The 47,060-nt window shown below is 65.7% G+C and carries 41 protein-coding genes; 24 read left to right on the top strand and 17 right to left on the bottom strand.

Features of this window, described 5'->3' with window-relative positions:
• The first annotated feature begins 157 nt into the window (after positions 1-157).
• Positions 158-1,018, top strand: coding sequence for a peptidoglycan DD-metalloendopeptidase family protein (locus AB6724_RS19880; protein WP_369340276.1), 861 nt, complete (start codon positions 158-160; stop codon positions 1,016-1,018).
• An 83-nt stretch (positions 1,019-1,101) separates the two neighbouring features.
• On the opposite strand, the gene AB6724_RS19875 is transcribed toward AB6724_RS19880, so the two are convergent.
• Positions 1,102-1,617: a DUF2242 domain-containing protein gene (locus tag AB6724_RS19875; RefSeq protein ID WP_439329900.1), complete on the bottom strand. Its 516-nt coding sequence runs from the start codon at positions 1,615-1,617 to the stop codon at positions 1,102-1,104.
• 362 nt (positions 1,618-1,979) lie between these two features.
• On the opposite strand from AB6724_RS19875, the gene AB6724_RS19870 reads away from it, so the two are divergent.
• Positions 1,980-2,801 carry an META and DUF4377 domain-containing protein gene (locus AB6724_RS19870; RefSeq protein WP_369340274.1) on the top strand — a complete coding sequence of 274 codons (822 nt, stop codon included), beginning with the start codon at positions 1,980-1,982 and terminating at the stop codon, positions 2,799-2,801.
• A 447-nt stretch (positions 2,802-3,248) separates the two neighbouring features.
• On the opposite strand, the gene AB6724_RS19865 is transcribed toward AB6724_RS19870, so the two are convergent.
• Positions 3,249-3,596, bottom strand: a complete 348-nt coding sequence (locus AB6724_RS19865) for a MoaF-related domain-containing protein (protein ID WP_369340273.1) — start codon at positions 3,594-3,596, stop codon at positions 3,249-3,251.
• A 331-nt stretch (positions 3,597-3,927) separates the two neighbouring features.
• Between AB6724_RS19865 and AB6724_RS19860 the strand changes: the two genes are divergently transcribed.
• A complete protein-coding gene (locus tag AB6724_RS19860; RefSeq protein ID WP_369340272.1) occupies positions 3,928-5,229 on the top strand; it encodes an MFS transporter in 1,302 nt (433 codons plus the stop codon).
• A 102-nt stretch (positions 5,230-5,331) separates the two neighbouring features.
• Here the strand turns inward: AB6724_RS19860 and AB6724_RS19855 are convergent, their stop codons facing one another.
• Both AB6724_RS19855 and rarD read right to left on the bottom strand, forming a co-directional pair.
• Positions 5,332-6,327, bottom strand: coding sequence for a diaminopimelate dehydrogenase (locus tag AB6724_RS19855; protein ID WP_369340271.1), 996 nt, complete (start codon positions 6,325-6,327; stop codon positions 5,332-5,334).
• A gap of 77 nt (positions 6,328-6,404) precedes the next feature.
• Positions 6,405-7,271, bottom strand: coding sequence for an EamA family transporter RarD (gene rarD / locus AB6724_RS19850; protein WP_369340270.1), 867 nt, complete (start codon positions 7,269-7,271; stop codon positions 6,405-6,407).
• Positions 7,272-7,478: 207 nt separating this feature from the next.
• Between rarD and AB6724_RS19845 the strand changes: the two genes are divergently transcribed.
• On the top strand, positions 7,479-8,234 hold the full coding sequence (locus tag AB6724_RS19845; protein ID WP_369340269.1) for a pseudouridine synthase: 756 nt from the start codon (positions 7,479-7,481) through the stop codon (positions 8,232-8,234).
• Positions 8,235-8,306: 72 nt separating this feature from the next.
• Here AB6724_RS19845 and AB6724_RS19840 read toward each other — a convergent pair whose 3' ends face one another.
• On the bottom strand, positions 8,307-9,329 hold the full coding sequence (locus AB6724_RS19840; RefSeq protein WP_369340268.1) for a DHH family phosphoesterase: 1,023 nt from the start codon (positions 9,327-9,329) through the stop codon (positions 8,307-8,309).
• 255 nt (positions 9,330-9,584) lie between these two features.
• Here AB6724_RS19840 and AB6724_RS19835 point away from each other — a divergent pair, with 255 nt between their 5' ends.
• On the top strand, positions 9,585-10,781 hold the full coding sequence (locus AB6724_RS19835; RefSeq protein WP_369340267.1) for a M20 aminoacylase family protein: 1,197 nt from the start codon (positions 9,585-9,587) through the stop codon (positions 10,779-10,781).
• A 112-nt stretch (positions 10,782-10,893) separates the two neighbouring features.
• On the opposite strand, the gene AB6724_RS19830 is transcribed toward AB6724_RS19835, so the two are convergent.
• Together AB6724_RS19830 and ylqF are read right to left on the bottom strand one after the other, a co-directional pair.
• Complete coding sequence (locus tag AB6724_RS19830; protein WP_369340266.1) at positions 10,894-13,155, bottom strand: putative bifunctional diguanylate cyclase/phosphodiesterase; 2,262 nt, start codon at positions 13,153-13,155, stop codon at positions 10,894-10,896.
• A gap of 104 nt (positions 13,156-13,259) precedes the next feature.
• A complete protein-coding gene (ylqF, locus tag AB6724_RS19825) occupies positions 13,260-14,276 on the bottom strand; it encodes a ribosome biogenesis GTPase YlqF (protein WP_369340265.1) in 1,017 nt (338 codons plus the stop codon).
• Positions 14,277-14,360: 84 nt separating this feature from the next.
• Between ylqF and AB6724_RS19820 the strand changes: the two genes are divergently transcribed.
• Both AB6724_RS19820 and AB6724_RS19815 read left to right on the top strand, forming a co-directional pair.
• On the top strand, positions 14,361-14,585 hold the full coding sequence (locus AB6724_RS19820) for a hypothetical protein (protein WP_369340264.1): 225 nt from the start codon (positions 14,361-14,363) through the stop codon (positions 14,583-14,585).
• Between the two features lie 7 nt (positions 14,586-14,592).
• Complete coding sequence (locus tag AB6724_RS19815) at positions 14,593-14,811, top strand: oxidoreductase-like domain-containing protein (protein ID WP_369340263.1); 219 nt, start codon at positions 14,593-14,595, stop codon at positions 14,809-14,811.
• 3 nt (positions 14,812-14,814) lie between these two features.
• On the opposite strand, the gene AB6724_RS19810 is transcribed toward AB6724_RS19815, so the two are convergent.
• The 7 genes from AB6724_RS19810 to AB6724_RS19780 form a co-directional block, all read right to left on the bottom strand.
• On the bottom strand, positions 14,815-16,440 hold the full coding sequence (locus AB6724_RS19810; RefSeq protein WP_369340262.1) for a methyl-accepting chemotaxis protein: 1,626 nt from the start codon (positions 16,438-16,440) through the stop codon (positions 14,815-14,817).
• A 189-nt stretch (positions 16,441-16,629) separates the two neighbouring features.
• Positions 16,630-17,304, bottom strand: coding sequence for an aspartate/glutamate racemase family protein (locus AB6724_RS19805; protein ID WP_369340261.1), 675 nt, complete (start codon positions 17,302-17,304; stop codon positions 16,630-16,632).
• Positions 17,305-17,331: 27 nt separating this feature from the next.
• Positions 17,332-18,786 carry an MFS transporter gene (locus tag AB6724_RS19800; RefSeq protein WP_369340260.1) on the bottom strand — a complete coding sequence of 485 codons (1,455 nt, stop codon included), beginning with the start codon at positions 18,784-18,786 and terminating at the stop codon, positions 17,332-17,334.
• A gap of 267 nt (positions 18,787-19,053) precedes the next feature.
• The gene (locus AB6724_RS19795; protein ID WP_369340259.1) at positions 19,054-19,914 is read right to left on the bottom strand and encodes a MurR/RpiR family transcriptional regulator; all 861 of its coding nucleotides are present in this window, start codon (positions 19,912-19,914) and stop codon (positions 19,054-19,056) included.
• A gap of 128 nt (positions 19,915-20,042) precedes the next feature.
• Positions 20,043-21,569, bottom strand: a complete 1,527-nt coding sequence (gene gshA, locus AB6724_RS19790) for a glutamate--cysteine ligase (protein WP_369340258.1) — start codon at positions 21,567-21,569, stop codon at positions 20,043-20,045.
• Positions 21,570-21,828: 259 nt separating this feature from the next.
• The gene (locus tag AB6724_RS19785) at positions 21,829-22,740 is read right to left on the bottom strand and encodes an SDR family NAD(P)-dependent oxidoreductase (protein ID WP_369340257.1); all 912 of its coding nucleotides are present in this window, start codon (positions 22,738-22,740) and stop codon (positions 21,829-21,831) included.
• A gap of 168 nt (positions 22,741-22,908) precedes the next feature.
• Positions 22,909-23,085, bottom strand: coding sequence for a hypothetical protein (locus AB6724_RS19780; protein WP_369340256.1), 177 nt, complete (start codon positions 23,083-23,085; stop codon positions 22,909-22,911).
• 384 nt (positions 23,086-23,469) lie between these two features.
• On the opposite strand from AB6724_RS19780, the gene AB6724_RS19775 reads away from it, so the two are divergent.
• The 11 genes from AB6724_RS19775 (at position 23,470) to prfH (ending at position 32,515) form a co-directional block, all read left to right on the top strand.
• Entirely contained in the window at positions 23,470-23,772 is a 303-nt protein-coding gene (locus AB6724_RS19775) for a 2Fe-2S iron-sulfur cluster-binding protein (RefSeq protein WP_369340255.1), read from the top strand.
• A gap of 249 nt (positions 23,773-24,021) precedes the next feature.
• Positions 24,022-25,143 (top strand): bifunctional 3,4-dihydroxy-2-butanone-4-phosphate synthase/GTP cyclohydrolase II, encoded by a 1,122-nt coding sequence (ribBA, locus tag AB6724_RS19770; RefSeq protein WP_369340254.1) that lies wholly within the window; start codon positions 24,022-24,024, stop codon positions 25,141-25,143.
• A 14-nt stretch (positions 25,144-25,157) separates the two neighbouring features.
• Complete coding sequence (gene ribH, locus AB6724_RS19765) at positions 25,158-25,640, top strand: 6,7-dimethyl-8-ribityllumazine synthase (protein WP_369340253.1); 483 nt, start codon at positions 25,158-25,160, stop codon at positions 25,638-25,640.
• A complete protein-coding gene (gene nusB / locus AB6724_RS19760) occupies positions 25,633-26,166 on the top strand; it encodes a transcription antitermination factor NusB (RefSeq protein ID WP_369340252.1) in 534 nt (177 codons plus the stop codon). Before ribH ends, nusB begins: the two co-directional genes overlap by 8 nt.
• A 217-nt stretch (positions 26,167-26,383) precedes the next feature.
• Positions 26,384-27,568 (top strand): pyridoxal phosphate-dependent aminotransferase, encoded by a 1,185-nt coding sequence (locus AB6724_RS19755; RefSeq protein ID WP_369340251.1) that lies wholly within the window; start codon positions 26,384-26,386, stop codon positions 27,566-27,568.
• Positions 27,569-27,575: 7 nt separating this feature from the next.
• Complete coding sequence (gene ybgC, locus AB6724_RS19750; RefSeq protein WP_369340250.1) at positions 27,576-27,992, top strand: tol-pal system-associated acyl-CoA thioesterase; 417 nt, start codon at positions 27,576-27,578, stop codon at positions 27,990-27,992.
• A complete protein-coding gene (gene tolQ, locus AB6724_RS19745; protein ID WP_369340249.1) occupies positions 27,989-28,687 on the top strand; it encodes a protein TolQ in 699 nt (232 codons plus the stop codon). Before ybgC ends, tolQ begins: the two co-directional genes overlap by 4 nt.
• Before the next feature lie 24 nt (positions 28,688-28,711).
• The gene (locus AB6724_RS19740; protein ID WP_369340248.1) at positions 28,712-29,140 is read left to right on the top strand and encodes a biopolymer transporter ExbD; all 429 of its coding nucleotides are present in this window, start codon (positions 28,712-28,714) and stop codon (positions 29,138-29,140) included.
• Between the two features lie 71 nt (positions 29,141-29,211).
• Positions 29,212-30,393: a cell envelope integrity protein TolA gene (gene tolA, locus AB6724_RS19735; RefSeq protein WP_369340247.1), complete on the top strand. Its 1,182-nt coding sequence runs from the start codon at positions 29,212-29,214 to the stop codon at positions 30,391-30,393.
• Between the two features lie 389 nt (positions 30,394-30,782).
• On the top strand, positions 30,783-31,937 hold the full coding sequence (locus tag AB6724_RS19730; protein ID WP_369340246.1) for an RNA ligase RtcB family protein: 1,155 nt from the start codon (positions 30,783-30,785) through the stop codon (positions 31,935-31,937).
• On the top strand, positions 31,928-32,515 hold the full coding sequence (gene prfH, locus AB6724_RS19725; protein ID WP_369340245.1) for a peptide chain release factor H: 588 nt from the start codon (positions 31,928-31,930) through the stop codon (positions 32,513-32,515). The genes AB6724_RS19730 and prfH overlap by 10 nt, the downstream gene beginning before the upstream one ends.
• 73 nt (positions 32,516-32,588) lie before the next feature.
• On the opposite strand, the gene AB6724_RS19720 is transcribed toward prfH, so the two are convergent.
• Positions 32,589-33,347: a sulfite exporter TauE/SafE family protein gene (locus AB6724_RS19720; RefSeq protein WP_369340244.1), complete on the bottom strand. Its 759-nt coding sequence runs from the start codon at positions 33,345-33,347 to the stop codon at positions 32,589-32,591.
• Between the two features lie 146 nt (positions 33,348-33,493).
• Between AB6724_RS19720 and AB6724_RS19715 the strand changes: the two genes are divergently transcribed.
• Positions 33,494-34,441 carry a LysR family transcriptional regulator gene (locus tag AB6724_RS19715; protein ID WP_369340243.1) on the top strand — a complete coding sequence of 316 codons (948 nt, stop codon included), beginning with the start codon at positions 33,494-33,496 and terminating at the stop codon, positions 34,439-34,441.
• A 15-nt stretch (positions 34,442-34,456) separates the two neighbouring features.
• On the opposite strand, the gene AB6724_RS19710 is transcribed toward AB6724_RS19715, so the two are convergent.
• On the bottom strand, positions 34,457-36,214 hold the full coding sequence (locus AB6724_RS19710) for a methyl-accepting chemotaxis protein (RefSeq protein WP_369340242.1): 1,758 nt from the start codon (positions 36,212-36,214) through the stop codon (positions 34,457-34,459).
• 197 nt (positions 36,215-36,411) lie between these two features.
• Here AB6724_RS19710 and trhP point away from each other — a divergent pair, with 197 nt between their 5' ends.
• The 5 genes from trhP to AB6724_RS19685 all read left to right on the top strand — a co-directional run bounded on the left by trhP (position 36,412) and on the right by AB6724_RS19685 (position 43,879).
• Positions 36,412-37,779 carry a prephenate-dependent tRNA uridine(34) hydroxylase TrhP gene (gene trhP / locus AB6724_RS19705; protein ID WP_369340241.1) on the top strand — a complete coding sequence of 456 codons (1,368 nt, stop codon included), beginning with the start codon at positions 36,412-36,414 and terminating at the stop codon, positions 37,777-37,779.
• Positions 37,780-37,932: 153 nt separating this feature from the next.
• A complete protein-coding gene (locus AB6724_RS19700) occupies positions 37,933-38,796 on the top strand; it encodes a plasmid replication/partition related protein (protein WP_369340240.1) in 864 nt (287 codons plus the stop codon).
• Positions 38,797-38,941: 145 nt separating this feature from the next.
• Positions 38,942-42,169, top strand: a complete 3,228-nt coding sequence (locus AB6724_RS19695) for a response regulator (protein ID WP_369340239.1) — start codon at positions 38,942-38,944, stop codon at positions 42,167-42,169.
• Positions 42,166-43,293, top strand: coding sequence for a response regulator (locus AB6724_RS19690; protein WP_369340238.1), 1,128 nt, complete (start codon positions 42,166-42,168; stop codon positions 43,291-43,293). The genes AB6724_RS19695 and AB6724_RS19690 overlap by 4 nt, the downstream gene beginning before the upstream one ends.
• Positions 43,294-43,492: 199 nt before the next feature.
• Positions 43,493-43,879 (top strand): VOC family protein, encoded by a 387-nt coding sequence (locus AB6724_RS19685; RefSeq protein WP_369340237.1) that lies wholly within the window; start codon positions 43,493-43,495, stop codon positions 43,877-43,879.
• Between the two features lie 72 nt (positions 43,880-43,951).
• On the opposite strand, the gene AB6724_RS19680 is transcribed toward AB6724_RS19685, so the two are convergent.
• Entirely contained in the window at positions 43,952-46,864 is a 2,913-nt protein-coding gene (locus AB6724_RS19680; protein WP_369340236.1) for an aconitate hydratase, read from the bottom strand.
• Positions 46,865-47,060 lie beyond the last annotated feature (196 nt).

Genomic DNA, 47,060 nt, shown 5'->3' with positions numbered 1-47,060 from the left:
CGACGCGGCCGACACCTTCGAGCGCCCCATCTATGACAGACAGCGCGCCGCACCAAGCGCAACAAGCCCGCAGCCGGGCTCGGCCGTGCTATGGTTCCTGTATCAGCAAGCGCTTGATGCATCGGCGCTGCACGTTATTTACCCCGTAGAAACAAGCATGAACACAGCTCTTGATAGACGCCGTCTGCTGCAATGGATGAGCCTGACGGCAGGCCTGGCCGCAGCGCCAGCCTGGGCCGCCAAGCCCCCGGCAGCCGACGGCCAGGTCTGGCCGCAGGACAGCCGCGTGCCCGGCGGCGTGGCGCGCCTGTCGCTGGGCCCGGCCTCGGCGCGTCCGAGGCTGAGCTACAACGATGCGCCGGTCCTGGTGCTGGGAGACATGATCGAGTGGACGGCGCTGATAGGCATCCCCCTGGCCACCGCGCCCGGCGACTACCGCCTGCAGCTGGAAGCGGACGGCCGCACAAGCGAGCAGCTGCTCACCATCCGGGACAAGCAGTATGTGGAGCAGCGCCTCAAGGTCTCGCCCAAGACCGTGGACCTGTCTCCCGAGGACAATGCCCGCTACGAGCGCGAGGCCGCCCACCTCAAGACCGTGATGAGCAGCCTGGTCCAGCCACTGCCATTCGGCGATAGCCTGCGCATGCAGGTGCCCGTGCCGGGCCGGCGCTCCAGCAGCTTCGGCCTGCGCCGCGTCTTCAACGGCCAGGCGCGCAATCCGCACAGCGGCATGGATATTGCCGCGCCCACGGGCACGGCCGTGAAGGCCCCGCTGCCCGGCAAGGTCATCGATGTCGGCGACTACTTCTTCAACGGCGGCACGGTCTGGCTCGACCATGGCGGCGGCCTGCTCAGCATGTACTGCCATCTGAGCCGGGTCGACTGCAAGCCCGGCGATATGCTGCAGACCGGCGATGCCTTCTGCAGGGTCGGCGCCACAGGCCGCGTGACCGGGCCTCATCTGCACTGGAGCGTGATGCTCAACCGCGCCATGGTGGACCCGGCGCTTTTCATCTGAAAGCACAAAGCGGCCGCCAAGGCCGCTTTGTGCTTTCAGACCCGCCGGGCTATCGCCGGCCCCCAACAGGCCACGCGTGCAAATCAGGGAGCTTCGCGATCCTGCGTCAGATAGTTGGCTACCAGCTCGAAGAAGCTGTCATAGAAAGCGCTTTTGGCAATGGTTTCGCTGCCCACCTTGACCAGGGAGTCGCTGCTCGAGGAAAAAGGCAGGGACAAAGAGCCCAGCGCCCCCACGCCCACGCTGGCGGAACTCGCGCTCTTCTTGAGCGCATAGCGGTCCTGGAGCGCGGTCACGAAACCGATGCTGACCTGGCCGTCCGTGGTCTGCGGCACGCACACCACGCGGATATTGATCTCCAGATTGGTCTCCATGCTGGGCTGGAAGCTCTTGCGCCCTTCTATCAGCTCCTGGGTGCGGGCGTTGGCGATATAGCCCTGGCTCAGCAGAGCGCGGCGCGCGGCCTCGCAGGTCTGGGCCGGCGAGGAATCGAAGCTGCGCGAAAACGTGGAGCTGGAATCGAAAGTCTCCTGTACGGGCACGCTGTGCGGTGCCGTAGCGGAACAAGCGGCCAGCAGGCCCGAACACAGGCCCAGCATGCCCCAGCGCATGACATGGGCTTTTGCCGAAATTACTCCACCTAAACGCACAAAACCTCCTTCAGACCCATAGCCGCTCAGTCCATTCTTCAAGCCCAAATAGCGTAGCAGTTTGGCGGCGCCCGGCATGCGAACGCCGGCCAAGACCTACGGATTTTTGCCATCTTTACCGCAGATTCATGCAAGCGCTGCGGCAAGCCGCCATCTGCAGGCTCGGCTGCATATGTTGACATTCTTTGCGTGCAAACTGACTGACCGCAGCCGCTGCATCGGTTATGGTCAAAGCTGGACCGGCATCGGGAACTGTGCAAGCCAGACGGAATCCGATGCGGACACTCTTATTCATTCTTGAAGGAACACTCATGAAATTTCGCTGGACCTGGTGCCTCCCCCTGATCGCCTCCGTGACGCTGGCCGCTTGCGGCACCACGGAAGGTGGTGGCGGCGCCAGCAAGCCCGGCCCCAGTGGCCCTGCAGGAGATGCGGCCTCGCTGACCGCCTATCACTGGAAGCTGCAACAGGCTTTCACCCCTGCCGGCAATGATGACCAGACCTGGTTCCTGAGCTCCAGCCAGGCGCCCATCGTGCTGGACTTTGCCGACCAGCGCGTCCTCGTCAAGAACCTGTGCAACGTCATGTCCTCGGGCTATAGCGTCGAAGGCCAGCGCATCAATCTGCAGCGCGCCATGAGCACGCTGCGCGCTTGCAACGACAACCAGCTCATGATGCTGGAGCAGAAGGTGGCCCGCATTCTGCCCACGGCCAAGCAGTGGAATGTGCAGCTCGGCGTAGGCACCGAGCAGCCGCGCCTGACCCTGCAGTTCATCGACGGCACGCGCTGGCAGTTCAACGGCCAGCCCACGGCCCAGACCCAGTACGGCAGCGCGCCCGAACGCATGTTTCTCGAGGTCGGCCCCGAGCGCAAGGCCTGCAGTGCGGGCGCAGGCCGCCACCAGTGCCTGCAGGTGCGCGAGATCCGCTATGGCGACAACGGCGTCAAGACCTATACCGGCCAGTGGGAGAACTTCTACAGCGAGATCGAAGGCTACAAGCACGAGGCCGGCGTGAGCAATGTGCTGCGCATCAACCGCTACAAGCGCCAGAACGTGCCGGCCGATGCCTCGGCCTACGCCTATGTGCTGGACATGGTGGTCTCCTCCACCCTGGAAAACAAGCGCAAATAAGTCTGGCCGCGTCCGATTCGAGGACCAGACCCCGAGCCGGCCCAAGGGCCGGCTTTTTCATTGCGACACCGCAATGTTTCACGGCGGCCGAGGCCGTTTTCCCAAGCCCGGCTCGTCGCCCGGTCACCGTCAAATATCCTTTGGCCACAGCCACTTGCAGCCCGCTGCAGTGCACATCGGCCGACGCAGACGCTCCAGCCACAGTTATACCCAGCAGTTGTGGGCCGTCCTGTGGACAAGCCCCGGAAGAACCCGGCAAACCCGCATGGGCTCGGGCTTTGCGGCCGGCGATCAAAAAATACGCAGCGGCTCGGCCCCGCTGCCCATGTTTCACGCACAAAAAAAGGCCGGCACCTTGCGGATACCGGCACGCACAAGAGAGACACCGACTCGAACCCAATCCTGTGGCAGCCGCCCGCAACAGCGGTGACGGCCGGCCGCATGCGCTCAGCGCAGACGGAAGCGCCCTTCCACAAACATGGAGGAACGGTGGCCGGTCTCGCATTGAGCGTCGGCATAGGACCAGAAAGCCTGGACCGTGCCCTTGGCCGTATCTATGACCTGGCTGACCGTGAAGCCGGTCTTTTCTATCCAGTTGAGGAAGTGCAGATGGTCGCTGAGCTGCAGATAGCTGAGCTGCTCGCAGCCTTCGGCGACATGGCCCTGGGAATCCACCACGCGCCAGCGCATCTGGCCCTTGACGGTATAGCGAACCTCCGCCCTGCTGTCGGGAAACTCGATCACGGCTTCACGACCCAGCAGGGTTCCGGCGTACTGCATGGAAAGCATGGACATGATGACGACTCCTTGTACGACTGCACCGTCTGCTGCAACCCAAACCGGATTGCTTGCGGCTATGGTCGCGCGCTCTCGATTGATTGCTTGTGGGAACGCGCCGCATGCCATCGTCGGTGGCGACTTTTCAATCGACCACGGTTTTTCCTGCATGCCAAGCCCGGGAGAACAGCTCCTACACCCCGATCCCGCCGGCACCGGCAAGGACTTCCGGCTTTGCGCTATTTGCTGCACAAATCAAGTGGATCGCCGATACTCGGCACCTGCCTGTCTCACTCGCTGAGCCCGCACTGCGGATAACGCAGGCCGGGCCGCGTTTCCGGATTCCAACTTGTCCAGCCCAGCCCCTGTATCCCCGCCCGCCGCCGTCGCTTCCGTTGCGCCGCTGCGCGACCGCGCTTTTGTCTCGTTTGTGCTGGCCCGCATGCTGGCCATGTTTGCCCAGCAGATGCAGGCCGTGGTCGTGGCCTGGCAGGTGTATGACATCACGCGCGATCCGCTGTCTCTGGCCTATGTGGGCCTGGCCCAGTTCATCCCCATGGCGAGCCTGCTGATTCCCGCGGGTGACCTCAGCGACCGCATGAGCCGCAAGCGACTGCTCACCATCAGCTGGCTGCTGGCATCCATCTGCTCGGGCCTGCTCTGGCTGCTGGCCGGGAGTGGAACGCGTGACGTGCACTGGATTTACGCGGTGCTGGTGCTGTTCGGCTGCAGCCGCGCCTTCAGCGGCCCGGCGCTGCAAAGCCTGCTGCCGCAAATCGTCGCGCGCGAGCAGTTGGCCAAGGCCCTGGCCACCAACAGCATGTTGATGCGCATCTCGGCGATTGCGGCGCCGGTGCTGGGCGGCCTGCTCTATGCGCTGGGAGGCGGGGTGCTGACCTATGCGGCCTGCGGCATCAGCCTGGTTCTGGGGGCGGCCTTGCTGAATCAGGTTCCCGTGCGCTTCGCGAACATCAAGGCGCCCTCCGCCGACGATAGCAGCACCATGTGGCAGCGCTTTGCCGAAGGCCTGCATTTCATGCGCACGCGGCCCATCATTCTGGGCACCATCTCCCTGGACCTGTTTGCCGTGCTGCTGGGCGGCGTGGTGGCGCTGCTGCCGGTCTATGCGCATGAGGTGCTCAAGGTCGGTCCCCAAGGCCTGGGCCTGCTGCGCTCCTCCATGGCCGCGGGCGAGGTCTGCATGGGCCTGTGGCTGGCATCGCGCCCCATCAACCACCGCGTGGGCAAGGTGATGTTTGGCGCCGTGGCCGTATTCGGCCTGGCCAATCTGGTGTTCGCGCTCTCGAACTGGTTTGCGCTGTCCATGCTGGCCCTGGCCATTGCGGGTGCTGCGGACATGGTCAGCGTCTATATCCGCGGTGCGCTGGTGCAGTTTTCCACGCCCGACCATATGCGTGGCCGCGTGAATGCGGTGAACATGCTGTTCATCGGTTCGTCCAACGAGCTCGGCGAGTTCCGCGCGGGCAGCAGCGCCTCCTGGTTTGGCGCCGTACCGGCGGCCGTGCTCGGCAGCCTGTGCACGCTGGGCGTGGTGGGCGGCTGGATGACGCTGTTCAAGCCGCTGCGCGATGTGGACAGGCTCGAGGATGCGGCGCGCGTGAGCGGCGCCGACACCATGGCACAGAACTGAAAACGATAGCCGACAGCGCTTTCCTGACAGGCGCAACCGCCGTTTTTCATCGAAAAAGCCTCGCATGACCGGCGAGGCTTTTTCGCTGCGGTCGCGGAAGGTTTACAGCAGCTCGGCGCGCAGCTGGTCGGCGCTCTTGGGCGAGAGCAGGCCCGGCGCCACGTCGAACACGGTCTTGCAGCCATGCTGGCCGGCCTGGGCCATGCGATGCACGGCGCGCGCATAGGCCACCAGCACGCTGGCGGTGAACTCGGGATTGCTGTCCAGCTGCAGGCGGTATTCGATGACCTGCTTGTTCCGAGCGCTGGTGTTGCCGCTGCGGATCACAAAACCGCCATGGGGCATGGCCGCGTGGTCGCGCGCCAGTTCTTCGGCGCTGATGAAATGCACCGTAGTGTCGTACTGGTCGAAGTAATGGGGCATCTCCACGATGGTGCGGCGCACGAGCTCTGCATCAGCGCCGGCCTCGAGCACCACATAGCATTCGCGCTGGTGCTTGTCGCGCGTGCTCAGCTCAGGGCGCACGCCGGAGCGCACCTGGTTCACGGCCTCTTCGACGGGAATCGTGTACTGCACGCCGCCGGCCACGCCTTCGACGCGGCGAATCGCATCCGAATGGCCCTGGCTCAGGCCCTTGCCCCAGAAGGTATAGGTGGCGCCGTCGGGCAGCAGGGCTTCGCCCATCAAGCGGTTGATGGAGAACATACCCGGGTCCCAGCCGGCCGAAATCAGCGCCGTGCACCGGCCGCCCTGTGCTGCCTGGTCCACCTTGGCGAAATGCTCGGGAATGCGCGCATGGGTATCGAAGCTGTCGATTAGATTGAAGTGGGCCGCGAGCTCGGGTGCCTGCCGCGGCAGATCGTCCTTGGAGCCGCCGCAAAGGATCAGCACATCGAGTTGGCCCCGGTGCGAGAGCAGGCTGTCCATCGCATGCACGGGCGTGGCCGCATGCAGGGGCTGGAGCTGCGCGGGATCGCGGCGCGTGTAAATCCCCGCCAACCGCATGTCGGGGTTCTTGGCGACGGCGGCTTCCACGCCGCGTCCCAGATTGCCGTAACCGACGATGCCAATGCGGATAGGGGATGTTGTCGATGCCATGACGATCACTTTCCTCGGAACAAAAAGAGTGATTATTGTCTTTTTATGCACCAACTTAGGGCAAAACTACGGCAATGTCAGTAAACATTGCCGGAACGTCCACGCCACAAATGCCAAACGCCGTCGACCATCAGCAGACCGACGGCCGCAAAGATCAGCCCATAGGTCGGCAGCTGCTGCGGCTGCAGGCGCTCGCCGAGCAGACCCGCCACCACCACCAGCAGGGCCGGCTCCACATAGGACAGCCAGCGGCTGGCCACCATGTACAGCGCCAGCGCCACGGCGCTGACCACGCCCAGCAGCGGCAGCAAGGCCCAGAGCGCCTCATGGCCGGCCACCAGCGGCCAGCGGCCGGGCGCGCGCAGTACAAAGACCAGGGCCGCGGGCAGCAGCAGAGCCATGTCCAGCCAGTGCCCGGCCAGGGTGTCGGTCTTCAGCCAGCGGCGCAGCGCGAAATACAGGGTGTAGCCCAGGGCCACCACCCAGGTCTCCCAGGACATGCCGCCGGCCTGCCAGAACTCATGGGCCACGCCGGCCGCGGCCACCAGGGCCGCCAGGGTCTGGCCCGGCGTGAGCCGCTCGGCAAACAGCAGGCGGCCCGCGACCACCATCACCAGCGGCAGCAGAAAATAGCCCAGAGACACCGGCAGCGCGCGCCCATTCATGGGTGCCCACATGAACATCCAGAGCTGCACGCCCAGCAGCGCAGCGCTCAGCACCAGCAGCAGTCCGAAGCGCGGCCACGCGAGCGAGCGCGCCAGCAGCGCACGCACGGCCTCGGCCTGCTTGAGCGCGAACAGCAGGGCCGTCGTGAACGGCAGCGTCATCAGCACCCGCCAGCCGAAAATCTGCTCGCCGTCCAGCGGCGCCAGAAACGGCGAGAGGTAATACAGCGAGGCAAACAGCACCGATGCCAGAGTCGAGACCACAACGCCCTTGAACATCACCGCTATAAATGGAGTAAAAACCGCTTCAACCGCTTGCCAGACAAGCGCTGAAAGCTATGCATAAAGATGCAGTCCGCGCGTGGGCTGCAGCTGCCGGCCGAGCGCCATTGTGCGCGCAGCCGGGGCTGCCGCAGCAACCGTAGAGAACACGCAGGCCGCCGCCCTGGGTTAGAGTGCGGCTCGCCCAGCCCCCTGCCCCGCACCATGACCGAATCCTGCCCGCCCGCCTCCACCCCGCTGCACATACTCTGGCAGGACGAGCATCTGGTTGCGGTCTACAAGCCCGCGGGCTGGCTGGTGCACCGCACGGGACTCGATGCGCACGAAACCCGGTTCGTGATGCAGGCGCTGCGCGACCAGCTGGGCCGCCATGTCTGGCCCGTGCACCGGCTGGACAAGGGCACTTGCGGCGTGCTGCTCATGGCGCTGCACAAGGAAGCGGCCCAGGCCCTGGCCGCGAGCTTTGCGGCCCACGAAACCCGCAAGGAATACCTGGCCCTGGTGCGCGGCTGGCTGCCCGAGACCCTGGAAGTCGAGCATGCGCTCAAACCCGACGACGCGCCCGAGGACGCCGCAGCTCAGGACGCCCACACCAGCTTGCGCTGCCTGTCGCGTCTGTCCTGGCCCGAAAGCTGCGACGGCCGCCATCCCGAGACCCGCATCAGCCTGGTGCAGGCCCTGCCCACCACGGGCCGGCGCCACCAGATACGCCGCCACCTCAAGCATGTGGCCCATCCCATCATCGGCGACGCCACCCACGGCAAGGGCCCGCTGAACCGCTGGTGGGCCCAGCGCCTGGGCCAGCAGCGGCTGTGGCTGCATGCCAGCGCGCTGGAGATTGCCCACCCCATGAGCGGCGAACCCATGCGCTTCGCGGCCGACTGGCCAGCGCTGGCCCATCTGCAGGACGCGCAGGACTGGCAAAGCCTGCTGGCCCTGCCCGGCTGGCAAACCGCGTAGATACAGAATCGCCCGACGGAAGGCGGGCGATTCGGCGGTGCCCATCCAGGGGGTGGGCTTATGAATTCGGGCTCAGAGTGCGGACTTCGGCGTCTCGCGCACCCACTTGCCCTCTTCGTCGAACTTCAGGCTGGGCGCCGCGACGAACTCGTACAGGCCTTCGGGGTCGGCCTTGAGCTCACCCTGCAGCAGCTCCACCAGGCGCTCGTTGGGCATCTTGAAGCCGCAGGCCTGGGCATGGCCGCCGCCGCCGAAGCTTTCGGCCAGAGGAATGCAGTTGAACTCGGAGCGCGAACGCAGGCCGACCTTCACGCCCTTGTAATTCGCATGCCACATCAGCGCAAAGCTGCCACCCTGGCGCGCCAGCAGATCGCCGACCTGGCTGTGGAACATGCCGGGGCAGTTGACCATCAGGCCCTGCATGCCGTTGAAGACCAGCACCTGGGCGCCGTCGGCGATGTCGGCGCACAGCTTCTGGAATTTTTCGTCCATGGCGCCGCCACGGGCCATGTAAACGGTTTCCTGCTCGGGCGTGAAGGCCGCGATCTCGGCCCAGCGTTCAAAGCTGCGCACGGGCTCCATGTCCAAAGCCGCGAGGAATGCCGCGCTTTCGGGGAATTCCCATTTCCAGATATCGCGGTCCTCGATGTAGCGGATCAGGCCGGGCACGGGCTTTTCGGGGTGGAAAAACTCCCAGGCCAGGCGCGCGCCGGATTTGCTCATGTCGAAATGCACCACGCCGCAATGGCATTGGTAGCCGCTGAGCTTTTCGGCCGCGCTCTTGTGGTGGTCCAGCACCACCAGCTTGGCCACGCGCGCCTCGATCTCGGCCATCAGCACGGGCTCGAACGCGAAGTCCAGCACATAGACGGCGCGGCCCGCGAGATCGCCGAGGTCGTCGGCACTCAGGATCTCGCCATGGTCCAGGCCGCGGAACTCGGCCTGGCCCTCATAGAACAGCCAGGCCGCCAGCGCCGCGCCGAAACCGTCGGGGCAGCGGCGGCCGTGGAACAGGATCAGGGGCTTGGGATCGTTGCGATCGGGACGCACCAGCAATTGCTGGAACAGGGGAAGTTTGGCGGTCTGTGCGGTCATAGGCCTGCATTTTCGCCGTTTGCGGCCCGCCGCGGCGCCGCGCGGGCTTTGCGGCCCTATGCAATGCGCTAAGTCATCGCTTGCTGCGGGCCTGGCTAGCACAAGCGCAGAAATGACCGGACTTCGGTATCTACCTAAGGCCATGCACCGTACATGCGCCTATGATGGAGGTCTTGCTATTGAAATGCTGCGGTCACCGGCAGGCCCGCTCGCTTGCCTCGACAGTTACAGCGCTGGGTGCTCCGCGGCCCCTGTATGCGATCTACTCCCGACATCACCCCACACCTGGGTACGCTGCTCAAATTCCGCCGCGACCTGCACGCCAATCCTGAGCTCAGGTACGAAGAGCACCGCACAGGCGACAAGGTCGCCGCCTACCTTGCCGCCCTGGGCCTGACCGTACACCGGGGCCTGGGCCAGACTGGCGTCGTGGCCAGCATCTACGGCAAGGGCCGCAGCAAGGACAACCCCGGCCGCAGCATCGGCATCCGCGCCGACATGGATGCCCTGCCCGTCACCGAAATCAACACCTTTGCCCACATCAGCCAGAACCAGGGCTGCATGCATGCCTGCGGCCACGACGGCCACACCACCATGCTGCTGGGCGCGGCCACCACGCTCGTGCAGCAGCCCGACTTCGACGGCAGCGTGCACCTGATTTTCCAGCCCGGCGAGGAAGGCGGCGCCGGCGCCAAGGCCATGATGGACGACGGCCTGTTCGAGAAATTCCCCTGCGAAGCCGTGTTTGCACTGCACAACTGGCCTTCGCTGCCCGCAGGCCAGATGGCCGTGCGCGTCGGCCCCATCATGGCCTCCACGCTGCGCTTCGAGATCAAGGTCCATGGCAAGGGCGGCCACGCGGCCATGCCTCACACCACGCTGGACCCGATTCCCGTGGCCTGCGCCATCGTCAGCCAACTGCAGACCCTGGTGTCGCGCAGCACCGACCCGCTGGACTCGGCCGTGCTGACCGTGGGCAAGATCACCAGCGGCACCGTGGAGAACATCATCCCCGATGAGGCCGTCATCGCCGGCACGGTGCGCACCCTGAAGAAGGAAACGCGCGAGATGTTCATCGCCGGCCTGGAGCGCATCAGCCACCATGTGGCCGCGGCCCACCAGTGCCAGGCCGAGTTCACGCTGCGCCCCGGCGCCTACCCCAACACCACCAACCATCAGCGGGAAGCCCTGTTCATGGCGGAGGTGATGCGCGAGGCCGTGGGCGATGCCAACACCCATGACGATGTGCTGCCCGCCATGACCTCCGAGGACTTCGGTTTCATGCTCGAGGCCGTGCCCGGCGCCTATGGCTGGATAGGCAACGGCGTCGACGGCCAGCCCGGCGTGAGCCTGCACAACCCCGCCTACGACTTCAACGACGACAATCTGGGCCGCGGTTCCCGCTTCTGGGATCTGCTGGTGCGCCGCTATTTCGAGCAGCCAGCAGCTTAAGTCCTAGACAACTGATAGCAGCAAGCCCGCATCCAGCCATGGATACGGGCTTTTTTCATCGCCGGGCCGCGCCCCGCAATGAAGATCCCAATGCAGGAGCGGCAGGGATGCCTCATGGTTGCTGCAGCGAATCCGGCGCCCCCAGCACCTCGGCCAGCCACTGCTGCTGCGGCAGGGGCTCGCCCAGCAACAGGCCCTGCAGCACGATATCCGGGTTCCACTGCTGCAGTCTTTCGGCCTGGGCCGGCAGCTCCACGCCCTCGGCCACCACGCGCAGATGCAGGCGCCGTGCCAGCAGCAGCATGGCCTCCACCAGCGCGGCATCGGTTGCCGAGCCATGGCTGCCGCTGACAAAGCTGCGGTCTATCTTGATCTCCTGGATCGGCAGCTGCTTCAAGCTGTACATGGACGAATAGCCGGTCCCGAAGTCGTCGAGCGCGATCTCTATGCCCAGCTCGCGCAGCGCCAGAATCCGGTTGCGCGCCTCGTCCCAATCCCGCAGCAGCACGCCTTCGGTGAGTTCCAGCGTCAGCAGATGGGGATTGGCCCCGGTGTCCCGCAGCACGGCCTGGACCGCGGACATAAAGCCCTCGTGGCCGAACTGGATGGCGCTGACGTTGACCGACAGCCGCAGGCCGCGCTCGGCGAACACGGGCTGCGCCAGCAGCAGACAAGCCTGGCGCAGCACCCAGCCGCCCAGGTCCAGGATCAGCTCCGACTCCTCGGCGACCTCGATGAACTCCACGGGACTCAGCAGCCCCCAGTGTGGGTGTTGCCAGCGCACCAGCACCTCGGCGCCCACGCAAACGCCCTGGGCCGTGGCCTGGGTCTGCAGGTACAGCCGCAGCTCGCCCAGCGGGATGCCGCTGCGCAAATCCCTGGCGATGCGCACGCGCTTGTGCACCTCCTCGGCCATGCGCGGCTCGAACAGCATCACGCTGCCCGGGCCGTTCTGCTTGGCCTCGTGCAGGGCCACGCTGGCAAAGCGCAGCACCTCCTGCTGGTCGGCCCCGCCGGCGCCCGGCTCCAGCAGGGCCGCGCCCATGCAGCAGCTCACCGACTCGGTCTCGAGCCGGCCCCTGAGGCTCAGAGGCTTTTGCATGGCCAGCTTGAGGGCCTGGGACTGCTGGCGCAGACGCTGCTCCGCGTCCCGCGCATGAGGCTCGAGATTCTCGAAAAGAATGGCGAACTCGGCACCGGCCAGGCGCGCAATCCAGACATGGTCCGGCAGGGCCTCGACCAGCCTCATGCCCACGGCGCGCACCAGCTCGTCGCTGTGCTGGATGCCATGGGCATCGCGGAAGACCGAGAAGCGGTCCACATCCAGCAGCAGCAGGCCGTGGCAGGCCGACTGCGGGCCCGTGGCCAGCTCGCGCAGATGCAGGACCAGGGAATGGCGGTTGGGCAGGCCCGTGAGCGGATCCAGATAGACCAGGTCGTGAATGCGCCGGTCGGCCAGCACGCGCTCCGACAGATCGTGCTTGAGCTCCACATAGTTGACGATCTGGCCCTGCGGGCTGCGGATCGGCGCCACCAGCACCAGCTCGCGCAGGGCCTCGCCGCCGCGGGTGCGGTTGCTCATCTCGCCGCGCCAGACCGCGCCCGATGCCAGCTGCTCCAGCGCGCGCCGGCGGTGGCTGCGATCCATGCCCATGGTGGATACCAGCTCCGTGGGCTGGCCCAGCACCTCGTCGCGCGCATAGCCGGTGCGAGCCAGAAAAGCGTCGTTCACATAGATCACGTTCAGGCCGGTATCGGTGATGACTATGCTCTCGGGGCTCTGCTCCACGGCGCGGTGGAACTTGCGCAGCTCCTGCTGGCTTTCCTCCAGCAGGGCCAGCATGTCCAGGCTTTTCTGCGCCCGGCGGCTCAGACTCAGGCGCGCCATCAGCGTGATCGCGGCCGCCAGGCCCAGCGAGCCCAGCGCATACAGCAGGGCCGCGAGTCCGGCACTGTGGAGCGCCGCTTCGAGATAGCCCGTGACCCAGAACAGCAGCAGCGCCAGGGCCGACAGGCCCAGCATGAACAGCGCATGCGCCATGCCCAGCAGCCAGACGGTGATCACCAGCCAGACCGGAAACGCCATGGCCGCCATGCCGCCCGAGCAGCCTATCGTGGCCGCGGCCAGCACCCAGTTGCCCCAGCAGAACAGCAGCGTCGCGGCCTGCCAGTGCTGGGCCCTGAGCAGCGCCTGGGTCAGCACCGCCAACGGAATCAGCAGCAGGGACAGGGCCGCGAGGGCCACCGAGGCCTGCGAGGTGAACAGGCCGGCCGCCGCCACGACCGCGCCCAGCACGCTCATCCAGACGCAGGCAAAGCGCAGTGCATACCGCATGGACAGGCGGTTCTTGGCCTCGAAAAACTGCCCCTGCATGCGCGGTCCTCTGCTGGTGACGAGACAGGCCCCATGCTAGCCCCGCCCCCCGCCGGCCTGCCAGTCCGCCATCGCCACCAGAGGCTGTGGGACGGACCGGACTCTCAGCGCTTGGCCGCGCTGGGCTTGGAGCCCGAGGCCTTGTCGGTCTTCTTGCCGGCAGCACCCGCGGCATTGTCGCGCGGCGCGCGCGCCCGCTTGCGGGCGCTGGCCAGAGCATCCTTCCGGGCCTGGCGCTCGGCATCTTTTTGCTGGCCCTCGGCCAGCCAGGCCTCGAACTCGGCAGGGGTCTCGAGGCTGATGCGGCCCAAAATCGCATCGCGGAAATCGGTCAGCACCAGCTCCGCGGCCTTCTGCAGATTCACGCGGCCGCCGCTCATCACGGCGCCGCGCTTCTTGCCGATCAGTGTCAGCAGCTCGTCGTCGTGCAGCGCAGCAATCTCGGCCGCGTCCAGGCCCAGCTTGTAGCGTGCGTCCAGCAGCGGTGCATAGTGCTTTTGCAGATAGATCAGCAGCTCCAGCACCACCAGCTCCTCGTCGTAGGCATTGCGGCCCACGGCGCCGCTGGCGGCCAGGTTGAAGCCGCTCTTCTCCACGATGATGCGCGGCCACAGCATGCCCGGCGTATCCCAGAGATAGAAGTCGTCGGCCAGCACGATGCGCTGCTCGAGCTTGGTCACGCCGGCCTCGTTGCCGGTCTTGGCCTGGGTCTTGCCGCTCATGGAATTGATCAGCGTGGACTTGCCCACATTGGGCACGCCGCAGATCAGCACGCGCATGGGCTTGGCCATGCCGCCACGGCCGGGCGCGAGCAGCTTGCACTGCTCGATCAGGCGCTTGGTGGGTGCGGGCTCGGAGGCATCGAGCGCAATGGCGCGGGTTTCGCTCTGGGCGTTGTACCAGTCCAGCCAGGCCTTGGTCTGCACGGCATCGGCCAGGTCCTGCTTGTTGAGAATCTTCAGCCGCGGCTTGTGGCCGGTCATCTCCTGCAGCAGGGGATTGGCGCTGGAGCCCGGCAGGCGTGCATCCAGCACCTCGATGACCACGTCAATTTCCTTGACGCGCTCCGCGATGGCCTGGCGCGTCAGGTGCATGTGACCGGGAAACCATTGGATGGCCATAACGGGTTATCTCTTTTCTCGTGTGGGTGAATTCAGGCGCGCAAGGATAATCGCCTCCTGCTTTCCTGACCTGCCAGCCCGTCTATGCCCCTGCCCTCCGCCCCCCAAAAGTCCAAAGCCCGCAACGAAATTCTGATCAAGGGCATGACGATTGCGCTGATCGGTCTGATCATTTTGCTGGCCCCGATCTTCAAGCCCGAAAGCGGCATAGGCCAGCTGTTTGCCCAATCCTATCTGGTCGGCTGGTTCGCCCTGGTGCTGGGCCTGGCCTTTGTCGGCCAGTATCTGCTCACGCGCTTCAGGAAGTGAGCCGCGCTTGAGCGACCAGGCTCTGCAGCAGCCGCTGCTGCATGCCCGCGCCCAGATTGCGCTATGGCAGGGCCGCGCGGCCGCGGCCGACATGACTCTGCGCCGTCCACCGCCCGAGCCCACGAGTTGCTGCGGGCGCGGCTGCAACGGCTGCGTCTGGGAAGGCTATTACGGCGCGCTGAGCTTCTGGCTCGAGGACGCCGCCGCGGCTCTGGCCACGGCTTGAGCCTCAGACCGTCTCGAACTCCGGCGCCGCCAGAGCCTGCACCGCGCCCGCCACGGCGCCGCCGGCCTCTTCCCGGCAACTGATCCTGAAGCGTCCCGCCCCGGCCTCCAGCCGCTGGGCCTGCTGAAACAGCTCGCGCGCGGCCGCGCTGGATTCCGCGACCAGGCCCGTGTTCTGGCTGGTCATGTGGTCCAGGGCCTGAACCGCCTCGCTGATCTGGGCTATGCCCTGGTTCTGGGCCTGGGCCGCCTCGGTGATCGAGGCAATCAGGCCGCTGACCTTCTGCACATCGCGCACGATGTGCTCCATGCGCTGGCCGGCCTGCAGCGCCAGCGTCTGGCCCGACTGCATCTGCTGCGTGGAATGCTCCATCAGCTGGCGGATCTGCTTGGCGGCCTCGCTGCTGCGCTGCGCCAGCTCGCGCACCTCGGCCGCCACCACGGCAAAGCCGCGGCCCTGGGGACCGGCGCGCGCGGCCTCGACGGCCGCATTGAGCGCGAGGATATTGGTCTGGAAGGCGATGCCGTCGATCACCCCCACGATGGCCGCCACCTGCTGGCTGCTTTGGGCCAGGTGCTGCATATTGCTCACCACCTGCTGCACCACGCTGCCGCCGCTTGCCGCGGCCTCGGCCGCGCTGCGCGCGCTCCGGTCCGCATGGCGCGCGCTGTCTGCGGAACGGGTGACCAGGGTGACCATGTTCTCGATGCTGCCGACCGTGACCTTGAGCTGCTCGGCGGCACGCGCCGTGCGCTCGGACAGATCGCTGTTGTCCTGGGCCATCTGGCTGGAGGCCGCGGCCACGGCCTCGACACCGCCCTGCACCTCTCCCACCAGACCGCGCAGCTGCTGCGTCATCCGCGCCAGCGCCTGCATGAGCTGGCCCAGCTCGTCGCTGCGCTCGCTGTGCGGCGCGTAGCTCAGGTCTCCGGCCGCAATCGTCTGCGCCAGCTGCACGGCCTCGCCCAGCGGGGTGGTGATGGAGCGTATCGTCGCCAGCGACAGCAGCGCGCCCAGCAGGCCCATGAGCAGGCCCACGCCGGCCGCCATGCGCTTGGCCAGCAGGCTTTGCTCGCTGCCCTGCAGCTCGGCCTCCTGGCGCTGCTGCTGCTGGGCGGCGATAAAAGCGTCCTGTGCCTGCACATAGCGCTTGGCGGCCGGGATCAGCTGCTCGTCCACCAGCTTCTGCGCCTCCCAGGCCTTGCCCAGATCGCGCGCTTGGTAGGCTTTTTCATAGATCTCGAGTACGGACTTGCGCTCCTGCTCCACCCTGGCCAGGCCCGCCCTGTCCCGCTCGCTGTGCGCGCCGGCCTGCACCTGCTGCTGCAGGCCGCCGGCCTGCTGCATCAGACCCCGCGCTTTCTGCGAGAGCTGGGTGATCAGATGCTCCTCCGACGACAGCACGCTGGCCAGGGCCGCTTCCACGCTTTGCAGCGTCAGCGCCTGCCAGCGCAGCGCCAGATTGATGCGCTTGTCCGTGGATTGCACCGCGCTGCTCATGCGCTGCTCCACATTCTGCAGATAGCTGAACAGACCGCCGGCCACCAGCACACAGCACAGCAGCAGGCCCAGGAACAAGGCCCACATCTTGCGGGCCACGGAGAGATTCTGGAATCGGAATAGAGACACGTTGCATCCACCGGATAGTGTGCGGCCCGGACATGCACCGGTCCGCTGATGTAACGATATGAAACTTAAATGTCACCTTCGTGACAAATCCGGATTCGCCGCCCAGGCTCCCAGATAGAAAAGCGCCAGCAGCCCGGGCTGCTGACGCTTGTCACCGGAGTCCTCGGCCTTAGAGCGTGTTCACGATCTCTACGCCAGCTGCGCGACCGACGCGCCCTCCATCAGCCGCACCAGGCGCCGCACGGCGGCCGAGATCGGCGCGATGATCGGCACCTGAAACTGCGGAGCCAGTTGCAATGCCACCTGGCCCAGCGGGCCACCGCCGATGATCACCGCCTCGGCCCCGTCCTCTTCGATGCACAGCCGCACGGCCTGCGCCAGCGCGGCCTCCAGCGCCCTCGGGTCGGCGGTCAGCCCACGCGGATCTCCCTCGGTCAGGCGGATGCCGGTGAAGAGCCTGTCCAGCCCCAGAGCCCGGGCCTTGCCATTGATGGCATCGGCCAGATCGGGCGTGACGGTGGCCACGGCAAAGCGCTTGCCGCCCTGCGCCGCTTCGAGCATGGACGACTCGCAGATGCCCACCACCGGCAAGCGGGTCGAGCGGCGCACCGCCTCCAGCGCCGGGTCGCCAAAGGCGCTGATGATGACGCCCGACCAGTTCTTTGCCGCCACCTCGCGCCAGGCGGCTTCCACCTCCAGCGCCGATGCGTCCAGCTCCTGCTGGTTGACGATCATCAAAGGGGCGCGCTGCGCGGTCAGGCCGCTGACGGCGACGCCGGCCGGCACCTCCTGCGCCGCGATATCGACCATCATCGTGGTGGTGGCCTGGGATGAATTGGGGTTGATGACCAGAATGTTCTGCATTCGAAATTTTTCCTGAAATCGTGGCTCTCAGTGCGAGCGCGCGGCAGCGATTGGCGCTGCCGCATGATCCTGTTCGCCGCCGTCGATGGGCATTGCGTCGGGCGAGGTGCCGTAGGTCTCGGGCACGCTCTGGATGCTGATCACAAAGATCGCATACATCACGGCGACCATGGTGAACACGCCGGGCAGGCCGACCGTGTCCAGCAGCTTGCCGGCCACCAGCGGCATGCAGGCGCCGCCAGCGGTGCCGGTCGCCAGAATGAAGGCGGTGCCGAAAGCGCGCACGCGGGTGGGATAAAGCTCGGGCGCAAAGATCCAGATCGTGGTGTTGAGCAGCAGCACAAAGAACTGGAACACGGCACCGGCCGCCAGCAGCACCACGATGTTCTTGGCCAGAAAGCCTATGGACAGCGCGGCGATGCAGGCGCAGACCGCACCGATGGTCAGCACGCGTTTGCGCGGAAAGTGAAAGCCCAGCGCCGAGGCGGCAATCGCGCCCAGCAGGCTGCCGCACTGCATCACCATGGTGAACATCAGGCTCTTGGAGATGGAATAGCCCAGCGACACCAGAATGGTCGGCATCAGCGTCAGCACCGAGATCTGCGCGCCATAGGTCATCCAGATCGTGACGCACAGCGGGATGGTGCGGCGCGCCAGCGCGCCGCGGAAAATCTCGGTCACACGCACCTTGACCTTGGATTCGGGCGGCGCCACGCCATCGTCGGCAATGAACTCCTGCTGCGGAATGTGCTTGCCCGACAGGCGGCCAGCGGCCAGCTTGGACAGCACGGCATTGGTTTCCTTGACCTTGCCCTGCGAGAGCAGAAAGCGCGGCGTCTCGGGAATATAGCGGCGGTAGAACGCGCCCAGCAGCGCCGGCACCATCAGGCAGACGAACAGCCAGCGCCAGTTGTTGTCGCCCGGGAACAGCCAGAACACCAGCAGGCCAAAGCCCGGAGCCAGAAAGTTGCCCAACCCGCCGGCCGCCACGTTGACGGTGCCTATGGCCGCGCCGCGCGCCTTGGCCGAACAGAACTCGGCCAGCATGGTCACGGCAATCGCGATCTCGCCACCCAGCCCGAAGCCGACTACCGCACGGCCGATGGCCATCACGGCCAGATTGGGCGCCATGGCGCAGATGCCCGCGCCCAGGGTGAACAGCAGCAGGTCGATGCTGAGCATCACGCGGCGGCCGTAGCGGTCCGCCACATAGCCGGAGATCACGCGCCCGACGGCGGCGGCGGCAAAGGTCACCGTGTTGAGCATGCCGATATGCGCGGCATCCAGCCCCCACTGCTCGCGCAGCACCGGCCCCACGATGCCGACCGCGTTCTGCTCGAAAGCGTCAAACAGGCAGCCGATCAGGATCAAGAAAATGATGGCGTGATGCGATCGCGTCATCCCGATCCGGTCCAGCGATTGATCGAGCTGGGCCATCTTGGGAGAGTTGGGAAGCGATGAGAGCTGAGGTCCGCCTGCCATAAGAGACTCCGGTTGCGTTCAGAATAAAGGAAACTAAATTCCAAATTCAAATAAATTTGAAAATTAATTTTCATATCGCACGCAAAAGATGTCCCCAGGACAAACCCGCACAGGCTTGAGAAGCCTGGACAACTAAAAAAGTGAGCCTTTAGCGCCCGTCAATCATTGATTTCAGAGTCTTTTTCGCCTGAAAACTAATAAAACCAGGCGCAAGAAGCTATTAGTTTCGCGAATCCCATGCCTGCGGGCCGGAACCAGGGAACAGGCCTACAGCTCTTCGAGGTCTTCGTGCAGCAGCTCGATGCTGGCCAGGCGCTTGCGCCCCGCGGCGCCGGCGCCCTCCATGACCATCGAGGCCACCAGATCGCACAGCGCCATCACGGACACATGGTTGTCCAGCAGCCCCGGACCCGCGCATTGGCACTGGATCGACCAGGTTGCCTCGCGGCGGTCGGGCGACATGGCATCGCAGATGAAAAGGATTTTGCAGCCCGACTTGCTGGCGACCTCCAGCAGGCCGGAGATCTGCCGGGTCTGGCGCCGGATGCCGAACACCACCAGGCAGTCCTGCGGCGCAAGGCCTGCCAGATGCTCGGCCAGCGACTCCCCCGCTTCCGGCATCGCTACCACCGAGGGCAGCACCCGCAGCATCTGCCAACGCAGATAGCGCACGAATCCATGGCTGCCGCGCGTACCGAAGATCAGCACGCGCGGCGCCTCGACCAGCGCGGTGACGATGTCCTGCATCTGCTCATTGTTGAGCTGAGCAAAGGTGCGTGCCAGATTCGACTGCGATTGCTCCAGGTGCGTGGCGATCAGGCTGGCCTGCGCCCGGCCCCCTGCATCGCTCTTGACCGCCTGAAACAAGGGCGAGCCGGACTCCTTCTCGCGCCGCACATCGCGTTTTGCCTCTTCGTAGCTGGCATAGCCCAGGCGCCTTATGAAACGGCTGACCGTCGCGTTGGAAACGCCGGCCAGCGCCGCCAGCTCGCTGGCCGCGTAGCTGGCAAGCTCGCCGGGAAACTCCAGCATGAAATCCGCGAGTCGGCGCTCGGCTGCCGAGAGTGTCTCCAGCTGGCCGCGAACGCGCCGGACAAAGGAATTGGCGGAGGTTTTGGAAGAGGTCATTGACCGGATATACCTGCTGCGGGAATCGCCCTATCGTAAGCCAGATGGGAGGGCCGACGCGTGCAGCCACGCGGCCTGGCGCGTGGCTGCGCTGATCGCGCACAGGCTTTTAGAACGTGCACACGTTCTTAGAGCAGGCTGGCCGGGTCCATGTAACGCTGGCGCCATTCCTCGAAGGTCAGCGTGTCGGCGGCCTCCAGCGCCGCCTGGGCCGCCACCGAGGCTTCGCTCATCTGCTCGAAGCGGGCCTGCTGCGCCGCCGACCAGGGCATGGCCAGCAGCGCATCGCGCGCCTTGGCGGACTGGGCGGTCATGAAGTCTATGAAGCGGTTGGCATAGGGGCCGGTCAGCTCCTGCAGCACATGGGCCGAGGGCGTGGTCTGCGCGCCGTTGACCCGGGCCAGGGCCTGGTCCAGTGCGGCCGTGTAATCGCCGCCGCCGTTGGCCGCATCCAGCGCCTGGGCATAGGGGCGGCATTGCTGCAGCACCTCCTGCGCCCAGTCGGTCAGCAGCACCTGCTGGCCGCCGCGCGTCAGCGTCAGGCCCGGCTCGCGCCCCTGCTCGGCGGTCAGATGCTGGTTGTGCTTGAGGTCGGCGATTTCCTGGGGCGTGTCGGGCGGGCTGTCGCTGTGCAGGCAGTGCAGCAGGAACACGTCGAGCATGCGCATGGTGGCCGGGGCGATCCCCACGGTCTCGAAGGGATCGATGTCCATGAGCCGCACTTCCACATATTCCACGCCGCGCTCGCGCAGCGCGTGCAGCGGACGCTCGCCGCTCTTCACGGTGCGCTTGGGGCGGATGGTGCCGTAGAACTCGTTCTCGATCTGCAGCAACCCCGTGCCCAGCTGGTTGTAGTCGCCGCCGGGGTTGCGCACGCCCAGCTGCTCATAGGCCGGATAGGGGCGTGTGAGCGCGTCGTGCAGCGAGTCCGCATAGCCGTCGAGGCCGTTGTAGCTCACGCAGATGCTTGACTGCGCATCGCTCTGATAGCCGAGGCGCCCCATGCGCAGCGAGGTCGCATGAGGCAGGTACAGCGCATCCTTGCCGTCGCCCAGCGGCTGCAGCCTGTGGTCCCGCCCTTCCACAAAGCAGGGGCACAGCGCCGGCGAGGCGCCATACAGATAGAGCAGCACGAAGGCATGGCGGCGGAAGTTGCGGATCAGCGCGAAGTACTCGTCGCTGCTCACGCCGGGCAGCGACCAGTTGTAGTGGATGCCCGAGATGGTCTGCATGCGCCGGCCATAGCGATGGCCCAGGCCCATGCGGTAGACGCTTTTGGAGCGGCCCGAATGCGAGCTGCCGTAGCGGCCCAGCGGAATCGTCTCGTCAATCGGCAGGCGGCAGGGCATGCTGGAATTCCACATCAGCTCGCCGCTTTCGCTCAAGTTGCGCAGCACGAACTGGTGCACCTCGACCAGCTCGTCCAGGCATTCCTGCACGCCCAGGCGCGCGCCGGTGATGAGCTCCAGCTGCGACTCACTGTAATCGGTGGTGATATGGGGATGGGTGAGGGCCGAGCCCAGCTCGGCCGGATGCGGCGTCAGCGCCAGCGAGCCCGTTGCCAGCGCCCGCAGCCCCTCTTTCTCGATGCCGCGACGAATGCCCAGCAGCCTCTCGGCAGAGGGCATGTTCACGGCGGCCTGCGATGTCTTCATTCTTTTTACCTTTTGGTGAAGACGCTGACGACAAACTTCGTCTGCCCAATCGCGCCCAGACGGCGAATCATAGAGAAACACGACGCAACGCGATGGACGCTGGCCGCTTAACCACCTGTTTCGGCCTGTCGGCCGTCAAGAATACACGGGATGCGCCAGCAAACTGTCAGTCTCGCTAGGCGATACGGTGTGAGCAGACACCCACTTGCAGGCGGCAAAAAGCCCTCCGGGGAGGGCTTATGCAAGACGTGCTAGCAAGTCAGTGCCCGTGCGCCTTCATGGCCTTGCCCACTTCCACCTGGCCCTGCACCGAGCCGCCACCGGGCACCTGCTGGCCTTCGCTGGCCGTGACCTCGGCCAGCCGCGCGGCCAGTTCCTCGGGCACGGTGTCGCCCATGCCCAGATAGATGCCCTGGGTCATGGTGATGTGCGCGGCCTCGAAGCCGCCCGCACCGGCGCAGAGGATCGTGCGCGTGGGCGCGCTCTCATGCGCGAGCACCAGCATCGCGGGCACCACGGCCTCGGGCCTCAGGGCTTCGAGCACGGGCTCGGGCAGCAGGCCCGCCGTCATGCGCGTGGCCGCCGTGGGCGCCAGCGCATTGACACGGATATCGTGCTTGGCGCCTTCGATGGCCAGGGTCTGCATCAGGCCCACCTGGGCCAGCTTGGCCGCGCCATAGTTGGCCTGGCCGAAATTGCCGTACAGACCCGTGGACGAGGTCGTCATCACGATGCGGCCGTAGTTCTGCTCCTGCATCAGCGGCCACACGGCCTTGCAGCAGTTGGCCGCGCCCATCAGGTGCACCTCGACCACCAGGCGGAAGTCGGCCATCTCCATCTTGGCAAAGCTCTTGTCGCGCAGAATGCCCGCGTTGTTGACCAGAATATCGACCCGGCCCCAGGTCGCCACGGCCTGCCTGACCATGGCCTGCACGGCCTCGAAGTCGGTGACCGATGCCGCATTGGCCATGGCCTCGCCCCCCGCGGCACGGATTTCGTCGACCACCAGTTGTGCGGCCGTGGCCGAACCGCCCGAGCCGTCGACCGCGCCGCCCAGGTCATTGACCAGCACCTTGGCACCGCGCCTGGCCAGCGCCAGCGCATGCAGGCGGCCCAGGCCGCCGCCGGCCCCGGTGACGATGGCCACGCGACCTTGAAAATCCATTGCCATGATGTGTTTCTCCTTGCTCAGTGGTTTACAGCGCAACAATGTACGCGCGCGTGCTGCAGCGCAGCGTAGCCTTGGCGACTGATTGCGGGTAAGCCTCAGGGCTTGCTATCAAATAAAAAGCAGTCATCGCCTGTTCCGCATTCTTTCCATCGGTTTTAAATATGGAAATCAATATCCATAAGGCGTAATGCACTCTGTAATCGATAGCAAACCGCAGCCATCCACAGCCGCCGCGCTTGTCCCCAGATTTTCTAGACAAGCCTGTGGACAATGCTGAATAGCTTTTGCAGCAGTGCGACAAACCATTGATTTACATGAAATTTTCTTGAATGCTTGTTTTTTCATCAAACCATCATTCGGAGACTTGCACTTATCCCGGCAGACGCTGGACAAGCTTGTGAACAACTGCCATCGCGGCCTGAACAAGTGAACCAAGCCATTGATTTCAAATGCCTTTGTTTTCAACGCCCGTTTTTTAGGCAGAAAGCAGGCATGACTCCGACATCCGGCCATCCACATGCCTGCCGGGCGGTGCAAAGCGCCTTACCCCCAGTTTGGCTGGACAAGCATGTGGACAAGGCCAAGCAAACGCCTTGCAAGATTCGTAAGTCATTGTTTTGAAACGCATCTGCCGCCGCTGCTTAAAAATCAGGCAAACCGCTTTAACCTCACGGCCTTGCCAAACCCGTTACAAACACGGGTTCTGCAAGCGTCTGCCCGGTTGAATCCATGTCCAACGACTCTCTTTTCGCGCCCCCTTTCTTTATTGCCAAGTGCGAGCCCAGCGGCCAGCAGGTCGACGCCTGGGCCGATCAGCCGCTGCTCGATTCGCTGGAAAGCGGCGGCGTGGACTGGCCCAGTTCCTGCCGCAACGGCACCTGCCGCACCTGCCTGGGCCAGATGGTCTCCGGCTCGGTGCATTACGAGATCGAATGGCCGGGCCTCACGCCCGAGGAAAAGGCCGAGGGCTATGTGCTGCCCTGCTGTGCCTATCCCGACGGCGACGTGGTGCTCAAGGACCATGAATTCTGAGCGCACCGATTGCTGATCTGCAGCAACCCCTGCCCTGCCGGATGCGCCCCGCTGGCATAGAATGAGTGCTTTCCGCAGGCCTTGCACTGCAGAAAGCGGCCCCGCCCAGGCGGCAGTCCCGCCACACACGTTCTTTGGAAGTCCTGCCAGCGCCCTCCGGCGGCGCTGGCAATGCCTGACTGGTGCGTGTGCTGCGCCAGCCGCTGACCGCAATGCATCGCATATCGCTCAAGTCCAAGAAGGCAATCCATGAACAGCTCTCTTCAACCCGTGCCCATCTCGCCCGTCGAAGAAATCGTGGCGGAGATCCGTGCCGGCCGCATGGTCGTTCTCGTTGACGAAGAAGATCGCGAGAACGAAGGCGATCTGGTTTTGGCCTCGGACCATGTCACGCCCGAAGCCATCAACTTCATGGCCCGCTTCGGCCGCGGACTGATCTGCCTGACCCTCACGCGCGAACGCTGCGAATTCCTCAAGCTGCCGCCCATGGCGGCGCGCAACGGCACCGTGTACAGCACAGCCTTCACGGTCTCCATCGAAGCCGCCGAAGGCGTGACCACGGGCATCTCGGCGGCCGACCGCGCACGCACCGTGCAGGTGGCCGTGAACAAGAACAGCCAGCCCAGCGACCTGGTGCAGCCCGGCCACATCTTCCCGCTGCAGGCCGTGGACGGCGGCGTGCTCATGCGCGCCGGCCATACCGAGGCCGGCTGCGACCTGGCCGCGCTGGCCGGCTGCTCGCCCTCGGCCGTGATCTGCGAGATCATGAAGGACGACGGCACCATGGCCCGCCTGCCCGATCTGCAGCTGTTCTGCGCCGAGCACGGCATCAAGATCGGCACCATCGCCGACCTCATCGAATACCGCAGCCGCAATGAGTCGCTGCTGCAGAAAGTGGGCTCGCGCCCCATGCAGACCGCCCACGGCGAATTCACCGCCCACGCCTTCCGCGACGTGCCCAGCGGCTCGGTCCATCTGGCGCTGGTCAAGGGCGAGTGGACCGCCGAGACCCCCGTGGCCGTGCGCGTGCACGAGCCGCTGTCGGTGCTGGATGCGCTCGAAGTCGGCCGCAACCAGCATTCGTGGAGCCTGGACGAAAGCCTCAAATACATCGCCCAGCAGGGCCAGGGCGTGGCCGTGCTGCTCAACTGCAGCGAATCGGGCGAGCAGCTGCTGACCCAGTTCGAAGGCAAGGCCCGCTCGGCCCAGGCGCCCGAGCGCGGCCGCATGGACCTGCGCACCTATGGCGTGGGCGCGCAGATTCTGCGCGAGATGGGCGTCGCCAAGATGCAACTCATGGGCCAGCCCCGCCGCATGCCCAGCATGGCCGGCTACGGCCTCGAAATCACCGGCTACATCCCCAAGGAATAAGAGACGGAACACCTATGCAAAACGCAGAAAAAGGCCAAGGCCAGAACCTCGACGGCGCCGAGCTGAAGATCGGCATCGTCCAGGCGCGCTTCAACGAAAGCATCACCAACACCCTGTTTGCCTCCTGCCGCGACGAGCTGCTGGCGCTGGGTGTGAAGTCCGAGAACATCGACCATGTCACCGTCCCCGGCGCACTCGAAGTGCCCGTGGCGCTGCAGACACTGGCCGAGACCGATGAGTACGACGCCCTGGTGGCGCTGGGCTGCATCATCCGTGGGGAGACATACCACTTCGAGCTGGTGGCCAATGAATCGGGCGCGGGCGTGACACGCCTGTCCCTGGACTACCACCTGCCGATCGCCAACGCGATCATCACCACCGAAAACCTCGAGCAGGCCATTGCGCGCCAGGTAGAAAAAGGCCGCGACGCGGCCCGCGTGGCCGTGGAAATGGCCAACCTGCTCAACGCCTACGACAATTACGACGACCATGAGTGACGAACAATCGAGCGCCTCGGCTTCCGGCCGACCTCCCCGCCAAAGCCGCACCGGCCTGACCAGCACCGGCGCGCGCAAGGCGGGCTCCAAGTCCAACCGCAGCCGTGCGCGCGAATTCGCGCTGCAAGGCCTGTACCAGCATCTCGTGGGCCGCAACGAGGTCCTCGACATCGACCGCTTCACCCGTGATCTGGCCGGCTTTCACAAGGCCGATGTGGTGCACTACGACGCGCTGCTGCGCGGCTGCGTCGAAAACGAAGCCGCACTCGACGCGCTGATCACGCCCAAGCTGGATCGCGGCCTGACCGAGATCTCGCCCATCGAGCATGCCTGCATGTGGATAGGCGTGTACGAGTTCCAGCACTGCCCCGACGTGCCCTGGCGCGTGGTGCTCAACGAGTGCATCGAGCTGGCCAAGGAATTCGGCGGCACCGACGGCCACAAATATGTGAACGCCGTGCTCAACGGCCTCGCGCCCCAGCTCCGCAGCGCCGAGGTGGAACACGACAGGAAGAACACTCCCTGAGCGGCCTTGCCGCATCCCCTCCCTCCTCGGGAGGGGAACAGCGCCCTCGCTGCGGGGCGGCGTGGCCGGCCCAGGCCCGTGCTCGGCGCCCCGCCGCCGGGCGGGCGCCAGGCTCCGGCGCCGTACCACGAATACCGGCCATGTAGTCCGCAGCCTTCCAATCGCCTTCTGAGCCCGGCCTCAAGAGGACTCAGCCAGCCAACCTCGTTTGCCCGTCATGCAGCTTTCACGCCGCGCCCAGCGCATCGAACCTTTTTACGTCATGGAAATGGCCAAGCACGCTCAGGAAATCGCGCGCCAGTCCGCAGCCAGCGGCTCGCCCATGATTTACCTGAACATCGGCGAGCCCGACTTCGGCGCGCCGCCGCTGGTGCAAGAAGCTGCGGAGCGCGCCATACGCGCGGGCCGCACCCAGTACACCCAGGCGCCGGGCCTGCCCGAGCTGCGCGAGCGCATCAGCGCCTGGTATGCGAGCCGCTTTGGCGTGGATGTGCCGGCCAGGCGCATCATCATCACGGCCGGCGCCTCGGCCGCGCTGCAGCTGGCCTGCCTGGCCCTGATCGATGCGGGCGACGAAGTGCTGATGCCCGACCCCAGCTATCCCTGCAACCGCCACTTCGTGTCGGCGGCCGAGGGCCGGCCGGTGCTGATTCCCTCCTCGGCCGCCGAGCGCTTCCAGCTCAGCGCCGACAAGGTGCAGGCCGCCTGGGGCGAACACACGCGCGGCGTGATGCTGGCCTCGCCCTCCAACCCCACGGGCACCTCGATCGCGCCCGACGAGCTGCGTCGCATCCATGAGGTGGTGCGCGCCAAGGGCGGGCTGACCATCGTCGACGAAATCTACCTGGGCCTGTCCTACGACGAGAGCTTTGGCAAGTCGGCGCTGGAGTTGGGCGAGGACATCATCTCCATCAACAGCTTCAGCAAGTATTTCAATATGACGGGCTGGCGCCTGGGCTGGATGGTGGTGCCCGAGTCCCTGGTGGCCCCCATAGAGATGCTAGCCCAGCACCTGTTCATCTGCGCCAGCACCGTCTCGCAATACGCGGCCCTGGCCTGCTTCGAGCCCGAGAGCATTGCCGAGTACGAACGCCGCCGCGCCGAGTTCAAGGCCCGGCGCGACTATTTCATCCCCGCGCTGGAATCCATCGGCCTGCCCGTGCCCGTCAAGCCCGACGGCGCCTTCTACGCCTGGGCCGACTGCCGCGCCGCCGCGGCCAAGCTGGGCGTGCAGGGCAGCTGGGATTTTGCCTATGCGCTCATGGACCGGGCCCACCTGGCCATCACGCCCGGACGCGACTTCGGCCAGGCCGAAACCGCGGACTTCGTGCGCTTTTCCACGGCCAACTCCATGGAACAGTTACAGGAAGCGATTACGCGGCTAAAGAAATTGCTGGGCTGAAGACATCATGGCCTTTGAATTTCCGATTCGCGTGTATTGGGAGGACACCGATGCCGGCGGCGTCGTGTTCTATGCCAACTACCTCAAGTTCTTCGAGCGTGCGCGCACCGAATGGTTGAGGTCGCTGGGCATATCCCAGCACAGCCTGCGGGAACAAACCGGCGGAATCTTTGTCGTAACCTCTGCGCAGCTCGAATATCTGCGCCCGGCACGGCTGGATGACCAACTTATTGTTACCGCAAAGCTGCAAAGTGCCGGTCGTGCTTCGCTCACAATCACGCAGCAAGCGCTGCTGCCGAGTACCGACGATCAATCAAGCGAGCCCGCGCTGCTGTGCGCGGGCTCCATCCGAATTGGGTGGGTGGATGGCTCAACCATGCGCCCCGCGAGAATTCCGAACCGCATCCTGGAGCAACTTTCATGAACTCCCAAGACATGTCCATCCTGAGCCTCGTCATGCAGGCGAGCTGGGTGGTGCAAATGGTCATGCTGATACTGGTGGTCGCATCCATCGCCAGCTGGGCCACCATCTTCCGCAAGGCCCAGACCTTGAAGCGCGTGCGCTCGCTCAACGACAACTTCGAGCAGGACTTCTGGTCCGGCACCAGCCTCAACGACCTCTATGCCTCGGCGGCGCAGAACGCCAAGAGCGGCGGCCCCATGGAGCGCATTTTTGCCAGCGGCATGCGCGAGTACCAGAAGCTGCGCGAGCGCCGCATCGGCGATGTCGCCACGCTGATGGACGGCACGCGTCGCGCCATGCGCGCCAGCTTCCAGCGCGAGCTCGACGAAATCGAGTCCGGCCTGTCCTTTCTGGGCACCGTGGCCTCGGTCTCGCCCTATGTGGGCCTGTTCGGCACCGTCTGGGGCGTGATGCACGCCTTCACGGGCTTTGCCAATATGGAGCAGATCACGCTGGCCACCGTGGCCCCCGGCATTGCCGAGGCCCTGGTGGCCACGGCCATGGGCCTGTTCGCCGCCATTCCGGCCGTGACGGCCTACAACCGCTATGCCCACAACATCGACCGCATCGCCAGCCAGGAAGAGACCTTCATCGAAGAGTTCTCCAACATCCTGCAGCGCAATGTGGGCGCCACCACCAGTGCCTCCGGCCATTGATGGCGCACAGCAAGGAGTGACTCCATGCCTGCCATGAGTTCACGCGGCCGCAACCGCCGCACCGTCAACGAGATCAATATGGTGCCCTTCATCGACGTGATGCTGGTGCTGCTCATCATCTTCATGGTGACGGCGCCCATGCTCACGCCGGGCTCCATCAACGTGCCCAGCGCCGGCAAGTCCTCGCGCCCGCCGACCAAGAACATCGCCTATGTGCTGCTGGACAAGGACGGCAGCGTCAAGTTCAAGAACGGCGACAGCACGCAGACCGTCAAGCTCGATGACCTCAAGGGCCTGGCCCAGTCCTGGCAAGAAGGCCAGAGCGAGGACAGCGCCATCCAGATCGTGGCCGACAAGGGCCTGCCCTTCGACGATGTCATGAAAGCCCACACCACGCTCTCCAAGGCCGGCGTCAAGCGCATTGCCTTCGGCGTGGTCTCCTCCAGCAATTGATCCCATCTCCATGAAGCGCTGCGCCGGATTGCAGGCTTGAACCTGCAGCCAGCGCGGACCACCAAGTCACCATGCCTCACCAGCAAGATCGCGATCAGTTTGCCCCGCCCCGCTCCCAGGGCCGGGCGCGCTCCTGGTCGCTGGCCCTGGCCGCGCACGGGCTGCTGATCGCGGCCCTGCTGTGGACGGTGCGCCCTCCCAAGGAAGCCGAAGAAGCCATGGTTGCGGCCGAGGTCTGGAGCAGTGCCGCTCCGGCCTCTGCCGCAAGCGTGACGCCACCGCCGGCTCCGCCCGAACCCGTTCCCGAACCGGCACCCGAGCCTCCTCCACCGCCACCGGTTCCCGAACCCGTGGCTGCGCCCGTGCCCGCGCCGGCCCCCAAGGTCCAGGCCCATGACGACGAGCATGAGGCCGAGATAGCGCTGGCCAAAAAGAAGAAGCTGGAACAGCAGAAGAAGGAAAAGGCCGAGCAGGAAGCGCGCGAGGAACGCGAGAGAGAGCGCAAGGCCAAGGCCGAGAAGGAACACGAGGCCAAGCTCGAGAAGGAAAAGGCCGAGAAGGCAGAGAAGGCCCGCCAGGACAAGCTGGAAAAGCAGAAGGCGGAAAAAGCCGAGAGGGCCGAGAGAGAACACCGCGAAAAGCTCGAACAGGAGAAGAAGGACAAGGCGGCCAAGGACAAGGCGGCCAAGGAGAAGGCTGAAAAGGAGAAGGCCGAGAAGGACAAGGCCGCCAAGGAAAAGGCGGCCAAGGACAAAGCCGAGAAGGAAAAAGCGGAAAAGGCCGAGAAAGCCGCCAAGGAGAAAGCCGCGGCCGACAAGGCGGCCAAGGACGCCAAGGAGGCGGACGCCCGCCGCAAGACCGAGCTGGCGCGCCTGCAGGGCCTGGCCGGCGGTGCGGGCAGCGGCTCCGGCAGTGGCGGCAGCGACCATAGCGGCACCGGCGGCAGCCGCAGCGGCGGCGCGGGCAGCAGCGCGAGCGGCGGCCCGTCGGCCGGCTATGGCGCCAAGGTGGCCGCGCGGGTCAAGCCCAATATCGTCTATCCCGATGCGATCAGCGGCAACCCGCGTGCCGAGGTACATGTGCGCACCGCGCCCGACGGCACCATTACCGGCGCCACGATTGCCAAATCCAGCGGCAATGCCGCATGGGACGAGGCCGTGGTGCGTGCGCTGCAAAAAACCGACAAGCTGCCGCGCGATATCGACGGCAAGGTTCCGTCGGATCTGGTCATAGGCTTCAGGCCTCAGGACTGACGCGGGACTGTACCCCGATCTGCCCCAAGCCCCGCCGGCTCGGCCCGCGGGGCTTTTTCATATCTGTAGCCAATCCACAACGCGCCGACCTGCACGGCTTGCGCCGCCGCCCGCCAGTCCATAGCATGCGTTTCTTTGCCGCAATCCACGAAGGATTGCGCGCTTCCCCACTCACGCAAAGGAGAGAGCCATGTCCCAGACGACAAATCCCTTTGCAGTCGTGCACGCCTAAAGCCTTCTAGCGCTTCTCGCCACGCTGCAGACCTCGCCCGCCCCATGGAACGACATGGAGTCAGGCCTTGTGCTGCGCGTGAATTCCCGGATGCCTGCTGGCCGAGCAGGTCGCGACTGCCCATCGCCGATTTCATGCATTCGACCAAGGGCCATTCATGGGCAATTCTTTTTCGGACACCTACGTCAAGGTGTTCGCCAACCGCAGCGTCTGGATCGAGGACGCTGCCATCCAGCAACTTCACACCACGGCCGCCAACCTGGACGGCATCCGCGCCGCCGTGGGTCTGCCCGACCTGCATCCGGGCCGCGGCTATCCCGTAGGCGCGGCATTCTTCTCGGTAGGGCGCTTCTACCCGGCACTGGTCGGCGGCGACATAGGCTGCGGCATGTCCCTGTACGCGACCGGGCTGGCCGTGCACAGGACTTCGGCCGCCAAGCTCGAAAAAGCCGTGGGCAATATCGACGGCCCCCTGCCCCAGGAACTGCTGGACGCAGTAGACATGGAGCAACTGCAGCAGATCGCGCAGACCAGCGGCGTCGCCGACCTGGCCTATCTGCGGGAGAGCCTGGGCACCATAGGCGGCGGCAACCACTTCGCCGAGCTGCAGCAGGTCGAGACCCTCTACGAGGAAGGCACGCTCGACAAGAAGCGCGTGCACCTCATGGTGCACAGCGGCTCGCGCGGCCTGGGCGGCGCCATACTGCGCGAGCATGTGCAGCGCTTCAGCCACGACGGTCTGGCCGTCGGCACCGAAGCCGCAAGGCAATACCTGCTGCAGCACGCTGCCGCCATCGACTATGCGCAGCTCAACCGCCGCTGCATCGCCCAGCGCTTGCTGCGCGCGATCCGCACCCAGGGCGAGGCCCTGCTCGACATCACGCACAACCATGTGCTGCCCCACCACTGGCAGGGCCAGGACGGCTTTCTGCACCGCAAGGGCGCCACGCCGGCGGACCGCGGTCTGGTCGTCATTCCGGGCTCGCGCGGCGACTACAGCTATCTGGTCCGTCCCGTCGCCGGCAGGCACGAGGCCCTGGATTCGCTGGCCCACGGTGCCGGCCGCAAATGGGCGCGCACGGACTGCGCAGGCCGGCTGCGGCCCCGCTTCACGCTGGACGAGCTGCTGCGCACGCGCTTCGGCAGCGCCGTGGTCTGCGCGGACCGCGAACTGGTCTACGAGGAGGCGCCCCAGGCCTACAAGGATGTGGACTCCGTGGTCGCCAGCCTGCAGCAAGCCGGCCTGGTGGAGCTGGTCGCGCGCCTCAAGCCCCTGCTGACCTACAAGAAGGGAGCCATGCAATGCTGCTGATGCAACTGAGCTCAGCCCACGGCCCCGCCGAGTGCGAATACGCGCTGCAGCTGACGCTGCGCAAACTGCTGCAGGCCTGCGCCGCCGAGGACCTGGCCGTCGAGGTGCTGGAGGAGTCCCGCACCCCGGCCGGCTACAGGTCGGTGCTGCTGCGCTGCGAGCGCGAGACGCCCGCACTGCGCGAATGGCTGGGCACCATCCAGTGGATCTTCGCCAGCCCCTTCCGGCCCCGGCATCCGCGCAAGAACTGGTTCGTCGCCGTGCAGCGCTGCGAGCCGCCGCGCCAGCTGCCCACGGACGGCGAGATCCAGTTCCAGTCCTGCAAGGCTTCGGGCAAGGGCGGCCAGCATGTCAACACCACGGACTCGGCCGTCCATGCCCTGCATGTGGCCAGCGGGATTGCCGTCAAGGTCATGAGCGAACGCAGCCAGCATGCCAACAAGCGGCTGGCGCGCGAGCTGCTGGCCATCAAGCTGGCGCAGCACAATGCGCACAGCGAGGGGCAGGCACAGCGCCTGCGCAGCCTGCAGCACCGGGAAGTCGAGCGCGGCCAGGCCGTCAAGGTCTTCCGCCTGTAACCGTCCCTGGGCGGATTTGCCGCCCGCCTCGCGAACGCTGGGGCGGCGGCAATGTCGCTGTGGCCCCTGCCACTCAGAAGCACAGGTAGACACCCAGGACCAGCAGACTGAACATCAGCAGCTTTTTAAAAAGCTCGGGCGAGAGTTTTTCGCGCAGCAGCTCGCCCCAGTGCATGCCGGCCAGTGCCGGAATCAGCATCAGGGCCGAAGCCAGCAGTCCCAACCCCATCTCCTGCGCCTGCGCACCCAGGCCTTGGCCCTGCCAGAGCAAACCGGCTCCCAGGGCCAGGGTGGAGGTGGTAAAGCACAGGCCCATGGCCTGCATGAGCGCGGGACGAGACAGGCCCAGCGACTGCAGAAAGGCCACGGCAGGCACGACAAAGACACCGGTCACCGCCGTGATGACCCCCGTCAGCAGGCCGCATACCGCGCCCAGCCAGGCCTGGTGCGGCGGCGGCGTCTGCCAGCGCAGGCCCGACAGCCCCCACAGGGCATACATCACCAGCGCCAGGCCCAACGCCGGCCTGGCTGCGGGCAGGCGGCCGACTCCGCCCCAGAGGGCCCCACCTCCCAGCGTGCCCAGCACAATGCCCAGCAGCATCCAGCCCAGACGCTGCAACAAGGGCCGCAAGCCCGCCACAGGCCGCATCTGCACCAGATTCGTCACCAGCGAGGGCAAAAGCAGCAAGGCTGCGGCCTGCGCGGGCGGCATGAACACCGCCAGCAAGGCCATGGAGACCGTGGGCAAGCCCAGGCCCACCACGCCCTTGACACAACCTGCCAGTCCAAACACGGCAATGGCTGCCGCAGCCATCCAGCCTTCATTCCACATCTTCAATCCTTCGTATCATCCGAACTATCAAACGCAGACAAAAATCATTTTTCTCTTGCATAACGCAGATAATCCGGCGATAGAAGAGGCTTGACCAGCGGGATTATTCAAATCCAGACTTCGTATAAACCTTAGGCTTGAATCCCATGCGCTTCGATCTGACCGACCTCCAGCTGTTTGTGCATGTCCTCGACAGCGGCACGCTGACGGCGGCGGCCCAGCGCAGCCATCTCACGCCGGCCTCGGCCAGCGAACGCGTGCGCGGCATGGAGGAGCTTCTGGGCACGGCCCTGCTGGTCCGCCAAGCACGCGGCGTGCAGCCCACGGCAGCCGGCCATACGCTGGGCCAGCACGCGCGCCAGGTGCTGCGGCAGATGCAGAGCCTGCGCGGCGCCATGGGCGATTTCGGCTCGGGCCTGGCCGCCCAGGTGCGCCTGCGCGGCAATACCTCGGCCATACGCGAGCACCTGCCTCTGGCCATCAGCGGCTTTTTGCAGCAGCACCCGCAGCTGGCACTGGAGCTGCAGGAATGCCCGAGCACCGAGGTGCTGGACGGCCTGCGCCAAGGCCTGTGCGATCTGGGCGTGGCCGCCTGGGATGCGGACCAGCCGCCGCCACTGGCCGACCTGGACTGCAGTCCCTGGCGCAGCGACCAGCTGGTGGCCGTGCTTGCGGCCGAACATCCGCTGGCCACGCGCTCCAGTCTGGCGCTAGCCGACATCGTCCATGAAAACTGGGTGGGCCTGCCGCGCGATTCGGCGCTGCAGCAGCTGCTGCTGAAGCAGGCCCTGCTGCTGGAAAAGGCCGCCGTCGCCAGCAAGCCCCATCTCATGAGCAGCGCGCTGCGCCTGCGCGTGCAACTACCCCACCCCGAGGGCCTGTGCCAGCTGGTCGGGCAGAACGTGGGCCTCTGCGTTCTGCCTGCGGCCGCGGTCCGGCGCCATGCGGCCGCCACCGGGGTCGTTGCCGTGCCGCTCTGCGATGCCTGGGCCAGGCGCCAGCTCTGGCTGTGCACGGCCAAAGGCATTTCGCCATCCGCTCCCGCAGGCCGGCTGCTGGCCCATCTGCGCCGGGAGTCCGCCGGCCAACCCTAGCCGCCAGCACCGGGCTCAGAAGCTCTCCCAGTCGCCCCCATCATCGCGCGCGGATGCAGGCGCGGCTGCGGCCGTGCCGGCCGAGGCCAGCGCGGGCGGGCGCTTGGGCATGGCAGCCGTGGGCCTGGCCGCTGCAGGCCTAGCGGTCTGGCGGGGCACGGCGGCAGGGCGGGCAAGAGGCGCGGGCTGGCTCTGGCGCTGCATGCCGGCCGCGCCCGCAACCTTGAAGCGCGCCACGGCCTCCTGCAGGCGGCGGGTCTGTGCCTCCTGCGAGCCCGCAGCGGCTGCGGCCTCTTCCACCAGGGCCGCGTTCTGCTGGGTGTTCTGGTCCATCTGGGACACGGCCTGGTTGACCTGGGCAATGCCCGAGGCCTGCTCCTGAGAGGCGGCCGAGATCTCGCCCATGATGTCGGTCACGCGGCGTACCGAGGCCAGGATCTGCTGCACCAGCTCGCCGGCCTGCTCGGCCTGCTTGGAGCCCAGATCCACCTGGGTCACCGAGTCCTCGATCAGGCTCTTGATCTCCTTGGCTGCCGTGGCCGAGCGCTGGGCCAGGGCCCGCACCTCGGAGGCCACCACGGCAAAGCCCTTGCCCTGTTCGCCGGCGCGCGCCGCCTCCACGGCGGCATTGAGCGCCAGGATATTGGTCTGGAACGCAATGCTGTCGATGACGGTGACGATCTCCGCCATGCGCCGGGAGCCGTCGGCCAGCGCACGTATGGTGGCCACGGCTTCGGTGCCGGCCTGGCCGCCGCGCTCGGCCACCTCGAGGCTGCTGGCCGCCAGCTGGTTGGCCTGGCGCGCGTTGTCGGCGTTCTGGCGCACGGTGGAAGACAGCTGCTCCATGCTGGCCGCGGTCTGCTGCAGGGCCGAGGCCTGCTGCTCGGTACGGCCGCTCAGATTGGCATTGCCCAGCGCGATCTCCTGGGCCGCGACACCGATCTCGCCCACGCCCTGGCGCACTTCGGTCACCATGTCGCCGAGGCTGTCCTGCATGCTCTGCAGCGCGGCCATGAGGCGGCCGATCTCGTGCCGGGCCTGTGGAATGCGTCCCGTGAGATCACCCCGGGCCACGGTCTCCAGCACGCTGTTGGCTTCGTCCAGCGGGCGCAGCACCTGGCCGCGGATGAACAGCCAGCAGCCCAGGGCCAGCACCAGACCCAGAGCCATGAGCACCGCATTGCCCAGCATGGCCTGGGAGGCCGAGGCCTGGGCCTGGGCAATCAGGCTTTGCGAGCGCTGGTTGGACGCATCGAGATAGGCGCGGATAGCCGCCTCCAGCCCCTGCAGCGCATTGCGGCGCTCGGCGCGCATGGCCGTGCCGTAATACGCTTCCTCGTTGCCGCTGCGCAAGGCCTGGGCGCTGCGCTGTGCCATGTCCTTGTAGACCGCAAAGGCCTGGGCCACGGCGCGGGCCCGCTCCTGCTCCTCGGGCAGGGCCTTGGCCTCGGCTTCGGCCAGCAAGGCCTGGGCCTGCTTGTCGGCATTGGCCAGGGCTTTTTCCGCATCGCCCACGGCTTCCTGCAGCGCGGCCTTGTCGCCGCGCAGCAGCTCGCGGTAGCCCGTGGAGAACTCCAGCCGGTTTTCCACGATGTGGATCTGCATCTGCTTGATGGCCAGCAGCCGTCCGTGAAAGAAGTCGTACTGCGCCTGCGTGCCCGTTGCGCCCTTGATGGCGCTGTGCAGGCCTTCGCCGGCGGCCACGGCCAGCGCCAGCAGCATCAGGACCAGCACCAGGATCAGCCCTCTGCGGATACTCAGATATCGGAACATCAAAAACTCCCTTATGAGCCATGGCCCGCGCCCCAAGCACGGCTGACCATGGCGGCAGCCAGATTTTGCGTAGCCCCCAACCCGCGCATCGCCCGAAAAACAGGGCTTAGCCCGCCCAGCCCGGACGATAGCGAGAGCCTAGGCCAGCCCCCCACGCAACGCAATGGCAAACGGTTTGCGGGACAATACGCGCCATCATGACCCTCAAAGCCCCCGAACTGCTGCTGCCTGCCGGCTCGCTCGACAAGATGCGCGCCGCCTACGATTTCGGCGCCGACGCCGTCTACGCCGGCCAGCCGCGCTACAGCCTACGCGCGCGCAACAACGAATTCCGCCTGGAGCAGATCGGCCAGGGCATTGCCGAGGCCCATGCGCGCGGCAAGAAGTTCTTCCTGACCAGCAATCTGATTGCGCACAACGACAAGGTGCGCACCTATCTGCGCGACATCGAGCCCATCATCGCCATGAAGCCCGACGCCATGATCATGGCCGACCCCGGGCTCATCATGATGGTCAAGGAAAAGTGGCCCGAGCAGGAAATTCATCTGTCCGTGCAGGCCAACACCACCAACCACGCCACCGTGAAGTTCTGGCAGAAGATGGGCGTCTCGCGCATCATCCTGTCGCGCGAGCTGAGCCTGGACGAGATCGAAAAGATCCGCCAGGAATGCCCCGACATGGAGCTGGAAGTGTTTGTGCACGGCGCGCTGTGCATCGCCTACTCGGGCCGCTGCCTGCTGTCGGGCTACTTCAACCGCCGCGACCCCAACCAGGGCACTTGCACCAACGCCTGCCGCTGGGATTACAAGACGCACGACGCGGCCGTGGACCCCAATACCGGCGAGGCGCTGGGCCAGACCATGGAAAACGGCTTCAACTTCGAAGAAGCCAAGAACGATCTGGACAACCAGTTCACCAGCACCTGCGGCGACCAGCAGCGCCATCCCAAGGCCGATGCCATCTATCTGCTCGAGGAAAAAGGCCGCCCCGGCGAGCTCATGCCCATCATGGAAGATGAGCATGGCACTTACATCATGAACTCCAAGGACCTGCGTGCCGTGGAGCATGTGGAGCGCCTGACCAAGATCGGCGTGGATTCGCTGAAGATCGAAGGCCGCACCAAGAGCCTGTACTACGTGGCCCGCACGGCCCAGGTCTACCGCCGCGCCATCGACGACGCCGTGGCCGGCCGCCCGTTCAACCCCGAGCTGATCACCGAACTCGAGGGCCTGGCCAACCGCGGCTATACCGGCGGCCTGCTGGAGCGCCGTCCCGCCAACGACTACCAGAACTACGAAACCGGCCACAGCGTGCTGCAGCGCAGCCACTTTGTGGGCGAGGTGCGCAGCTGGGCCGACGGCCTGGCCGAGGTCGAGACCAAGAACCGCTTCCAGGTCGGCGATACGCTGGAGATCATCCATCCCCAGGGCAATCGCCAGGTCAAACTGGAGAAGATGTTCAACCTCGAAGGCCAACCCGTGGAAGTCGCCCAGGGCAACCCGGTGCGCGTGCGCATTCCGCTCGAAGGCCCTGTGGACGGTGCGCTGATTTCGCGTCTGCTGTAAGCTCGAACCCGATCTTGCTTGCCAACGCCCCATGAGCTGGGGCGTTGCTCTTTTTTCCGCAGCTGGTTGCGCTTGACCTGCCTATTTATCAGATCGGTTTCTGCCCCAAATACAGAAACACCTTGCGCTAGCTGCTATCACTTCAAGAACACCATGGAACTCAAGATTGACGAAGGCCTGAAGGCCTATATCGACCCTCTGACCCCGGACGAGCACGAATCGCTGGAGCGCAGCATCCTCGCCGAAGGCTGCCGCGACTCCCTGGTGGTCTGGGGCGATCTGCTCATCGACGGCCACAACCGCTACGGCATCTGCCAGAAGCACGGCCTGCCGTTCAACACCGTGCAGGCCACGCAGTTCAAGAACATGGACGACGTGCACCTGTGGATGATCGACCAGCACCTGGGCCGCCGCTCAGTCTCGGACTTCCAGCGCGGCGTGCTGGCGCTGCGCAAGCGCGAGATCATTGCCGAGCGACGCGCTGCGGCAGCGGCTGCCGTGAACGCTGCCAAGGCCGCCCAGCCGGCAGGCGAGGAAGCCCCCTGGGAAGGCGAGACCGATCCCGTTGTGGCCCAGGCCCTGGCCAGCGTGGCCAAGGTGCCCGACGAAGCGCTGGACACGCGCGAAGCCCTGGCCCGCGCGGCCCGCCTCTCGGCCGGCCAGGTCAAGATGATCGAGACCATCCAGGAGAAAGCTGCGCCCGCCGTGGTGGCCGCCGTCAAGTCCGGCGAGCTCTCGCTCAATGCCGCGGCCGTGGTCGCCACCCTGCCCGAGGAAGAGCAGCAGGCCGTGGCCGCCGAAGGCGCCGACGCGCTCAAGCAGGCCGCCAAGCGCGTGCGCGATGCCAAGAAAAAGCCCAAGGCGGCCAAGGAAGCGGAAGCCGGCGACGAGCAGGCCGCGGCCCCCGCGGCATCGGCCGAAGAGCTGCAAGCCCGCGTGACGGAGCTGGAGGCCGAGAACGAACGCCTGCGCCAGCAGGTCAAGGCGCTGCAGGAGCTGCTGGCCGAACAGGTCTGACGGCTGAGCCGCCAGCCCCCGGGGATCCTTGCCCCGTCGGGCAAGGACCTGTTCCGTGTCGCCTGGACGGGTCTGGCGTTTTCTCTGGCCGCAGCCCATGCCAGAATGCCCCATGACATAAGCTGACCACGGCAAGGGGGAGTGCATGGGGTTCTCGGATAGCTTCGTTCGCCTGAGGGAACGCACCGCTCGCACCAGCGACCGGCCGGCCATCCACGACTACCTGCTCCACAGAATTCTCGGCATCGTGGTCCTGGCCTTCGCTGCCTTTGCCAGCGCCAATTACCTCGTCGTCACCCGCCCAGCACAAAAGGAGCTGGCCAATACGGCCATGGCACAGGCCTCGGAACAGGTGGACAACGATGTCAGCGCGCTGTTCGGCGCGGCCACCAGGCAGTTGAGCACGCTGCGGGAGTGGGGCCGCAGCGGAGTACTGGATACCGAGGAACCTCATACTTTTGCCAAGCTGCTCATCCCGGCCCTGAAGGCCCAGCGCCAGATCGCGGGGGCCATCTTCGCCGACGGACAGGGACGCTATATCGAACTCAACCCCGAGTCGGACCAAGGCTCGCGCTGGATCGTGCGCGTCGCCAACATTCCACGGGACGGCGCCGTGCAACGTTGGTTCCACTACGACGATGACGGACGGTTTTTGCGCAAGGAGCGGATCGAGCGCCTGTACGACGCACGCACCCGGCCCTGGTTCAAGGAAGCGCAGGCCGCGCCGACGGACCAGGTCCATTGGACCGCACCCTACCAATTCTTCGAGCGCCAGGACATCGGCATCACCGCCACCTTGCGCTGGGCCGAGCCGGCCACCGGCGAATCGTGGGTCGCGGCCCTGGACCTGCTGCTACAAGACCTCACCCGCTTCACCTCGCAGCTCCAGGTGGGCACGAATGGCAGCGCGACCCTGCTCACCCACGATGCCAGGCTGCTGACCCCTCCCCGCTTCCTGCCGCTATCCCCCGGCAGCAGCCCTGCGGTCTGGCTGTCCAAGTCACCTGAGCAAGCTGGCGCCACCAAGCTGGCGGCCGCGCTGTCCTCGTGGCGCGCGCAAGCCAGTCCCACCGACGCTCCGGTTTTTTTCCAGGTTGCCGCCGAACCCTGGATCGCGAGATTCCGGCCTTTGCAGTTCGGCGATCTGCACCTGCTGGTGGCGACGCTCGGCCCCCGCAGCGATTTCACTCTGACTACCAATTGGCATACTGCCGCCATGGGGTTGATGATCCTGGCCGTGCTGGGCCTGGTGTTCATGGTCGCGCATCGCTTTTCCAAACGATTCGCCGACATGGTGGACCATCTGGCAGCGCAGAGCGAGCGTATCGGTAGCCTGCAGCTCGACGAGCCCGTACAACTGTCCACGCACACCCGTGAAATCGACAAACTGGTCAGCGCCCAGGAGCGCATGCGCGTGATGCTGCTGGAGGCCACACGGGGCCTGGAGGCCAAGGTGGCGGAGCGCACCCGGGATCTGGAAAAGCTGGCGCACGAACAGCAGCGGCTGCTCGACCACCTGCGCATCGCCAAGCAAACCGCGGAGGAGGCCACCCAAGCCAAATCCATGTTCCTGGCCAATATGAGCCATGAGATTCGCACTCCCATGAACGCCATCATCGGCATGGCGCACCTGATCCAGAAAACTGATCTGTCGCCCAGGCAGCGCGACTATGTCGCGAAGATCCACGGCGCCGGCACGGCGCTGCTGGGGATCATCAACGACATCCTCGATTTCTCGAAGGTCGAGGCAGGCAAGCTCGAACTGGAAGAGGCGCTGCTCCGCCTGGACGAGGTGGTGGATGGCAGCCTCGCCCTAGTCGCGCAGAAGGCGACGGACAAAGGACTGGAGATGCTGTGCGACATCGACGCAGACGTACCCCTGACGCTGCGCGGTGACCCGCTGCGGCTCGGCCAGATCATCACCAATCTGCTCAGCAATGCGGTCAAGTTCACCGAGCACGGGCAGGTCATCATCCACGTAGGCCGTGCCGACCACGAAGGCCACCGCGTGCAATTGCGGTTCCAGATCAGCGATACGGGCATCGGCATGACGCAGCAGCAGGCAGCCCATGTGTTCGACGCATTCAGTCAGGCCGATGGATCTACGACACGCAAGTACGGCGGCACGGGGCTGGGACTGGCCATTTGCCAGCGCATCGTGGGCCTGATGGGGGGAACGATCCGAGTCGACTCCGCGCCGGGCCGGGGGAGCAGATTCAGCTTCACCGCATGGTTCACCAAGAATGATGACTCCCCGCAGCCGCGCCGGACCCTGCCCGAGGCGCTACAGGGTATGCGCGCCCTGGTGGTCGATGACAGCGCCGCAGTGCGCGAGCGGCTGTCGCAGACGCTGCAGAGCATGGGCCTCCAGCCCCATGCGGTTGCCTCGGGAGAGCAAGCCCTGCGCGCTCTGTCCACGACGCAGCAGCCCGCTTTCGGCGTAGCGTTCCTGGATACCGGGATGCCTGCCATGGATGAGCTTGAGACGGCGCAGATGCTGGCGCGCGCAGCGCCCAACCTGCCGGTCGTATTGCTTCAGCCCTTTGGCAAGGACGAGCGCGAAACCGCACTGGGGCGGACTGCAAACATCAAGGCCCTGCTGCACAAACCCGTGAGCGCGTCGTCCCTGGCCGACGTTCTGATCCAGCTCTTCGCGGTGCGCACCACGGCGGGCTCAGGAGCTGCCCTGCAGCAGCCCTTGCAAGGCACGAGGCTGCTGCTGGCCGAGGACAACGACATCAACCAGCAAATCGCCCGCGAATTGCTGGAGGGCGCGGGAGCCGAGGTGCAGCTCGCCGGCAACGGACGCGAAGCCCTGGAAATGCTCCGCTGCGCAGACCCTGGACACTATGACGTCGTGTTGATGGACCTGCAGATGCCGGAGATGGACGGCCTCGAAGCGACGCGGCGCCTTCGTGTCGACGCGCGGTTCGGCAGCCTGCCCATCATTGCCATGACCGCCCATGCCTTACCCGAGGAGCAGCGCCGGTGCATCGCTGCCGGCATGGTGGACCACATCGCCAAGCCGCTGGAGCCGGCCGTCGTGCTGCAGACGATCGCACGCTGGATTGGCCGGTTGCCCGACCGGCCAGCCACGCCCCGAAGCCCCGGCCAGACCGCCTCGCCCCCGGCCTGCCCTGGTGCGGCCTCGGACGCCGCCCGCCGGCTCGCAGCACTCCTCGCTCATGCGGATGGGGAGGCGGTGGATTACCTCTTCGATCACCTGGAGGCGCTAAAGACGCTGTTTGCGACGGACGACGACTTCGCGGCTTTTGAAGCGGAGGTGAGCAACTACAACTTCGATGCCGCATTGGAGCGTCTGGGGCGCAGAGCCCGGACTCTGGGCATCGCCCTTCAGGAGCAGCCTTCATGAGCAGCATCCACGATGCCTCTTTCCTGCCAACGGTCCTGATCGTCGACGACACGCCGCAGAACATCGCGTTCATGGCAGGGTTGCTCAAAGAACGCTACCGCACACGGATTGCCACCAATGGCGAGCGCGCATTGCAGGCTGCCGCCATGCTTCCCCCGCCCGACCTGATCCTGCTCGACATCATGATGCCCGACATGGACGGCTTCGAGGTCTGCCGCCGGTTGAAGGCCACTCCCGCCCTGCAGCAGATTCCCGTCATCTTCCTGACGGCCAAGACGGATGCCGAGGCCGAGCAGAAGGGCCTGGACTGCGGCGCGGTCGACTACATCACCAAGCCCATCTCGCCGCCCATCGCTCTGGCCCGGGTGCGCAACCACCTGGCGCTCAAGGCCGCCGCCGACCAGCTCCGGGACCAGAACCTGCGCCTCGAGGCCGAGGTCGCACAGCGCACGCGCCAGATTCAGCAGACCCAGGACGTGACCATCATGGCCATGGCCTCGCTCGCCGAAGCCCGCGACAACGAGACCGGCAACCATATCCGCCGCACTCAGCACTATGTGAGGCTGTTGGCGCAGGCGCTGCAGACGCACCCGCGGTTCTCGGGCTTCCTGAGCGATGAAGTCATCGATCTGTTGTTCAAATCCGCCCCGCTGCACGACATCGGCAAGGTCGGCATACCCGACGCCATCCTGCTAAAACCCGGCAAGCTCACACCCGAAGAGTTCGAGATCATGAAGACCCACACCACGCTGGGCAGGGACGCCATCACCCGGGCCGAGCAGCTCATGGACGAGCCCAGCACCTTTTTGCATCTCGCCTGCGAGATCGCATATTCCCACCAGGAGAAGTGGGACGGCTCAGGCTATCCGCAAGGCTTGGCGGGCGAGGCCATCCCTGTCTCGGCACGCCTGATGGCACTGGCCGATGTGTACGATGCCCTGATTTCCCGCCGGGTCTACAAGCCGCCCTTTCCCCACGAAGAGGCCGTGCACATCGTCCGGCAAGGCAGCGGCTCGCACTTCGATCCCGACATCGTGGCGGCCTTTCTCGCCATCCACGAATCGTTCCGCCAGGTAGCGCGGCAGTTCGCCGACGATCACGGCAAAGATCGACATCCTGATTGAGCTTTCAGCGCCCGGCTTCATCACTTCCACCGAGCCTTGCCAAGGTCCTGCATTTTTACATCTGGCAACAATAGCCAGACATGCCTGCTTGTGCGCGGCAGCCGTCTGCAGGAATATGGCAGGCCCGTTTGTCTCGCCTTCCCGCGGTCGCTCGGGCCTCGGGAGCCCTTACCTTCTCAGGCAATGCAAGGAGCACGATATGACAATGAATCCCGTTGGCTGGTTCGAGATCTATGTGCAGGACATGCCGCGCGCCAAGGCCTTCTACGAGGCCGTTCTGGGCTACCAGCTGCAGCCGCTGCCCATGCCCGGCGGAGAGCAGCCCGGCATGGAGATGTGGTCCTTCCCCGGCGCCATGGACAACGCGGGCGCCACCGGCTCGCTGGTGCGCATGCCCGGCTGCCCTTCCGGAGGCGGCGGCACGCTGATCTACTTTGCCTGCGAGGACTGCGCCGAGCAGGCCGCAAGAGCCGCCAAGCACGGCGGCAGCATCCACCGTGAAAAATTCGCCATCGGCCCTTACGGCTTCATTGCCCTGGCCACGGATACCGAAGGCAATATGTTCGGGCTGCATTCGATGAAATAGCCAGCCCCCGCTCTACGAAAAAAGGCCTGCCCCGGTATGGAGCAGGCCTTTTTTGGCGGGATGCGGAGCCGGTCAGTCCAGCAGCTGCCTCAGCACATAGGGCAGGATGCCGCCATGGCGGTAGTAGTCGACCTCGATGGGCGTGTCGATGCGCAGCTTGACGGTCACCGACTGCTGGCTGCCGTCGGCGCGCGTGATCCGCAGCTCGGCATCGCTTTGCGGAGCCAGGTCGGCGGCGGGAACCACGTCGATGAACTCCTCGCCCGTCAGGCCCAGGCTTTGCCAGCTGTCGTCACCCTTGAACTGCAGCGGCAGCACGCCCATGCCCACGAGGTTGGAGCGGTGGATGCGCTCGAAGCTGCGCGCCACCACGGCCTTGATGCCCAGCAGCTGGGTGCCCTTGGCCGCCCAGTCGCGGCTGGAACCCGTGCCGTACTCCTCGCCGGCCAGCACCACGGTGGCGCGGCCCGCCGCCTGGTACTTCATGGCCGCGTCGTAGATCGGCAGCTTCTCGGACTTGCCCTGGCCATCGTGGTAGAGCGTGACTCCGCCCTCCTCGCGCGAGCCATCGGCCAGAGCGGGAATCATCAGGTTCTTGATGCGCACATTGGCGAAAGTGCCGCGCATCATCACCTCATGGTTGCCGCGCCGCGAGCCGTAGCTGTTGAAGTCGGCTTTGGTGACGCCGTGCTCCAGCAGCCACTTGCCCGCCGGAGAGCTCTCCTTGATGGAGCCCGCGGGCGAGATATGGTCGGTGGTGATGGAGTCGCCGAACAGCGCCATGACGCGTGCCTCATGCACGGCATAGGCATTGCCGTCCTTGCGCCCCGCAGCGCCCGCGCCATCTGCGCCAGGCGCTTGCAGATCCAGAGCAAAATCGGCAAAGAACGGCGGCTCGGCGATATAGGTGCTCTCGGGCCAAGTATAGGTGGCACCGGTCACGCCGTGGATTTTTTCCCAGAGTTTGCCGGGCTCGCTGGCCACCAGCTCGTAGTTGTCGCGGAAGGCCTCGCCGTCCATGGCGTACTTGAGCAGCTCCTGCACCTCCTCGCTGCTGGGCCAGATATCGCCCAGATACACATCCTTGCCGCCCTTGCCCTGGCCCACGGGCTCGGTCATCAGGTCCTTGAGCACCGTGCCCGCGATCGCATAGGCCACGACCAGCGGCGGGCTGGCCAGGAAGTTGGCCTTGAGGTTGGGGTGGATGCGCGCCTCGAAGTTGCGGTTGCCCGAGAGCACGGCCGCACAGACCAGATTGTTCTGCTGGATGGCGGCATTGATCTCGGGCGTGAGATCGCCCGCATTGCCGATGCAGGTGGTGCAGCCGTAGCCGGCCAGCGCAAAGCCCAGCTTTTCCAGGTAGGGCAGCAGCCCGGCCTTGGTCAGATAGCGCGTGACCAGGCGCGAGCCAGGGGCCAGCGAGGTTTTGATATGCGGCTTGACCTTGAGCCCGGCCTTGACCGCCTTCTTGGCCAGCAGGCCGGCCGCCAGCATGACGCTGGGGTTGGAGGTATTGGTGCAGCTGGTGATGGCGGCGATCAACACGTCGCCGTTGCCGATGCGCAGCGCCATATCGTCGCTCTTGGGCAGCTCGCAGACGGTGGGGGGCTCGCCCTGCGCGGCTTCCAGCGTCGGGCGGTTGCTTTCCATCTCCACCACCGAGCGTTGCTGGCCCGGCTGCAGCGAAGGCGCCTCGGAAGCGCACTCGCCATCGCCGCAGGCCACGCGAAAACGCTGCACCAGCCGCTCGGGAGGCTGGTTGAAGCCGTTGTTCGCCACCGGCGCGCTGAACAGCTCGCTGAACTTGGTGGCCACGCTGCCGATCTCGATGCGGTCCTGCGGGCGCTTGGGACCGGCCAGGCTCGGCGCCACACTGCCCAGGTCCAGCTTGACCACCTGGGTGTAGTCGATCTCGCCGGCCTTGGGCACGCCAAACAGCTTCTGCGCCTTGAAATAGGCTTCAAAGGCCTGAATCTCGCTCTTGGTGCGGCCCGTGCCCTTGAAGTAGTCGATGGTCTTGTCGTCCACCGGGAAGAAGCCCATGGTCGCGCCGTATTCGGGCGCCATATTGCCTATGGTGGCGCGGTCGGGCACGGCCAGGCTGCGCGTGCCTTCGCCGAAGAACTCGACGAACTTGCCCACCACTTTTTCCTTGCGCAGCAACTCGGTCACCGTGAGCACCAAATCGGTGGCCGTCACGCCCTCGCGCAGCTTGCCGGTCAGCTCGAAGCCCACCACGTCGGGCGTGAGGAAGTACACGGGCTGGCCCAGCATGGCCGCTTCGGCCTCGATGCCACCCACACCCCAGGCCACCACGCCTATGCCGTTGATCATGGTGGTGTGGCTGTCGGTGCCGACCAGGGTGTCGGGGTAGTAGACCGCGTCGCCCTTGCCGCTCTTGGCCTTGTGCACGCCGCGCGCCAGATATTCAAGATTGACCTGGTGCACGATGCCGAAGCCCGGAGGCACGACGCCGAAGGTGTCGAAGGCCTGCATGCCCCACTTCATGAACTGGTAGCGCTCCTGGTTGCGCTGGAACTCCAGCTTCATGTTCAGGTCCAGCGCCTTCTTGGTGCCGAAGTAGTCGACCATGATGGAATGGTCCACCACCAGATCCACGGGCACCAGCGGCTCTATGGCCTTGGGTTTCTTGCCCAGCTTGGCAGCCGTGCTGCGCATGGCGGCCAGGTCGGCCAGCAGCGGCACGCCCGTGAAGTCCTGCAGCACCACGCGCGCGACCACGAAGGGAATCTCGTCGGTGCGCTCGGCCTGGGGCTTCCAGCGCGCCAGCTGCGCCACATGCTCCTCGGTGATCTTGTTGCCATCGCAGTTGCGCAGCACTGACTCCAGCACGATGCGGATCGAGACCGGCAAGCGTTTGATCTCGGGAAACTGCTTGGCTAGCGCGGGCAGCGAGTAGAACTTGGCTTTCTTGCCCTCGGCCAGCTCAAAGGACTTCAGGGTTTTGGCAAAAGCATGCGACATCGTGAAATTCTCCATCGACAGGACACAGGAAAACGCTTTGCACCCATTGTGCACACAATGCCCGCGAAAAGCTTGTGCGGCAACGCCGGCAACGCAAACCTTGCTCGCATCGGGGCAAAAAAGAAGGCTATGTCCCCGTTGAGTGTGGAAAAACGCCGATAGCCGCGAGGAGCATGGCTTGCGGGGTTGGCAGGCG

Source organism: Comamonas guangdongensis, assembly GCF_041079535.1.
In the GTDB taxonomy this organism is placed as follows: Bacteria; Pseudomonadota; Gammaproteobacteria; order Burkholderiales; family Burkholderiaceae_C; genus Comamonas; species Comamonas guangdongensis.
The sequence above is the reverse complement of the archived record's forward strand: the minus strand, read 5'-3'. Positions and strand labels throughout refer to the sequence as shown.

Bases quoted from the DNA above. Each gene is read 5' to 3' on its own strand.
- AB6724_RS19880 (WP_369340276.1), top strand. From the start codon at position 158: ATGAACACAGCTCTTGATAGACGCCGTCTGCTGCAATGGATGAGCCTG.
- AB6724_RS19875 (WP_439329900.1), bottom strand. From the start codon at position 1,617: ATGCTGGGCCTGTGTTCGGGCCTGCTGGCCGCTTGTTCCGCTACGGCA.
- AB6724_RS19870 (WP_369340274.1), top strand. From the start codon at position 1,980: ATGAAATTTCGCTGGACCTGGTGCCTCCCCCTGATCGCCTCCGTGACG.
- AB6724_RS19865 (WP_369340273.1), bottom strand. From the start codon at position 3,596: ATGTCCATGCTTTCCATGCAGTACGCCGGAACCCTGCTGGGTCGTGAA.
- AB6724_RS19855 (WP_369340271.1), bottom strand. From the start codon at position 6,327: ATGGCATCGACAACATCCCCTATCCGCATTGGCATCGTCGGTTACGGC.
- rarD (WP_369340270.1), bottom strand. From the start codon at position 7,271: ATGTTCAAGGGCGTTGTGGTCTCGACTCTGGCATCGGTGCTGTTTGCC.
- AB6724_RS19845 (WP_369340269.1), top strand. From the start codon at position 7,479: ATGACCGAATCCTGCCCGCCCGCCTCCACCCCGCTGCACATACTCTGG.
- AB6724_RS19840 (WP_369340268.1), bottom strand. From the start codon at position 9,329: ATGACCGCACAGACCGCCAAACTTCCCCTGTTCCAGCAATTGCTGGTG.
- AB6724_RS19835 (WP_369340267.1), top strand. From the start codon at position 9,585: ATGCGATCTACTCCCGACATCACCCCACACCTGGGTACGCTGCTCAAA.
- AB6724_RS19830 (WP_369340266.1), bottom strand. From the start codon at position 13,155: ATGCAGGGGCAGTTTTTCGAGGCCAAGAACCGCCTGTCCATGCGGTAT.
- ylqF (WP_369340265.1), bottom strand. From the start codon at position 14,276: ATGGCCATCCAATGGTTTCCCGGTCACATGCACCTGACGCGCCAGGCC.
- AB6724_RS19820 (WP_369340264.1), top strand. From the start codon at position 14,361: ATGCCCCTGCCCTCCGCCCCCCAAAAGTCCAAAGCCCGCAACGAAATT.
- AB6724_RS19805 (WP_369340261.1), bottom strand. From the start codon at position 17,304: ATGCAGAACATTCTGGTCATCAACCCCAATTCATCCCAGGCCACCACC.
- AB6724_RS19800 (WP_369340260.1), bottom strand. From the start codon at position 18,786: ATGGCAGGCGGACCTCAGCTCTCATCGCTTCCCAACTCTCCCAAGATG.
- AB6724_RS19795 (WP_369340259.1), bottom strand. From the start codon at position 19,914: ATGACCTCTTCCAAAACCTCCGCCAATTCCTTTGTCCGGCGCGTTCGC.
- gshA (WP_369340258.1), bottom strand. From the start codon at position 21,569: ATGAAGACATCGCAGGCCGCCGTGAACATGCCCTCTGCCGAGAGGCTG.
- AB6724_RS19785 (WP_369340257.1), bottom strand. From the start codon at position 22,740: ATGGCAATGGATTTTCAAGGTCGCGTGGCCATCGTCACCGGGGCCGGC.
- AB6724_RS19780 (WP_369340256.1), bottom strand. From the start codon at position 23,085: ATGAAAAAACAAGCATTCAAGAAAATTTCATGTAAATCAATGGTTTGT.
- AB6724_RS19775 (WP_369340255.1), top strand. From the start codon at position 23,470: ATGTCCAACGACTCTCTTTTCGCGCCCCCTTTCTTTATTGCCAAGTGC.
- ribBA (WP_369340254.1), top strand. From the start codon at position 24,022: ATGAACAGCTCTCTTCAACCCGTGCCCATCTCGCCCGTCGAAGAAATC.
- ribH (WP_369340253.1), top strand. From the start codon at position 25,158: ATGCAAAACGCAGAAAAAGGCCAAGGCCAGAACCTCGACGGCGCCGAG.
- nusB (WP_369340252.1), top strand. From the start codon at position 25,633: ATGAGTGACGAACAATCGAGCGCCTCGGCTTCCGGCCGACCTCCCCGC.
- AB6724_RS19755 (WP_369340251.1), top strand. From the start codon at position 26,384: ATGCAGCTTTCACGCCGCGCCCAGCGCATCGAACCTTTTTACGTCATG.
- ybgC (WP_369340250.1), top strand. From the start codon at position 27,576: ATGGCCTTTGAATTTCCGATTCGCGTGTATTGGGAGGACACCGATGCC.
- tolQ (WP_369340249.1), top strand. From the start codon at position 27,989: ATGAACTCCCAAGACATGTCCATCCTGAGCCTCGTCATGCAGGCGAGC.
- AB6724_RS19740 (WP_369340248.1), top strand. From the start codon at position 28,712: ATGCCTGCCATGAGTTCACGCGGCCGCAACCGCCGCACCGTCAACGAG.
- tolA (WP_369340247.1), top strand. From the start codon at position 29,212: ATGCCTCACCAGCAAGATCGCGATCAGTTTGCCCCGCCCCGCTCCCAG.
- AB6724_RS19730 (WP_369340246.1), top strand. From the start codon at position 30,783: ATGGGCAATTCTTTTTCGGACACCTACGTCAAGGTGTTCGCCAACCGC.
- prfH (WP_369340245.1), top strand. From the start codon at position 31,928: ATGCTGCTGATGCAACTGAGCTCAGCCCACGGCCCCGCCGAGTGCGAA.
- AB6724_RS19720 (WP_369340244.1), bottom strand. From the start codon at position 33,347: ATGTGGAATGAAGGCTGGATGGCTGCGGCAGCCATTGCCGTGTTTGGA.
- AB6724_RS19715 (WP_369340243.1), top strand. From the start codon at position 33,494: ATGCGCTTCGATCTGACCGACCTCCAGCTGTTTGTGCATGTCCTCGAC.
- AB6724_RS19710 (WP_369340242.1), bottom strand. From the start codon at position 36,214: ATGTTCCGATATCTGAGTATCCGCAGAGGGCTGATCCTGGTGCTGGTC.
- trhP (WP_369340241.1), top strand. From the start codon at position 36,412: ATGACCCTCAAAGCCCCCGAACTGCTGCTGCCTGCCGGCTCGCTCGAC.
- AB6724_RS19700 (WP_369340240.1), top strand. From the start codon at position 37,933: ATGGAACTCAAGATTGACGAAGGCCTGAAGGCCTATATCGACCCTCTG.
- AB6724_RS19695 (WP_369340239.1), top strand. From the start codon at position 38,942: ATGGGGTTCTCGGATAGCTTCGTTCGCCTGAGGGAACGCACCGCTCGC.
- AB6724_RS19690 (WP_369340238.1), top strand. From the start codon at position 42,166: ATGAGCAGCATCCACGATGCCTCTTTCCTGCCAACGGTCCTGATCGTC.
- AB6724_RS19685 (WP_369340237.1), top strand. From the start codon at position 43,493: ATGACAATGAATCCCGTTGGCTGGTTCGAGATCTATGTGCAGGACATG.
- AB6724_RS19680 (WP_369340236.1), bottom strand. From the start codon at position 46,864: ATGTCGCATGCTTTTGCCAAAACCCTGAAGTCCTTTGAGCTGGCCGAG.